Here is a 57,217-nt window from a genome sequence, read left to right on the forward strand (position 1 = left end):
GCGCCGATGGTACTGCAGGGGGGACCCTGTGGGAGAGTAGGACGCCGCCGAACAACCCGCCCTTTTAGCTCAGTCGGTAGAGCGTCTCCATGGTAAGGAGAAGGTCAACGGTTCGATTCCGTTAAAGGGCTCCACAAGAAGAAGGCCCCCGCCATTCGGCGGGGGCCTTCTTTGTTTTGCGCGCCGGTTCCTCACGGCGTGTCCGCACATGAAACGGCCCGGCTGCCCTACGAGGGCGGCCGGGCCGGGGTGTGTCGCCGTCAGCCCTGGGCGATCGGCTCGGGGATGCGCATCGCCAGGATGGCCATGTCGTCGGACGCCGGCTCCTGGGCGAAGCGCTCGACCGCGCGCAGGATGCGGGCCGCGACGGCGCCGGCCGTCAGGCCCGTACAGGACTTCAGGACCTCCGCCAGGCCGTCGTCGCCGAGCATGCGGGTGCCCTCACGGCGTTCCGTCACGCCGTCCGTCACGCACAGCAGGACATCGCCCGGATCGAGCGTGATCGTCTGCTCGTACAGCTCCAGGTCGTCGATGACGCCCAGGAGCGGCTGGGGTTCGGCGGCGGGCAGGACCGTGCCGTCCTGGCGTAGCCGCAGGGGGAGCGGATGACCGGCACAGACCACCTTCAGGAGAGCCGAGCCGTCCTCCTGAGGCCAGATCTCGCCGTAGAGAAGGGTCAGGAAGCGGCTGCGGGCGCCCTCGTCGAGAATCGCCGCGTTCAGGCGCTCCAGGACGGCGGGGCCGCCGAACCCCTCGCGGGCCAGCAGGCGCAGAGCGTGCCGGGCCAGGCCCGTCACCGCCGCGGCCTCCGGGCCCGTACCGCAGACGTCGCCGATGGCGAAGCCGTAGGCGTTGTCCCGGATCGGGAAGAGGTCGTAGAAGTCGCCGCCCACTTCGTTGCCCTCGCCGGCCGCGCGGTAGATCACGTCGACCTCGACACCCGGGATGTCCGGGAGGCCCGGGGGCAGCAGGCTGCGCTGGAGGGACTGGCTGATCGCCATGCGCTCGCTGTAGAGCCGGGCGTTGTCCAGGGCGAGGGCCGCCCGGCGCGAGAGGTCCTCGGCGAGCTCCAGGATCTCCTGACGGAAATGGTCGTCGGAGGGCTTGCCCAGCGTCAGCATGCCGATGACGCGGTTACGGGCCACCAGCGGCAGGACGACCGTCTCCCCGCCGACGACGGCGGCGGTGGCCAGGGTCGCGTCGATGCCCGAGGACAACGGGCCCGATACTCCGTCCAGTTCGCGCATGGAGGTGGACAGTGCCGCCCGGTGGGCGGCCGCCGCGGGCGCGGCCCAGACCCGTGCGCCGGGGGTGGGCACCGGGTCCGGCGGGGTGATGGAGGTGAGCAGGGCCTTCAAGCCGTCGATGCGGTCCTCGTCCTCATGGAGGACGTACGAGAGATAGGGGTCCGACGACTGGTCGGCGATCGTGTAGACGGCGCACCAGGTGGCGAGGGTGGGGACGGTCATCTGGGCCATGAGCGCCAGCGTCTGGTCCCGGTCCAGGGTGCCGGCCAGCAGGTCGGAAGCCTCGACGAGGAAGCTGAGCGAGCCACGGCGCAGGCGTTCCAGCTCGCCGAGGCGGGCCGACTCGACGGCCAGGGCGATGCGGTCGGCGGCGAACTGCAGGCGTAGTGCCTCTTCGTTGGAATAGCGGTTCGCGCTCTCCGCGGCCACACCGAGCGAGCCGGTGAGACGGCCCTCGACCTTGAGGGGGACCGTCACCACCGAGCGCATGCCGGTGCCCTCCAGCAGGGGCACCGCGCCGGGGACGGCGGCCAGGTCCTCGTGGACGGCCGGCATCCGGGCGGAGCCGTAACGGCTGGCGCCGGTCTCCACCGGGACGCGGGCGAAGCGCTGACGGGCGGAAGGGAGGCCGGTCGTGGCCCGCACCTCCAGCTCCGTCTCGTCGTCCGTGGCGAGCAGGAGGAACGCGGAGTCGCCGTCGAGCATGTCGCGGGCGCGTTCCACCGTGCGCTGGAGGAGCCCGTCGAGGTCGTCGGGGGCGGGGGAGCCGATGAACACCTCGAAGGGGTCGGCTGAGCGGCTCTCGGCGCCGGCGTCGGAGACGGCGGAACGCTGCGGGGTCTGGAGGACCGCGCGCTCGTACTCCCGCACCAGGAGGCAGACGGTCGACGGCTCGCCCTCGGCGTCGCGGACGCGGAGGTGGGAGGCGTACACGGGGACGACGCGGCCGTCGGCGCAGCGGATGCCGTAGCTGCCCTCCCAGCGGGAGAGCTGGAGCGCCTCGACCAGGCCGGTGCCGATGCCGGGGGTGTGGGGCCAGGCGGCGAGGTCGCCGAGCGGTTTGCCCAGGACCTTCTCGGCGGTGTACCCGAAGAGCTGCTCGGCGTCCTCGTTCCAGGCGGTGACGGCGCCGCCGCGGTCGATCTGGGCGACGGCCACGCGTACGCGGCTCTCGGCGACGGGCAGGAGGGCGTCGGGGAGCACCGGGCCCGCCGAGCGGGTCCCGATGGGGCGCTCGGGCAGATCCAGCTGGAACCAGACGTTCTTCCGGGTCGGCGTGTACTCGACGCCCCAGCGGGTGGCCAGGGCCGCGCACAGGAGCAGGCCCCGGCCGTTCTCCCGGTCGGGATGGGCGACGCTGCGGCCGCTCTGGACGGGGATCTCGCGCTCGGGGTAGCGGTCGGCGACCTCGACGCGGACGCCGTCCTCGCTGCGCAGGCACAGGACGTCGGCGGCGGTGCCGGCGTGGATGACGGCGTTGGTGACGAGCTCGCTGGTGAGGACGACGGCGTCGTCGACGACCTCGGCGTACCCCCAGCCCTGCAGGGTGTCCCGGACGAAGGCTCGGGCGGTCGCGACGGACCGTCCGACCGGGTCGAAGGTGGCAGCCGCCCGCGCGGTGATCACAGAACTCCTCGTACGCGTTTCGACGCCCGGCTCTGCCATGGTCGGTGTGCCCCTCCCGCTCCCCGGTGGTGTTCTTCCCGCCGCCCCGCCCCCGCCGGGCGGACCGGGGCGGTTGGACAGCCGGATGCCAGGTTACTTACCTTCACTGTCCGGGCGGATGCCGGTCACCGCTGTTTCCGTCCCCCGAGGACGGGGACGTTATGCGAAGCTGCCGAACTGTTATGGCCTTGTTCGGCTGCGGTGAAACACTGGGCAGGCTTGTGGTGACGGCCCGGGCAAGACGGCCAACCCCTTCGGGAGGGACACGGTGGACTCTGGCACGGCGGCGCGGCGCGGCAGCGGCAGCGGCACGCGGGCGAAGGGCGGACGGTCCCGGAGCGGTGGGACGGTGCAGGTGGACGCGGCGGCGATGGAGCGGCTGCTCCAGGCTCTGGTGTCGATGCGGGACGGGAACTTCCGCAAGCGGCTGACCGTGTCCGGCGACGGTGTCATGGCGGAGATCTCCGCCGTGTTCAACGAGGTCGCCGACCGCCAGATGCATCTGACCGGGGAGCTGTCCCGGGTGCGCCGGATGGTGGGGCGCGAGGGCAAGCTGTCCGAGCGGCTGGAGGCGGGGGCCAGCGAGGGGGCCTGGGCCGCGGCGATCGAGGCCGCGAACGCGCTGGTCGACGACATGACGCGGCCGGTGTCCGAGGTGGGGCGGGTGCTGTCGGCGGTGGCCGAGGGCGACCTCGACCAGCGGATGGACCTGCGGTCGGACGGGCCGGACGGGGCGGCGCGGCCGCTGCGCGGGGAGTTCCTGAAGGTCGCGCGGACCGTGAACAATCTGGTCGACCAGTTGTCGGCGTTCACCGACGAGGTGACGCGGGTCGCTCTGGAGGTCGGCACCGAGGGGAAGCTGGGCGGTCAGGCCCAGGTGCGAGGGATGTCCGGTTCGTGGAAGGACCTCACGGATTCGGTCAACACGATGGCGTACCGCCTGACGGCTCAGGTGCGCGACATCGCTCTCGTGACGACGGCGGTCGCCAAGGGTGATCTGTCGCGGAAGGTCACGGCGCACGTGGCCGGCGAGATGCTGGAGCTGAAGAACACCGTCAACACGATGGTGGACCAGCTGTCCTCCTTCTCCTCGGAGGTGACCCGCGTCGCGCGGGAGGTCGGCACCGAGGGCGAGCTGGGCGGTCAGGCCGAGGTGGCCGGGGTCGCCGGTGTGTGGAAGGACCTCACCGATTCCGTCAACACGATGGCGGGAAATCTCACCAATCAGGTGAGGGGTATCGCCGAGGTCACCACGGCGGTCGCCAACGGCGACCTCTCGCAGAAGGTCACCGTGAGCGCCCGCGGCGAGGTCGCCCAGCTCGCGGACACCATCAACCAGATGACGGAGACGCTGCGGACGTTCGCCGACGAGGTGACGCGTGTCTCCGGCGAGGTCGGTGCGCAGGGTCTGCTGGGCGGTCAGGCGCAGGTGCCGGGTGCGGCGGGCACGTGGAAGGACCTGACCGATTCGGTCAACACGGTCTTCCGGAACATCACGACGCAGGTGCGTGACATCGCGCAGGTGACGACGGCGGTCGCCAACGGTGATCTGTCGCAGAAGGTCACCGTGAACGTGGCCGGCGAGATGCTGGAGCTGAAGAACACCGTCAACACGATGGTCGACCAGCTGTCCGCGTTCGGTTCCGAGGTGACCCGGGTGGCGCGGGAGGTCGGTGTCGAGGGTCTGCTGGGCGGTCAGGCCGAGGTGCCGGGTGCGGCGGGTACGTGGAAGGACCTGACCGATTCGGTGAACACGGCGTTCCGCAACCTGACGGGTCAGGTGCGGGACATCGCGCAGGTGACGACGGCGGTCGCCAACGGTGATCTGTCGCAGAAGGTCACCGTCGACGTCGCGGGCGAGATGCTGGAGCTGAAGAACACCGTCAACACGATGGTGTCGCAGCTGTCGTCCTTCGCCGACCAGGTGACGCGGATGGCGAGGGACGTGGGCACGGAGGGCCGGCTGGGCGGTCAGGCCCGGGTGGACGGCGTCTCCGGTACGTGGAAGGAGCTCACCGACTCCGTCAACTTCATGGCAGGCAACCTGACGTCCCAGGTGCGGCAGATCGCGCAGGTCACGACGGCCGTGGCGCGGGGTGACCTGTCGCAGAAGATCGACGTGGACGCGCGCGGGGAGATCCTGGAGCTGAAGAACACCATCAACACGATGGTGGACCAGCTGTCCGCGTTCGCGGAGCAGGTGACGCGGGTGGCCCGCGAGGTGGGTACGGACGGCCGGCTCGGCGGTCAGGCGCAGGTGCCGGGCGTCGCCGGGGTGTGGCGTGATCTGACCGACTCGGTGAACGGCATGGCCGGGAACCTCACCGCTCAGGTGCGCAACATCGCGCAGGTCGCCACGGCCGTGGCGCGGGGTGACCTGTCGCAGAAGATCGACGTGGACGCGCGGGGCGAGATCCTGGAGCTGAAGAACACCCTCAACACGATGGTGGACCAGCTCTCGAGCTTCGCGGAGCAGGTGACGCGGGTGGCCCGCGAGGTGGGCACGGAGGGCATCCTGGGCGGTCAGGCCGAGGTGCAGGGGGTCTCCGGCACCTGGAAGGACCTCACCCAGTCGGTGAACTTCATGGCGAACAACCTGACCTCGCAGGTGCGCAACATCGCCGAGGTGACCACGGCGGTGGCCAAGGGCGATCTGTCGAAGAAGATCACCGTCGACGCCAAGGGCGAGATCCTGGAGCTGGTGACGACCGTCAACACCATGGTCGACCAGCTGTCGAACTTCGCGGACGAGGTGACGCGAGTCGCCCGTGAGGTGGGTACGGAGGGCATCCTCGGCGGTCAGGCCCGGGTGCGCGGGGTCACGGGCATCTGGAAGGACCTGAGCGACAACGTCAACCTGATGGCCAACAACCTGACGAGTCAGGTGCGGAACATCTCCCGGGTCTCCTCCGCGGTCGCCAACGGCGACCTGACGAAGAAGGTGACGGTCGAGGCGCGCGGCGAGGTGGCCGAGCTGGCCGACACCGTGAACACGATGGTGACGACGCTGTCCTCCTTCGCGGACGAGGTGACGCGAGTCGCCCGCGAGGTGGGCACGGAAGGCGAGCTGGGCGGCCAGGCGCGGGTGCCGGGCGTGTCGGGCACGTGGAAGGACCTCACCGAGTCGGTGAACTCGATGGCGTCGAATCTGACGGGCCAGGTGCGGCAGATCGCCGCCGTCACCACCGCCATCGCCAAGGGCGATCTCACCAAGAAGATCGACATCGACGCGCGCGGTGAGATCCAGGAGCTGAAGAACACCATCAACACGATGGTCGACCAGCTGTCCTCGTTCGCCGAGGAGGTCACCCGGGTGGCCCGTGAGGTGGGCACGGAGGGCATCCTGGGCGGTCAGGCGCGGGTCCGGGACGTCGACGGGACCTGGCGCGACCTGACGGAGTCGGTGAACGAGATGGCCGGGAACCTGACCCGCCAGGTGCGCGCGATCGCGGCCGTCGCCACCGCGGTGACCCGCGGCGACCTGAACCTCAAGATCGACGGTGTGGACGCGGCGGGCGAGATCCAGGCCCTTCAGGACAACATCAACACCATGATCGCCAATCTGCGCGACACCACCCTCGCCAACGAGGAGCAGGACTGGCTCAAGGGCAACCTCGCCCGGATCTCCGGTCTGATGCAGGGGCGCCGGGACCTGGACGACGTCGCCTCCCTCATCATGAGCGAGCTGACCCCCGTCGTCTCGGCCCAGCACGGGGCGTTCTTCGTGGCGATGCCGACCGGCTCCGCGACGGCCAGCGCCGAACTCGGCGGGGAGGGCGAGGGCTCGTACGAGCTGCGCATGCGCGGCAGTTACGGATACTCCGCCGGCTCCATGCCGACCTCCTTCCGGCCGGGGGAGACCCTGATCGGGACGGCGGCCGAGGAGAAGCGGACGATCCAGGTCAATGTGCCGCCGGGCTATCTGAAGATCTCCTCCGGGCTCGGGGAGGCCGCCCCGGCGCATGTGATCGTGCTGCCGGTCCTCTTCGAGGGAAAGGTCCTCGGGGTGATCGAACTGGCCTCCTTCCAGCCGTTCACGCAGATCCAGCGGGACTTCCTCAACCAGCTCGCCGAGCTGATCGCGACGACCGTGAACACCATCAGCGTGAACACCAAGACCGAGGTGCTGCTCCAGCAGTCGCAGGAGCTGACCGAGCAGCTGAGGGAGCGCTCGGCGGAGCTGGAGCACCGGCAGAAGGAGCTCCAGGGCTCCAACGCGGAGCTGGAGGAGAAGGCGGAGCTGCTCGCCCGGCAGAACCGGGACATCGAGGTGAAGAACACCGAGATCGAGGAGGCGCGGCAGGTCCTGGAGGAGCGGGCCGAGCAGCTCGCCGTCTCGATGCGCTACAAGTCGGAGTTCCTCGCGAACATGTCGCACGAGCTGCGAACGCCGCTCAACTCCCTGCTGATCCTGGCCAAGCTCCTCGCCGACAACGCCGACGCCAACCTCTCGCCGAAGCAGGTGGAGTTCGCCGAGACGATCCACGGGGCCGGTTCCGACCTGCTCCAGCTGATCAACGACATCCTCGACCTGTCCAAGGTCGAGGCGGGCAAGATGGACGTCTCCCCGACCCGTATCGCGCTGGTGCAGCTCGTCGACTACGTGGAGGCGACGTTCCGGCCGCTGACCGCGGAGAAGGGGCTCGACTTCTCGGTGCGGGTCTCGCCCGAGCTCCCCGCGACGCTCCACACCGACGAGCAGCGCCTGCTCCAGGTGCTGCGCAACCTGCTGTCCAACGCGGTGAAGTTCACCGACACGGGCGCGGTGGAGCTGGTCATCAGGCCGGCCGGGACGGATGTGCCGCAGTCGATCCGCGAGCAGCTCCTGGAGGCGGGGTCGCTGCGCGACCCGGAGGCCGAGCTGATCGCGTTCTCGGTGACCGACACGGGCATCGGCATCGCGGCCGGAAAGATGCGCGTCATCTTCGAGGCGTTCAAGCAGGCGGACGGGACGACCAGCCGCAAGTACGGCGGTACGGGTCTCGGGCTCTCCATCAGCCGGGAGATCGCTCGGCTGCTCGGCGGTGAGATCTACGCGGCGAGCGAGCCGGGCCGCGGCTCGACGTTCACGCTGTACCTGCCGCTGAACCCCATGGAGCTGGCCGCGAACGGCTACGGGCAGGGCGAGGAGGACGAGCCGTCGGAGCAGCGCACGGGGTACGAGGACGGCGCCGACGGGCACGACGGGCGCTTCGAGTCGGCGCCGTCGCCCATGGCGGCCGACCTGCGCTCCGGGGCAGGGGCGCTGTTCCGGCACCGGCGCAAGGCGGTCCCGGCGGGGGCGGAGCGCCCGGCCCTGCCGGGCCGGGCCGGCAGGACCCAGGGCGACCAGCAGGCGGCGGACGAGCGCGCCGAGGCGGCGCCGCGCCGCACCTTCGCCTTCGGCGGCGAGAAGGTCCTGATCGTGGACGACGACATCCGCAACGTCTTCGCGCTGACCAGCGTCCTGGAGCAGCACGGCCTGGCGGTGCTGTACGCGGAGAACGGCCGCGAGGGCATCGAGGTCCTGGAACAGCACGACGACGTGACGGTCGTCCTGATGGACATCATGATGCCGGAGATGGACGGGTACGCGACCACGACCGCGATCCGGCGGATGCCGCAGTTCGCCGGGCTTCCGATCATCGCGCTCACGGCGAAGGCGATGAAGGGCGACCGGGAGAAGGCGATCGAGTGCGGCGCCTCCGACTACGTCACCAAGCCGGTCGACCCGGACCACCTGCTGTCGGTGATGGAGCAGTGGATGCGAGGGGAGTGACAGGGGTCTCCTCGCGGGGTCGCGAGGAGGTCCCGTCGTGCCGGCCGGCTGTCGCCACAGGCGTGTGAGGGGCCCGTATCCGGGGAACCTTCTGGTCTCCCACCACGTTTCTGCTACGTGCACAGTGACATCGTGGTGACAGGGTGTGGCGACAGGCGGGGTGCGGCTACCATGACCGGCACAAGGACGGACGGCGCAAGGGAGTCGTCTTCTGGGGCGGCGCCCGGTGCTTCCCCCGACTCGGCGAGTCGGGGAGAGCCCATGCCGGGGCGAGGAGGACGGGGCATGGTGCAGAAGGCCAAGATCCTCCTGGTCGATGACCGGCCGGAGAATCTGCTGGCGCTGGAGGCCATTCTCTCCGCGCTCGATCAGACGCTGGTGCGGGCATCGTCCGGGGAGGAAGCGCTCAAGGCGCTGTTGACCGACGACTTCGCGGTCATCCTGCTGGACGTCCAGATGCCCGGGATGGACGGCTTCGAGACGGCGGCGCACATCAAGCGGCGGGAGCGGACGCGGGACATCCCGATCATCTTCCTCACCGCCATCAACCACGGTCCCCACCACACCTTCCGGGGCTATGCGGCGGGCGCGGTCGACTACATCTCCAAGCCTTTCGACCCCTGGGTGCTGCGCGCCAAGGTCTCCGTCTTCGTCGAGCTGTACATGAAGAACTGCCAGCTGCGGGAGCAGGCCGCGCTCCTGCGTCTCCAGCTGGAGGGCGGCGGCCACGGAGGCCACGCGAAGGAGTCCGCGGGGCTGCTGGCCGAGCTGTCGGCCCGTCTCGCCGCGGTCGAGGAGCAGGCGGAGGCGCTGTCCAAGCAGCTCGACGACGACTCCGCCGACGCCGCGGCCGTGGCCACCGCCGCCCATCTGGAGCGCAAGCTCACGGGGTTGAGGCGCGCGCTCGACGCGCTGGAGCCGGGCACGGGCGGCGCGCCCACTCTCCCCGCCCAGAGCTGACGTACCGTCACCGCGGGGCTGCCGACCGTGAGCGGCCGTCAGTTTCATGCCACGGCAAGGGCGACACGAACGGGTGAGGCCGGACGCGCACGTGTCGCGAGCGGCTCACACCGGTAACCTCGGCATCATGGCCTCACGTACGTCCGGCAAGGGTTCCCAGGGCACGGCGGGCACCGCGAAGCCGCGCGCCGGCCGTACGCCTGGTGTCGCGAAGAAAGCGGTGCCCGCGAAGAGGGCCGCCGGTGCGGCGGCCAGGCCCCCCGCGAAGAAGACGGCGGCCAGGAAGGCCGCACCCGCCAAGCGCGCACCCGCGAAGAAGGCCGCGCCCAGGCCCGCTCCGTCGCCGACCGGGGGCGTGTACCGGCTCGTCCGCGGACTGTGGCTCGGCCTGGCGCACGGGGTCGGCGCGATGTTCCGGGGGATAGGGCGCGGTGCCAAGGGGCTCGACCCGGCCCATCGCAAGGACGGTCTGGCGCTGCTGCTCCTCGGACTCGCGCTGATCGTCGCGGCCGGGACCTGGTCCCGCCTGCGCGGCCCGGTCGGGGACCTGGTCGAGATGCTGGTCACCGGCGCGTTCGGACGGCTCGACCTGCTCGTCCCGCTGCTGGTCGGCGCCATCGGCATCCGGCTCATCCTCTATCCGGAGAAGCCGGAGGCCAACGGCCGTATCGTCATCGGCCTCTCCGCCCTCGTCATCGGCGTGCTCGGTCAGGTCCACATCGCCTGCGGCTCGCCGGGCAGGGGCGACGGGACCGAGGCCATGCAGGACGCCGGCGGTCTGATCGGCTGGGCCGCTTCCAAGCCGCTCGTCTTCATGATGGGCGAGGTCCTCGCCGTACCGATGCTCGTCCTGCTCACCGTCTTCGGGCTGCTCGTCGTCACCGCGACCCCCGTCAACGCCATCCCGCAGCGGCTGCGCGCCCTCGGCGCCCGGCTCGGGATCGTCGAGCCGGCCTACGACCCCGCGATCGTGGAGGAGGACGAGGCGTACGACGGGACCTGGGGCGAGCCGGTGCCGGCGCGGGCGCGGCGCAGGGCTTCCGGACCCGCGGAGGTGTACGACGCCGACCGTGCCGAGGAGGAGGCGCTCACCCGGCGCCGGAGCCCCCGCCGCTCCTCCGCGCGGCCCGCCCTCGACCGGCCCCTGGACGCCGTGGACGTCGCGGCGGCCGCCGCCGCCGCACTCGACGGGGCCGTGCTCAACGGCATGCCGCCCTCCCCGCTGGTCGCTGATCTGACCCGGGACGTCACCGCCGAGCGGGCCGCCGCGGTGGCGGACTCCGCCGCACAGGCGCCCGCCGCCCCCGCCGAGCCGCCGGCCGTTCCGGCCCGTCCCGCGGTGCCGCCGGCCGCCCCGGTGCCCACCGCACGCGGCGCGAAGCCTGAGGCCGGGCGCCGGACCGGGGCCGTACCGGACCTCACCAAGCCCGCGCCCGAGCACACCGAGCTGCCGGCCCGTGCCGAGCAGCTGCAGCTCGCCGGGGACATCACCTACGCGCTGCCGTCGATGGACCTCCTGACGCGCGGCGGCCCCGGCAAGACGCGCAGCGCGGCCAACGACGCCGTGGTGGAGTCGCTCTCCACCGTCTTCAGCGAGTTCAAGGTCGACGCGGCCGTCACCGGGTTCACCCGCGGTCCGACGGTCACGCGCTACGAGGTCGAGCTCGGCCCCGCCGTGAAGGTCGAGAAGATCACGGCGCTCACCAAGAACATCGCGTACGCCGTGGCCAGCCCGGACGTCCGGATCATCTCGCCGATCCCGGGCAAGTCGGCCGTCGGCATCGAGATCCCCAACAGCGACCGCGAGATGGTCAACCTCGGCGACGTCCTGCGCCTCGCGGACGCGGCGGGCGACGACCATCCGATGCTGGTGGCGCTCGGCAAGGACGTCGAGGGCGGCTACGTGATGGCCAACCTGGCGAAGATGCCGCACATCCTGGTCGCCGGAGCCACCGGCTCCGGCAAGTCCTCGTGCATCAACTGCCTCATCACCTCGGTGATGATAAGAGCGACCCCCGAGGACGTGCGGATGGTCCTGGTCGACCCCAAGCGGGTCGAACTCACCGCGTACGAGGGCATCCCGCACCTGATCACGCCGATCATCACCAACCCCAAGCGGGCCGCCGAGGCGCTCCAGTGGGTGGTGCGCGAGATGGACCTGCGCTACGACGACCTGGCCGCGTTCGGCTTCCGGCACATCGACGACTTCAACGAGGCCATCCGCAACGGCAAGGTCAAGCTGCCCGAGGGCAGCGAGCGGGAGCTGAGCCCCTACCCGTACCTGCTGGTGATCGTGGACGAGCTGGCCGACCTGATGATGGTCGCGCCCCGGGACGTCGAGGACGCCATCGTCCGCATCACCCAGTTGGCCCGGGCCGCCGGCATCCATCTGGTCCTGGCCACCCAGCGTCCGTCCGTGGACGTCGTCACCGGTCTGATCAAGGCGAACGTGCCCTCGCGGCTCGCCTTCGCCACCTCGTCCCTCGCCGACAGCCGGGTCATCCTCGACCAGCCGGGCGCGGAGAAACTCATCGGCAAGGGTGACGGCCTCTTCCTGCCGATGGGCGCGAACAAGCCCGTCCGCATGCAGGGCGCCTTCGTCACCGAGGACGAGGTCGCGGTCGTCGTCCAGCACTGCAAGGACCAGATGGCGCCGGTCTTCCGGGACGACGTCACCGTCGGCACCAAGCAGAAGAAGGAGATCGACGAGGACATCGGCGACGACCTCGACCTGCTGTGCCAGGCGGCCGAGCTGGTGGTCTCCACCCAGTTCGGCTCGACGTCGATGCTCCAGCGCAAGCTCCGCGTCGGGTTCGCGAAGGCCGGGCGGCTGATGGATCTGATGGAGTCGCGGAACATCGTCGGGCCGAGCGAGGGCTCCAAGGCGCGGGACGTGCTCGTCAAGCCGGACGAGCTGGACGGAGTACTCGCCGTCATCCGCGGGGAGTCGGCGGAGTGACCGCGCGGGAGCGGCGCGCTGACGGTGCGGTGACGCTGGGGGAGGCTCTCGGGCGCAGCGCCCGGGAGCCGTGGAGCGCGCCGCGCGGGAGCACCGAGCGGGCCGTGCGGAGGCTGCGGTACGCCGTGCGGGGCACCGCCGGTTCACCCGTGCGGCCGGAACGAGACCTGGCCGAGACTCACTCGTAAGGGAAGGGCGGGCAACCGTTTCCCTTGGTCGTACGTCAAGTTGGAGACAAGGACAGAACGATGTCCCAGCCTCATGGCGTACAAACCGAGTCCGCCCGGTTGCCCCACCCTTTCGTACCACCCATAGACTGAACATCCAGCAGGTGGCTACACGCTCGAAAGGCGCTCTCGTGTCCATCGGCAACTCCCCCGAAGACGACCGGAACGTCCCGGCAGACGACCGGGATTCGATCGGTCGCGTTCTCCAGCAGGGCCGCGTCGCCGCCGGCCTCACCGTCGAAGACGTCAGTGCCTCCACCCGTGTCCGGATTCCGATCGTGCACGCGATCGAGGAGGACGACTTCTCGCGCTGTGGCGGCGACGTCTACGCCCGCGGGCACATCCGCACGCTCGCGCGCGCCGTCGGGCTCGATCCGGCGCCGCTCGTCGACCAGTACGACGCCGAGCACGGCGGCCGTCCCGCGCCGACCCCCGCCGCACCGCTCTTCGAGGCGGAACGCATCCGCCCCGAGCCGCGCCGTCCCAACTGGACCGCCGCCATGGTCGCGGCGATCGTGGCCGTCGTCGGCTTCGCCGGCTTCACCATGTTCAGCGGGAACGACGCTTCCAGCGGCTCCGGCACGGTGGCGGAAGGCCCCGCCCCCGTGAAGAACCCCGTCAAGCCCAAGCCGACCAAGCCCGCCGACCCCAAGCCCGTGCCCTCCGAGAGCGCCATCGCGGCGGTCCCGAAGGACAAGGTCACGGTCAAGCTGACCGCGACCGACGACAAGAGCTGGATCTCCGCCAAGGCCCACGACGGCAAGCTGCTCTTCGACGGGCTGCTGCTCAAGGGCGACTCCAAGACCTTCCAGGACGACGAGCGCATCGACCTGATCCTCGGCAACGCCGGACCCATCGAGCTCTACGTGAACGGCAAGAAGGTCGCGCAGAAGTTCGAATCCGGGCAGGTCGAGCGGCTCTCGTACACCAAGGGCGACCCCGAGGCCGGCTGATCGCGCCGGCCGCCAGGCCCCGTCTCCTCCCGTACCCCCGTCGCGCGGCAACCCTGCGCGGCGGGGGTACGGTCAGGACGAAGTAGTCTTGAGCCCATGCCCGAACGCCGTACCGTCGCCCTTGTCACTCTTGGCTGCGCCCGTAACGAGGTGGACTCGGAGGAGCTCGCAGGCCGCTTGGCAGCGGACGGCTGGGAGCTCGTCGAGGACGCATCGGACGCGGACGTCGCCGTCGTCAACACCTGCGGATTCGTCGAAGCCGCCAAGAAGGACTCCGTCGACGCCCTCCTCGAAGCCAACGATCTGAAGGATCACGGCAAGACCCAGGCCGTCGTCGCGGTCGGCTGCATGGCCGAGCGGTACGGCAAGGAGCTGGCCGAGGCCCTGCCCGAAGCCGACGGTGTGCTCGGCTTCGACGACTACGCCGACATCTCCGACCGCCTCCAGACGATCCTCAGCGGCGGGAACGTCGAGGCGCACACGCCGCGTGACCGGCGCGCCCTGCTTCCGCTCTCCCCGGTGGAGCGGCAGGAGGCGGCCGCCGCCGTGGCGCTGCCCGGCCACGGCGCCGTAGAGGCGCCGGAGAACGTCCCGAGCGACCTCCCCGAGGGCCTGGCCCCGGCCTCAGGGCCGCGCGCGCCGCTGCGCCGCCGACTGGACACCAGCCCCGTCGCCTCGGTCAAGCTCGCCTCCGGCTGCGACCGCCGCTGCTCGTTCTGCGCCATCCCGTCCTTCCGCGGCTCCTTCGTGTCGCGCCGCCCCTCCGACGTCCTCGGCGAGACGCGCTGGCTCGCCGCGCAGGGGGTGAAGGAGATCATGCTGGTCTCCGAGAACAACACCTCCTACGGCAAGGACCTCGGTGACATCCGCCTCCTGGAGACGCTGCTGCCCGAGCTGGCCGCCGTCGACGGGATCGAGCGGGTCCGGGTCAGCTACCTCCAGCCCGCCGAGATGCGTCCCGGGCTGATCGACGTGCTGACGTCGACCGAGAAGGTCGCTCCCTACTTCGACCTGTCCTTCCAGCACAGCGCCCCGGACGTGCTGCGGGCGATGCGGCGCTTCGGCGACACCGACCGCTTCCTGGAGCTTCTGGAGACGATCCGCTCCAAGGCCCCCACCGCCGGCGCCCGCTCCAACTTCATCGTCGGCTTCCCCGGCGAGACCGAGGCGGACTTCGCCGAGCTGGAACGCTTCATCACCCACGCCCGGCTGGACGCCATCGGTGTCTTCGGCTACTCCGACGAGGACGGCACCGAGGCCGCCACGTACGAGCACAAGCTCGACCAGGAGGTCGTGGACGAGCGGCTCGCCCACCTGTCGCGGCTCGCCGAGGAGCTCACCGCCCAGCGTGCGGAGGAGCGGATCGGAGAGACCCTGGAAGTACTCGTCGAAACGGTGGACGCCGTCGACGAGGACGGCGTGATCGGCCGCGCGGCCCACCAGGCGCCCGAGACGGACGGCCAGGTGGTCCTCACCCCCGAGTCCGCCGCACGCCACGATCTGGCCCCCGGCCGTATGGTCAGGGCCAAGGTCGTGGGAACGGAAGGCGTCGACCTGGTGGCCGAGTGTCTTGACGAGGAGGCGGGCAGATGACCGGAGTCCCGGCGTCCGCGACGGGCGGGCCCGGTAGGCCCGCGCCCGGCGGCAAGCTGGGCGCTGCGGCCGTCAACCAGGCCAGCCTGTGGAACATCGCCAACATCCTGACCATGGTCCGGCTGGTGCTGGTCCCCGCCTTCGTGGTGCTGCTGTTCCAGGACGGCGGCCACGATCCCGCGTGGCGCGCCTGGGCCTGGGCCGCGTTCGCCGTCGCCATGATCACGGACATCTTCGACGGGCATCTGGCGCGGACGTACAACCTGGTCACGGACTTCGGGAAGATCGCCGACCCGATCGCCGACAAGGCGATCATGGCCGCCGGACTGATCTCCCTGTCCTGGCTGGGGGACCTGCCGTGGTGGGTGACGGGCGTGATCCTCGCCCGGGAGCTCGGCGTCACCCTGATGCGGTTCTGGGTGATCCGCCACGGGGTGATCCCGGCCAGCCGCGGCGGCAAGATGAAGACGCTGGCGCAGGGCACGGCGGTCGGCATGTACGTGCTCGTGATGACCGGTCCGCTCGCCACCCTGCGCTTCTGGGTGATGGCGGTCGCCATCGTGCTGACGGTCGTCACCGGCCTGGACTATGTGCGACAGGCGGTCGTCCTGAGGCGCCAGGGACTGGCCGCCGAGCGTGCCGAACGGTCCGGCGGGCCGGCGGTGCCGGGGCCCACGGCGGGGTCCGCGCGATGAAAGAGGCCGCCCTGGTGCTGGATCTGCTCGCGGAGCGTGGTCACACCGTGGCCGTCGCGGAGTCCCTCACGGGCGGTCTGGTGGCCGCGGAGCTGACGTACGCGCCTGGGGCGTCGGCCGGCTTCCGCGGGTCCGTCACGGCGTACGCCACGCCGCTCAAGGCGGAACTCCTGGGCGTCGACCAAGCCCTCCTGGCGGACCGCGGGGCGGTCGATCCGGAGGTCGCGCTGCAGATGGCGGCCGGTGTGCGCGATCGGCTCGGATCGGACTGGGGCATCTCCACGACCGGTGTCGCCGGACCCGAGCCGCAGGACGGGCAGCCCGTCGGGACGGTGTACGTCGCCGTCGCCGGACCGGCCGGATCGGGCGCCGCGGCCGGGAAAGTGGCCTCATTGCGGTTGAACGGCGACCGCGCGGACATCCGTAGAGAGAGCGTACGCAGCGTGCTGGAACTGCTCGGCGACGAACTGTCGGGAAATGCGCGGGCACAGGATACGGAACAGAACGGGGGGAATTGATGTTTGCAGCCCTGAGTGAACACGACATCGCTCCCCGCACGGCCGCAGCGCGAGGCGGTACGGTGGGGCGTGAAGGATGCGGCTACGCGGTCCGAGGAGGGAGCCACCGATGATTCTGCTCCGTCGCCTGTTGGGTGACGTGCTGCGTCGGCAGCGCCAGCGCCAGGGCCGTACTCTGCGCGAAGTCTCCTCGTCCGCCCGAGTTTCGCTCGGCTATCTCTCCGAGGTGGAGCGGGGGCAGAAGGAGGCTTCCTCCGAGCTGCTCTCCGCGATCTGCGACGCGCTTGACGTACGGATGTCCGAGCTCATGCGTGAAGTGAGCGACGAGCTGTCGCTGGCCGAACTGGCCCAATCGGCAGCGGCGAGCGAACCGGTGCCGGCGCCGGTACGCCCGATGCTCAATTCGGTGTCGGTGACGTCGGTGGCAGGTGTGCCCACCGAGCGGGTGACCATCAAGGCGCCCGCGGAAGCGGTGGACGTCGTCGCTGCCTGAACCGGCCTGAACCGAATGGGCGAGAGCCCCGGAAGGTGTCCCAGAGCGGACACCAGCCGGGGTTTTTGTCTTTTTCCGGGCCGGTCGTCAGGGTTCGCGCGCTTGGTTTGAGATGCCCGATGCGGGTCATGCGTGCCATGGTGAGGAAACGTACGACTGGTTGGAGAACAGGCATGTCCGTCGTGAAGAGCTCGTTGTCCGAGGCCGACCTCAAGACGGTCGGCGATGCCCTGCAGGGTGCCCTGGTCGACCTCGTCGACCTCGGCCTGGTCGCCAAGCAGGTTCACTGGAACGTGGTCGGGCCCCGGTTCCGCTCCGTCCACCTCCAGCTCGACGAAGTCGTGGTGAGCGCCCGCCAGCACTCGGACGTGGTCGCCGAACGCGCGTCGGCGGTCGGTGTCAACCCCGACGGCCGGGCGGCGTCCGTGGCCTCCGGGAGCGCCATCGGCGAGGTTCCCACGGGCTGGATCAAGGACACGGACGCGGTGAAGATCCTGGTCGACGCGCTGGGCGCGGTGATCACGCGGATGCGGGAGCGGATCGAGGTCACGGACGAGCCCGACCCGGTCACCCAGGACATTCTGATCGGCCTCACGGCCGACCTCGAGAAGCACGCGTGGATGTTCCAGGCGGAGAGCGCCTAACCGTGACGGGCGGCGTGCGTGAGGGAGGCGGGGCGGGCTCGACGGGCCCGTCGAGCCTCCCGCGCGCCCGTGCGGCCTTCGATGCGCCCTCCCGCCGCGCGATACGCCCGGTCTAGCGTCGACCGGAGGAGGCGGCCATGGTACGGCGACGGTTTCCGCTGGTCGCGCTCGCGCTGGTGGCGAGCGGACTGGCGGTCGGCGGGCTGTGGTGGTGGGCCGTCCTGCGCCTCGTCCTGGTGCCGGACCGGTCCGGGCTGGTCGAGGGCGTCGTGGCAGCCGGCGGCTGGGGACTGAGCCTGCTGCCGGTGCATGTGGCGGCGTCCACCTCGCGTCGGCCCGGGGGCCGAATACGGCCGGGGAGCGCCGGGCCCACGGCCTGGCGCGGATGGTTCACGGCCTGGCAGGAGCGGTTCACCACGGCATCGCGACCCCGCCGTTCGGGCGGAGGATCTGACCCGTCGTGAACGACGAGGCGTCCGAGGCGAGGTGGAGCACCGCGTGGGCGATGTCCTCGGGCTCGCCGACCCGGCGCAGGGGTGAGTGCCGGACCATCGCCGCCTCCGCCTCTTCCTGCGCGGCCGGTTCGTCGCGGTCGGTCATAGGCGTGCGAATCCATCCGGGGGCGACCGCGTTGACGCGTATGCCGTGCCCGCCGACCTCGGTGGCCAGGGTCTTGGTCAGTTGCACCACGGCGGCCTTGGCGACGCTGTAGCAGAGCAGGCCCGCACGCGCCGAGTCCACCGCTCCCGAAGCCATGGTGACGACCGAACCGCGGGTGCCCGAGGCGATCATCGACCGGGCGCCCTCCTGGCATGCGTACAACACTCCTTTGAAGTCGACCGCGAACACGCGGTCGAACTCCTCGTCGCACGTCTCCAGGACCGTGCTCGTGTGCATGATCCCGGCGATCGCGGCCATGACGTGGAGCGGCCCCGGGACGCTGCCGACTGCCGCCGCCAGAGCGGCGCGGTCGGTGACGCCGAGGAGGTGGAGGCGGGCTGCCGGGCCCCCGCCGTCGGCGACGCGGACCGCGGTCTCCCGAAGTCCCCGTTCGTCCCGGTCCGCGCAGTGGACCGTCGCGCCCGCCTGCGCGAGGAGGACGGCCGTCGCGCGGCCGATCCCGCCCGCGGCGCCGGTCACGAAGGCGGTGCGGCCGCTGAGGTCGTACGCCGTGAGAGGCATGAGGGGACCGTACGGGCGAATCTGACGGCCCGTCAATCAGTCGGTGGGGCCCTTCTGGCAGCCCGGACACCAGTAGGTGACGCGGTCGCCGAGTTCGGCCTTGCGGATGGCGGTCCCGCAGCGCAGGCAGGGGCGGCCGCGTCGCCCGTAGACGTAGAGGTCCTGGGAGGACCTCCGGGCGGACGTCGTCTTGCGGGAGGTCCGGTCCTTGTTCTCCTCCAGGAGGCGGCGGGCCGTGGCGACGAGCCGTTCGGGCACCTCCGACGGCAGCTCGCCCACCGGCAGCCAGGGCGTGACCGCGGCCAGGAAGGCCAGCTCCGACTTGTAGACGTTGCCGATGCCCGCCAGATTGCGCTGGTCCAGAAGGGCCTCGCCGAGTGACCGCGCGGGGTCGGCGGTGAGCCGGCGGACCGCTTCGGCCGGGTCCCAGTCCGGGCCGAGCAGGTCCGGACCGAGGTGACCCACGACGTCCGGTTCCTCGGAGGTGCGGATCAGTTCGAGGACGGGCAGGCGGTAGCCCACCGCCGTGCGCTCGTCGTTGCCGAGGATCGCCCGGACCTGGTGGAGGGGGCCGCCGCGCCACCGCTCATCGTTGGCGTACACCTGCCAGGAGCCGTCCATCCGCAGATGGGAATGGAGGGTCAGACCGCCCTCGATCCGGGTGAGCAGGTGCTTCCCGCGCGGGGTGACGTCGAGGACCGCACGGCCGGTGAGGTCGGCCGTCGCGAACCGGGGCACGCGCAGATCGGACCGGGTCAGCACCCGCCCCGCCAGTGCCGCGTGCAGCCGATGGGCGGCCAGCCAGATGGTGTCTCCTTCGGGCATGGCTCCATCATGCGGGATCGCCGGGCGGGGGCGGGCGCCCTCGGGGCGGAGCCGGAGGCCGGGGGTACGGGTTGCTGTCGTCGAGTGCCCCGGCCGGGCCGGCTCGCGGACTCAGGGGCGGAGGCGGAGGCCGCGGGGGGTGGCGTGGAAGCCGGCGGTCTCCAGGGCTCGGGCGAGGGGGGAGGTGAGCGCGGCGGCTCCGTTGACCCGCTCCACCGTGACCGTGCCGAGCGAGCCCGCGAGGGCGGACGTGGCCAGCGCCTCGGCGGCGGCTCTCAGCGCCGGGTCGTCCGGATCCTCGGGCCAGCACAGCAGCGTCTTTCCGCCGCGCTCCATGTAGAGCGTCAGCTCGCCGTCGACCACCACGACCATCGCACCTGCCTTGCGGCCGGCTTTGTGGCCCGCGCCCGTCGGAGGCTCGGGCCACGGCAGCGCGGCGCCGTACGCGTTGGCCGGGTCGGCGGCGGCCAGCACCACCGCGCGCGGTCCCGCCCCTGCCTCGGCGCCACGGTCGCGGGCGGTCGCCGCGGCCCGGAGCCGGTCCACCGCGCCGTCCATCGCGAACTGGGCCGCGCCGAGCCCCTCCACCACATAACCGCGCCGGGCCTGTCCGCTGTCCTCGAAGGCCGACAGGATGCGGTACGTCGCCGAGAAGCCGCCCTCGACGCCCTCGGCGGCCACGGCGCCCCGGGTGACGACCCCGTGCCGGTCCAGGAGGGTGCGGGCGAGCGCGTGGGCGCGATGGGTCGGTTCCGGCTCGGCCGGAGGGAGCAGCGACCAGCGGCCGCTGACCGTCGGCGGACCGGTCCGGGAGGCCGTCCGGGCGGCCGCGGTAAGCGTGCCGTAGCGCCCGCGGGGGACCGTCCGCTTGGCGCGGTGCGCGGTGGAGCCCGCCGTGCGGCCGGAACCGAGCAGCGAACGCAGCGGTGCGAGGGTGTCGTTGGTGAGCCGCCCCGACCAGGCCAGGTCCCATACCGCGTCGGCCAGTTGCGGATCGGTCGCGTCCGGGTGGGTGGTGGCCCTGACCTGGTCGGCGATCTGACGGAAGAACAGGCCGTAGCCCCCGGTCAGGGCGGTGAGCACGGACTCGTGCAGGGCGGTGGTCTCGAGCGGGTGCGGCGGCGGGAGGAGCAGGGGCGCCGCGTCCGCGAGGTAGAGGGAGACCCAGCCGTCCTTGCCGGGCAGGGCGCCCGCGCCGGCCCAGACGACCTCGCCGGTCGTGGTCAGCTCGTCGAGGAGTGCGGGGGAGTAGTCCCGGACCCGGGACGGCAGGATCAGTTTCTCCAGGGCCGAGGCGGGCACGGGCGCGCCCTGCAGCTGCTCGACGGCCCGCGCGAGGCCGTCGATCCCGCGCAGGCTGCTGCCGCCCAGGTGCTGCCACTGGGGAAGGAAGGTGGCGAGCGCGGCCGGGGGCACCGGCTCCAGCTCGTGCCGGAGGGCCGCGAGCGAGCGGCGGCGCAGACGGCGCAGCACCGCCGCGTCGCACCACTCCTGCCCGATCCCCGAGGGGTGGAACTCGCCCTGGACGACCCGGCCGGCCGCGGACATCCGCTGGAGGGCGCCGTCGGTGACGGCGGCGCCCAGACCGAAGCGCGCGGCGGCCGCGGACGACGTGAACGGCCCGTGCGTGCGCGCGTACCGGGCGAGGAGGTCGCCCAGCGGGTCCTTGACCGGCTCCGTGAACGCCTCGGGCACTCCGACCGGCAGGGCCGTGCCCAGCGCGTCCCTGAGCCGGCCGGCGTCCTCGATCGCCGCCCAGTGGTCCGTGCCGGAGATCCGGACGCGCAGGGCCCGGCGGGCCGTGGAGAGCTGGGGAGCCCAGTCCGGGTCGGCGCCCCGCTCCGCCAGCTCGGCGTCGGTGAGCGGACCGAGGACGCGCAGCAGGTCGGCGACGCCCTCCACGTCCTTGATCCTGCGGTCCTCGGTGAGCCACTGGAGCTCCCGCTCCAGCTCGCTCAGCACGTCGGCGTCGAGCAGCTCGCGCAGCTCCGCCTGGCCGAGGAGCTCGGCGAGGAGCCGTGAGTCCAGGGAGAGGGCGGCCGCCCGCCGTTCGGCGAGGGGCGAGTCGCCCTCGTACAGGAACTGGGCGACGTAGCCGAAGAGGAGGGAGCGGGCGAACGGGGACGGCTCCGGGGTGGTGACCTCGACCAGCCGGACCCGGCGGGACTCGATGTCGCCCATCAGCTCGGTGAGCCCGGGGACGTCGAAGACGTCCTGGAGGCACTCGCGGACGGCCTCCAGGACGATCGGGAAGGAGCCGAACTCGCTGGCGACCTGGAGCAGCTGCGCGGCGCGCTGGCGCTGCTGCCAGAGGGGCGTGCGCTTGCCCGGGTTGCGCTTGGGCAGCAGCAGGGCCCGGGCGGCGCATTCGCGGAACCGGGAGGCGAACAGGGCCGAGCCGCCGACCTGGTCGGTGACGATCTGGCTGATCTCGCCCTTGTCGAAGAGCGCGTCGGCCGCCCCGATCGGGGCCTGGTCGGCGTCGTACGTCGTGTCGAGGTGCCGGTCGGTGCCCGCCGGGTCGTGGTCGAGGAGGTCCAGGCCCATCAGGTCGGCGTCCGGGAGCCGCAGCACGATCCCGTCGTCGGCGTGCATGACCTGGGCGTCCATGCCGTACCGCTCGGCGAGCCGGGCACCGAGGGCCAGCGCCCAGGGAGCGTGCACCTGGGCCCCGAAGGGGGAGTGGATGACGACCCGCCAGTCGCCCAGCTCGTCGCGGAAGCGCTCCACGAGGATCGTGCGGTCGTCCGGCACATGACCGCAGGCCTTGCGCTGCTCGTCCAGATAGGCGAGGACGTTGTCGGCGGCCCAGCCGTCCAGGCCGGCGGTGAGCAGTCGCAGCCGGGCGTCCTCGGGCTCGAGCGAACCGACCTCGCGCAGGAACGCCCCCACCGCGCGGCCCAGCTCGAGCGGACGGCCCAGCTGGTCGCCCTTCCAGAAGGGCAGCCGGCCCGGCACGCCCGGCGCGGGGGAGACCAGGACCCGGTCGCGGGTGATGTCCTCGATCCGCCACGACGTGGTGCCCAGGGTGAAGACGTCCCCGACCCGGGACTCGTACACCATCTCCTCGTCGAGCTCCCCGACTCGCCCGCCGCCCTTCTTCGGGTCGGCGCCCGCCAGGAAGACTCCGAACAGGCCGCGGTCGGGGATCGTGCCGCCGGAGGTGACGGCCAGCCGCTGCGCGCCGGGGCGGCCCGTGACCGTGCCGGCGACGCGGTCCCAGACCACGCGCGGGCGCAGCTCGGCGAAGGCGTCCGAGGGATAGCGGCCGGCCAGCATGTCCAGGACGGCCGTGAAGGCCGACTCGGGCAGGGAGGCGAAGGGGGCGGCCCGGCGGACCACGGTCAGCAGGTCGTCCATCTGCCAGGTGTCCAGGGAGACCATCGCGACCAGCTGCTGTGCCAGCACGTCCAGGGGGTTCGCAGGGATCCGCAGCGACTCGATGGACCCGCTGCGCATCCGCTCGGTGACCACGGCCGCCTGGACGAGGTCGCCGCGGTACTTCGGGAAGACCACGCCCGTGGAGACGGCGCCGACCTGGTGTCCCGCGCGGCCCACCCGCTGCAGGCCGGAGGCGACCGAGGGAGGCGACTCGACCTGGACGACGAGGTCGACCGCGCCCATGTCGATGCCCAGCTCCAGGCTGGAGGTCGCCACCACGGCGGGCAGCCGGCCCGCCTTCAGGTCCTCCTCGACCTGGGCGCGCTGCTCCTTGGAGACCGAGCCGTGGTGCGCCCGGGCGAGCAGTGCCGGAGCGCCCTGCGCCGCCCCCGACTGGGCCATGATCTCGGCCGGCGGGGAGCCCTCGGGGAGCGCCTCGCCGGTGGCGCGCTCGTACGCGATCTCGTTGAGCCGGTTGCAGAGCCGCTCGGCGAGCCGGCGCGAATTGGCGAAGACGATCGTGGAGCGGTGGGACTGGACGAGGTCGGCGATGCGCTCCTCCACGTGCGGCCAGATCGACGGCTTGTCGCCGCCCTCCTTGCCGTCGGGGGCGGGGGAACCGACCAGCTCGCCCATGTCCTCCACCGGGACGACGACGGAGAGATCGAACTCCTTGCCCGAGGGCGGCTGCACGATCTCCACCCTGCGCCGCGGGGAGAGATAGCGGGCCACCTCGTCCACCGGGCGGACGGTCGCCGAGAGACCGATCCGGCGCGCCGGGCGCGGCAGCAGCTCGTCGAGCCGCTCCAGGGACAGCGCGAGATGGGCACCGCGCTTGGTCGCCGCGACCGCGTGCACCTCGTCGAGGATCACCGTCTCGATGCCGGACAGGGCATCGCGCGCGGCGGAGGTCAGCATGAGGAACAGGGACTCGGGGGTGGTGATCAGGATGTCCGGCGGCTTGGTCGCGAGCGCCCGGCGCTCGGCGGCCGGGGTGTCGCCGGAGCGGATGCCCACCCGCACCTCCGGCTCCGGCAGCCCCAGCCGCACCGACTCCTGGCGGATCCCGGTCAGGGGAGAACGGAGATTGCGCTCCACGTCGACCGCGAGGGCCTTCAGCGGCGAGACGTAGAGCACCCGGCAGCGCTTCTTGGGGTCCGCGGGCGGGGGGGCCGAGGCGAGCTGGTCGAGGGAGGCGAGGAAGGCGGCCAGGGTCTTGCCGGATCCGGTGGGCGCCACGACGAGCACGTCGGAGCCCGCGCCGATGGCCTGCCAGGCGCCTTCCTGCGCCGCCGTGGGCGCGCTGAAGGCCTGGGTGAACCAGCCGCGGGTCGCGGGGGAGAACGAGTCGAGCGCAGACCTGACCATGCCCCCCATCGTGCACCCGGCCACTGACAACGGGTGGTGGTGACGGGTCCGGCGGGGTGGCGTGGGCGTGCCGGGCGGGTGGCGGTGCGGTGGGCGGCCGGGTGGAGGAGGCCTGTCCATGACATGGACGCGCAGGTCGGAGGCGGTGCGGGCGGCGCAGAATGGAACCCATGGCGATCCAGCCGAGCGGCGGTCACAAGGACGAATGGGCCAGGCACTGGCAGTACCCGGGCGTGCCCGGCCTCGATCTGCTGCGCGCCCGCTATGTGAGCCACTCCTTCACCCGTCACAGCCACGAGGGGTTCGTCCTCGGCGCCGTGCGCCGGGGGATCGAGGACGTGGTGATGCCGGAGGGCACGATCCGGGCCCGGCCCGGCACCGTGGTCCTCATCAACCCCGAGGTCCCGCACGCGGCGCACGCCGGCGTGCCCGAGGGCTGGTCGTACGCCACTCTCTACCCGTCCTCCCAGCTGATCGCCGGGATCGCGGACGAGGAGACCACCCTTCGCGGGACGGTCGGGTTCGCCGAGACGATCGTGGAGGACGAGGAGACCGCCCGGCTCATCCAGGCCGTGCACCGGGCCGCCGAGGAGGGCAACGCCCTCGCCGCCGACAGTTTGCTGCGGATCGGCGTGGCCCGGTTGCTGCGCCGGCACGGCCAGACCCTGCCGGCCCGCACCCCGCAGGCGGCCGGAAGCCGCGCGGCGGTCAGGGCCCGGGAGGTCCTGGAGGGGCGGATGTCCGAGCCGCCCTCCCTGGAACAGCTGGCCCGGCAGCTCGGTGTCAGCCCGTTCGCGCTGCTGAGGGCGTTCAAGAGCGAGTACGGCATGCCCCCGCACACCTGGCTCACCAACGCGCGCGTACGCCGTGCCCGTAGCCTGCTGGAGAACGGTGTCGCGCCGAGCGAGGCGGCCGTGACCGTCGGGTTCACCGACCAGCCCCACCTGAACCGGCATTTCACCCGGATCGTCGGGGTTCCTCCCGGTGCCTACCAACGCGAGCGCGCAAGAACGTACAAGACCGGGTGACGAGGCGGCTCGTAACGTCCCTGGCGTGGCAGAACAGACAGCACCCCCGGTCATCCGGGACGCACCAGAGAAAACGGACTCCGCGGTCGTACGGGACGCACTCGGCGTCGGCATCGCCGTCGGGCTCTCCGGCTTCGCCTTCGGCGTGACGTCGGCGGGGGCCGGGCTCACCCTGCTCCAGACCTGCGCGCTCAGCCTGCTCGTCTTCACCGGGGCCTCGCAGTTCGCGCTCGTGGGCGCGCTCGCCGCGGGCGGCAACCCGTTCACGGCCGCCGCCGGAGCCTTCTTCCTCGGCACCCGGAACGCCTTCTACGGCCTGCGGCTCTCCCAGCTGCTCGCCCTGCCGCGGGCGGTCAGGCCGTTCGCCGCCCAGTGGGTGATCGACGAGACGACGGCGGTGGCGCTCGCGCAGCCCACGCGGCGGGCCGCGCGGATCGGGTTCACCGTCACCGGCATCACGCTCTACGTGCTGTGGAACCTGACGACGCTGCTCGGAGTGCTCGGCGCCGAAGCCCTCGGCGACACCGAGGCCTGGGGCCTCGACGCCGCCGGTCCGGCCGTCTTCCTGGCGCTGCTCGCCCCGATGCTGCGCACCGCCACCGAGCGGGCCACGGCGGGAATCGCGGTCCTGCTCGGCCTCGGACTGCTGCCCGTCCTGCCTGCCGGTGTCCCCGTCCTCGCGGCGGCGCTCGCCGCGCCCCTCGTGCTGTGGGTCCAGGGCCGGCGCGACGCCGCGAAGGCGGGGAGCGGCGGCGAGAGCGCACGCGGCGGGGACGCCGGGAAGAGCGCCGAGGCCGGGGAGTTCTCAGCGCAGGGGGAGAACGGGAGGGCACCAGCGCACGGGGAGAGAGGGAAGTCCCCAGCGAACGGCCAGGGCAGGCGGGCCCCGGTGAGCGGGCGCGGCGGGAGGACCGAGGCCGCCGGGGAGAGCGGAACGGCCCGGGCGACCGGGGACAGCGGAACGGAGGGCGGCCGGTGAACGTCTGGATCGCCATCGGCCTCACCACGGCCGGGTGCTACCTCGTCAAGCTCCTCGGGCTCCTGGTGCCCGCGGGCACCCTGGAACGACCTCTCGTCCAGCGTCTCGCCGCCCTGCTGCCGGTGGCCCTGCTCGCGGCCCTCACCGCTCAGCAGACCTTCGCGGCCGGCGGGGCCCTCGTCCTGGACGCCCGCGCCGCGGGCATCGCGGCCGCCGCCGTGGCCCTGATCGTTCGGGCCCCCTTCCTGGTGGTGGTGGGGGCGGCGGTCGTCGTGACCGCGGGCGTCAGGGCCATCGGCGGCTGAAAAGGGCAGGGCGGCCCCGCCCGGCGCTTCGCCGTCAGTCGATCGGGCGGCCGTGGGCGCGCAGCGTCCGCAGGGCCTCGATCGTGACGACGGGGCGCGCCTCGAGCGCCGTGCCGGGGGCCCACTGCCGCCAGGTCACCGGCCAGCCGCCGTCCTCGCCCTGAGCAGCGGCGAGGTGATCGAGGGAGCGTGCCATCTCCTCCTCCGTGAACCAGCGGCGGGCCAGCGAGTCCGGCACGCGCGCGTAGTCGTACGGAAAGTGGTGCTCGCCCGGGGCGTATCCGGGCGCCACCGGGAACTCGTCGAGCCGGTCGGGGTCGAGGACCGCCAGCCGCTGCTCCCGGACGAGGCGTCCCAGCCGGTCGCCCGCCGCCTGCGCCCGCGACCGGTCGGGGGCCCCGTCGAGGAAGGCCACGGCGGCCTGGATCTCGTACGGATGGGACTTCTCCAGCGACTCCACCGCCGCCCAGCAGAACTCGGTGGCACGGAACAGCCAGGCGTGCCAGACCTGGTTGCGGTGGAGCAGTCCGACCACCGGACCGGTGGAGAGCAGGTCGCTGGGCGGGGCGTCGACGACCGGTACGAAGGGCGCGTGGGGGTAGGCGCGCTGGGAGGGCAGGACCGCGGGCAGCGCGCCGTCGTGGGTGGACACCTCCGTGAGATAGCGGCAGATCCGCTCGATCCGCAGGCCGCCGCAGCGTCCGATGGAGTCCAGGACCCGCAGCGCGTGCCCGGTGTGCAGCGGCTGGCTGACCGGGCCGCGCAGATCGGGCTCGAGGGCGTGGCCGTACCCGCCGTCCTCGTTGAGGTAGGCCGACAGCGCGGCCTCGACGGGCTCCGCGCCCGCGCGCAGGAAGTGGTAGGCGAAGCGCCGTTGTTCGAGGACGCGGGCCGTGAGCCAGATGAAGTGCTCGGCACGCGCGAGGGGGGACGGCGCGTGCGGAGCCGCGGACGGATCCGCGAGAGGAGTTCCAGCCATGGTCCGACCGTAGGGCGGAAACGGCCGCTGACAAGGGGGATGGACCGGGCTGCACTCTTGGGAGCGGGATACTGGGGTCATGCGGTTGACGATTTTCTGGGAGCGGATGGCCGACCACTTCGGCGCGGCCTACGCCGAGTCCTTCGCGCGGGACCACGTGATGTCCGAACTCGGCGGGCGTACGGTCCACGAGGCCCTGGACGCGGGCTGGGAGGCCAAGGACGTGTGGCGCGCGGTCTGCTCGGCCGTCGGCGTGCCCGACGACAAGCGCTGACGAGCGCTGACGGGCGGGGCCGGGGCGCGATGTCCGTCCGGTGCGCGAGACTGGCGGGGTGGCTCCGACTGACGACTCCGACGAACCCGACCGGACAGAACCGACCGAACCGACAGCACCGGTGGGCGGCACCGGCGGCACCGGCGTGTCCGGCCCGGGCCGCGACACCGATGACACCGGCCGTACGCACGACACCGGCCGTACGCACGACACCGGCCGTACGCACGACACCGGCCTGGGCGCGACCGGGGACGAGCGGGGGCCCGGGCGGCCGGCGAGGCCCGGCGGCCCGGTGACCGCCGCGATGCCCGCGTCCGCCCCCGGCGGTGAAACGGCCGTCCCGCCCGCCGCGCGCATGCCCCGCTGGCTGCCGCGGGCCCTCGTGCTCGCCCTCGCGCTCTACGCCTGCTTCCAGCTCGGCAGCTGGGCCTTCCATCAGCTCATCGGGCTCCTGGTCAACATCCTCGTCGCCTTCTTCCTCGCCCTCGCCATCGAGCCGGCCGTCGGACGCATGGCGGCCCGGGGCATGCGCCGGGGGCTCGCCACCTTCCTGGTCTTCTTCGCCGTCATGGTCGTCGGCGTCGGCTTCGTCGTCCTGCTGGGTTCGATGCTCGCGGGCCAGATCGTCGACATGGTCGAGAACTTCCCCAAGTACCTCGACTCGTTGATCAACTGGATGAACCAGACGTTCCACACGGAGCTGTCCCGGGTCGAGGTCCAGGACAGCGTGCTGCGCTCCGACTGGCTGCGGAAGTACGTGCAGAACAGTGCCAGCGGTGTCCTGGACATCTCGGCCACGGTCCTCGGCGGCCTGTTCAAGCTGCTGACGATCTTCCTGTTCTCGTTCTACTTCGCCGCCGACGGCCCCCGGCTGCGTCGCGCCCTGTGCTCCGTCCTGCCGCCGACCCGCCAGACCGAGGTGCTGCGGGCCTGGGAGATCGCCGTCGACAAGACCGGCGGCTACCTCTACTCCCGCGGGCTGATGGCGCTGATCTCTGGTGTCGCCCACTTCGTCCTGCTGGAGGTCCTGGGCGTGCCCTACGCGCCCGCGCTCGCGGTGTGGGTCGGCCTGGTCTCGCAGTTCATCCCGACCATCGGCACGTATCTGGCGGGCGCGCTGCCGATGCTGATCGCGTTCACCGTGAACCCCTGGTACGCCTTGTGGGTGCTGGTGTTCGTCCTCATCTACCAGCAGTTCGAGAACTACGTCCTGCAGCCCAAGCTGACCTCCAAGACCGTGGACATCCACCCCGCGGTGGCGTTCGGTTCCGTGATCGCCGGGACGGCGCTGCTCGGCGCGGTCGGCGCGCTGATCGCGATCCCGGCCGTCGCCACGCTCCAGGCGTTCCTCGGCGCCTATGTGAAGCGGTACGACGTGACGGACGACCCCCGCGTGCACGGCCACCGGCGCTACGGCGAAGCCGTGGTCGCCCGGCTGCAGAAGGCGCTGCACCACAAGAAGGAGCAGGGCCGGGGCGCGTCCCGGGAGGAGGACGGCACCTGATCTTGTGGGATGCCGGACGGATCAGAGGTAGGAGGGGCGGGTCACCCGGTGCCGGAAGGTGCGCCAGGTCCACACCTGGGCGGCGACCAGGAGCGGTGTGACGACCAGCAGCGCCGGGACGAGCAGGGTGAGCGTGGCGGTGTCCGCCGCGTGCTCGGTCAGCGGGAGACCCGCTCCGGCCGGCAGCGCGAGTGCCCCCAGCAGCCCGCCGGTGAGGGCGAAGGACTGCCAGGAACCGGTCCGTCCGACCGGCCGGCGGGCGCGTTCGTAGGGGAGGCCCGTCAGCCGGAGCGTGGCGAAGCCGAGCCCGTGCGCGGCGAACAGGGCCGCCACGGCGAGGGCCGTGACGACGGCGACGGACCCGGTGGCGGCCTCGTACGGCTTCCCGGTCAGCAGCGCCGCCAGCAGCAGGCCCCAGGACAGCGCGACCGCCCAGCTGCCGCACACCACCGCCCCGTCGCACACCGCCCGCCAGGCGCGGCCCCCGCCGCGGCCGCGCGACCACAGGCCGGCGTCCCGGACCACCCAGCCCGTGAGCAGTGGCACGAGCACCGTGAACTGTCCGGTCAGCAACTCCCCTTCCAGGTCGGGGAAGCAGCCGATCAGCACGCCTGCGGTGGCGACGAGCCATACCTCGTTGCCCAAGAAGAAGGGCGCGAAGGAGGCGATGACCAGGCGCCGTTCGTGATCGGTGCGCCCGAGGTAGGGCATGAGCATTCCGGTGCCGATGTCCGCGCCGCCGAGGACGAGGTAGCCGGTGGCGAAGAAGGCGAGCAGGGCGATCGCGAGGATGTCGAGGGTGTGCACGGTCCGCTCCTCAGAAGCGCGCGGGGGGAAGGGCTGCTGCGTGTTCCTCGGGGGAGGCCGTGCGGTCGTCGTGACCGAGGCCGGAGTCGACGGGGCCCCGGCGGGCGCAGCGGGCCAGCAGCCATGCGTTGAGGACGGCGAGCAGAGCGAAGAGGGTGGTGAAGACGGCCAGTGAGACGCGCATCGACGTGGGGGACAGGTCGGAGACCGCGTCCTCGGTCCTCAGCAGCCCGTGGACGACCCAGGGCTGGCGGCCCGCCTCCCGGAAGACCCAGCCGCTGATCATCGCGACGTACGGCAGCGGCACGGCGGCCATCAGGGCGAGGTGCCAGAGCCGGAAGCGGAAGACGACCTTCTTGAAGCAGGCGAGGATCGCCCCGGCGAAGGTGAAGTACATCATCAGGCCGAAGCAGACGAGCATGACCAGGGCGCCGCCGCGGGTCCAGGCTTCGGAGGGGACGTAGTCGCCCGGGCCGTAACGCGCCGCCATGTCCGCCTGGATCCGCGCGATCTCGGCCGTCTCCTGGCTGAACACGGCCGACTTCATGGGCTGGAGGGTGCTCAGCGCACCGAGCTGGACGCCGCCGAAGGCGGCCGTCACCATCAGCGCCGGCAGGGAGAGGAACACCCCGATCCGCAGGCTCCGGCCGAAGAAGTCCCACTCGAGCGTGCGCCGGAAGAGGTGGTACGCGCTGACCCCGGCGACGAAGAAGCCGGCCGTGAGCAGGGACCCCGCGAGGACGTGGCCGAAGGCGAGCAGGGCGGACGGATTCGTCAGCACGGCGACGGGATCGTCCAGGACCAGCTTGTCGCCCTCGACGCGGTGCCCGACCGGGTTGTTGAGGAAGCCGTTGGTGACCAGGATCCAGTACGCGGAGAGGTACGCGGTCAGCGTGACGATCCAGATCGCCGCCAGATGGGCCCATCGGTTCAGGCGGTTCCAGCCGAAGATCCACAGGCCGAGGAAGGTCGACTCGACGAAGAACGCCACGATCGTCTCGACCGCGAGCGAGGCCCCGAAGACATTGCCCGCGTAGTGCGTGAGACCGCTCCAGCTCATCCCGAACTGGAACTCCATCACGATGCCGGTGACGATCCCGACCGCGTAGTTGATCACGTACAGCTGGCCCCAGAAGCGGACCATGCGCGCGTGCGCCGGCTTCCGGCCCACCGTCGCCACCGTCTGGAGCACGGCGACGACGGTCGCGAGCCCCAGCGTGAGGGCGACGAAGAGGAAGTGGCCGCCGGCCGTGAGCGCGAACTGCAGTCTGGCGAGATCGAGGACGTCTGGATTCACGTCGCCAGCGTCGGTGTACGGGTCGGGTCGCCGCGTCGGCCGGCGGGGGACACCGGCCCTACCCCACGGGTCGTGCCTCCCCCCGCGCGCGTACCCCGGGAGTTGCGTCCACGGCGGCGCGACCCCTAAGGGGTGGATGCGGGGGCGGGTGACCCCTGAGGAGTGGATCCGCGGGTGCGGGCCTCGCACGGTGCTCGTCGCACCGGCGTCGGTTCCGCTATCCCAGCCAGCCGGGCGTGATCATCCCCGACTCGTACGCCAGGATCACCAGCTGGGCCCGGTCCCGGACGCCGAGCTTGGTCATGATCCGGCTGACGTGCGTCTTCGCGGTCGCCGGGGAGAGGACGAGCCGCCCGGCGATCTCGTCGTTGGAGAGCCCGGCGCCCACCAGTCCCATCACCTCGCGCTCCCGCTCCGTCAGGGCGTTCAGGCGAGGGCCGGGGTCCGGCTGCCGGCCGCGGTTCGCGAACTCCCCGATCAGCCGGCGGGTGACGGCCGGGGCGATCAGCGCGTCGCCGCGCGCCACCACGCGTACCCCGTGCAGCAGCTCCATCGGCTCGGTGTCCTTCACGAGGAAGCCGCTGGCGCCGGCGCGCAGGGCGCCGTAGACGTGGTCGTCGACGTCGAAGGTGGTCAGGATGACCACCCGGACCCCTTCGAGCCGCGCGTCCGAGGTGATGCGGCGGGTGGCCTCCAGCCCGTCGAGGACCGGCATCCGGATGTCCATGAGCACCACGTCGGGGCGCAGCTCGCGGGCGAGCGCGATCGCCCGCTCCCCGTCCCCGGCCTCGCCGACGACCTCGATGTCGTCCTCGCCGGCCAGGATCGAGCGGAAGCCCGCTCGGACCAGGGTCTGGTCGTCGGCGAGTACGACACGGATCATCGGGGGTCCCCCTTGGAGGCGGTCTGCGGTGCGGTGCGTGCGGCGAACGGCAGCCGGGCGTCGACCCGGAAGCCCTCCGCGGTGCCGCGTGCGGTGAGTTCGCCGCCGAAGGCCAGGGCGCGCTCGGTCATCCCCCGGATGCCGCTGCCCAGCGGCGACTCCTCCGGGCAGCCCTCACCGTCGTCCTCGACGCGCAGCCGCAGCTCGTCCGCGCGCCAGTCGAGCGTGACCGTGGCGACGTGGGCCCGTGCGTGCCGGGTGACGTTGGTCAGCGACTCCTGCACGATCCGGTACGCGGCGAGGTCGACGGGCGGCGGCAGGTGTACGGGGGTGCCGACGACACTCGTACGGACGTCGAGCCCCGCACTCCTGGCGCGTTCCACCAGCTCGCCGAGGAGGGCGAGGCCGGAGGGCGGCGAGGTCGGCGCGGCCTCGTCGGCCTGGCGCAGGACCCCGAGCGTCGCCCGGAGCTCGCGCAGCGCGTCCTTGCTCGTGGCCTTCACCGCCTCCAGTGCCTCGGTGGCGGCGGCCAGGGCGATCTCCGGTTCGGGCTTCTTGCCCAGCCGGTGCAGCGCGGCCCCGGACTGGACGTTGATCAGCGAGATCGTGTGGCCCAGGACGTCGTGCAGTTCCCTGGCGATCCTCAGCCGCTCCTCGGTGGCGCTCTGCCGGGCCCGGGCCTCCTGCTCGCGTTCGGCGGCGAGCGCGCGCTGCTCGACCTCGTGGAGGTAGGCGAGCCGGGTCCGCTGGGCGCGCCCCACGGCGACCAGGCTGATGAGCCAGCCGGCGAGCATCACCAGCGAGGTGTCGTCCATCTGCCGGTGGCCGGGCTGCTGGCGGATCTCGCCGAGGCCGACGGCGAGCAGCGTCGCGGCGGCGAGCGCGACGGACGCGGCGAAGCGCCCTTCCGCCGCGGTGGTGTAGAGCGCGAGGGCGAAGGCGATCATCAGCGGTCCGTCCTGCGCGGACAGGGGGTAGTAGGCCACACAGGCGAGCAGCGTGACGACGGCGACCGTGACGGGCAGCCGACGGCGGAAGTAGAGCGCTCCGCAGCCGACCGCCAGCAAGGCCCACCCGAGGGCGGTGCGGGACGCCGGCTCGGTCGCGTAGCGCGCCGAGACCAGGGTCCAGACGGCCACGACGAGGGTGACGGCGAGCGTCACGACGGCGTCGGCGGCCCGGGGCGGCAGGCGGCCGCCACGGACGCGGGAGGGGAGGGCCATGTCAGGAAGGATAGGTGGCGGGGCAGCCTCCCCGACGCGTCCCGCCGGGGCCGGACCGAGGCGGCTCGGCCCCTTCGGCCCCTTCGCGCGGGGGGCGCGCCGGCAGGGGTCGGTGGCCCTCGGCCCGGCCCTCCGCCGTCGGCGTGGTGCGCTTGACACCAAAATCGAACATCCATTCTGATGGAGGTCCGGCCCCTGGAAACACGGGCTTCTCGGCGGGGGCGCCGCCGAGTTTTCCACAGGTCGGAAGGACGCCGGGGCCCATTGTCAGTGGCAGGGGTTAGCGTCTTTCACATGAAGCGATCGACTCAAGCAAACCGGGTGGAACCCATGGCAGGAACCGACCGCGAGAAGGCGCTCGACGCCGCGCTCGCACAGATTGAACGCCAATTCGGCAAGGGCGCCGTGATGCGCATGGGTGACCGCGTCCAGGAGCCGATCGAGGTGATCTCCACCGGATCGACCGCCCTCGACATCGCGCTCGGCGTCGGCGGTCTGCCCCGCGGCCGTGTCGTGGAGGTCTACGGCCCGGAGTCCTCCGGTAAGACGACCCTGACCCTGCACGCCGTCGCCAACGCCCAGAAGGCCGGCGGTCAGGTCGCCTTCGTGGACGCCGAGCACGCCCTCGACCCCGAGTACGCCAAGAAGCTCGGCGTCGACATCGACAACCTCATCCTGTCCCAGCCGGACAACGGCGAGCAGGCCCTCGAGATCGTCGACATGCTGGTCCGCTCCGGCGCCCTCGACCTCATCGTCATCGACTCCGTCGCCGCGCTCGTCCCGCGTGCGGAGATCGAGGGCGAGATGGGCGACTCGCACGTGGGTCTGCAGGCCCGACTGATGAGCCAGGCCCTCCGGAAGATCACCAGCGCCCTCAACCAGTCCAAGACCACGGCGATCTTCATCAACCAGCTCCGCGAGAAGATCGGCGTGATGTTCGGCTCGCCGGAGACCACGACCGGTGGCCGCGCCCTGAAGTTCTACGCATCGGTGCGCCTCGACATCCGCCGCATCGAGACCCTCAAGGACGGCACGGACGCGGTCGGCAACCGCACCCGGGTCAAGGTCGTCAAGAACAAGGTCGCGCCGCCCTTCAAGCAGGCCGAGTTCGACATCCTCTACGGCCAGGGCATCAGCCGCGAGGGCGGTCTGATCGACATGGGCGTGGAGCACGGCTTCGTCCGCAAGGCCGGCGCCTGGTACACGTACGAGGGCGACCAGCTCGGCCAGGGCAAGGAGAACGCCCGCAACTTCCTGAAGGACAATCCCGACCTCGCCGACGAGATCGAGAAGAAGATCAAGGAGAAGCTGGGCGTCGGAGTCCGGCCGAAGGACCCGACGGCCGAGCCGGCCGCGGAGGCCGCGGGCGTCGCAGAGACGGCCGCCGACGACGCCGCCAAGTCCCCCGCGACCCCGGCGGTCAAGGCGACCAAGGCGACCAAGGCCCCGGCGGCCAAGAGCTGACGCGGTGACCGGGCGTACCGAATGGCCGGGCGACAGCCCCGACTCGTCGAGGGCCGAGAAGGAGCTGTCGCCCCAGGATCCGGCTGAGCGGGCGCGGGCGATCTGCCTGCGCCTGCTCACCGGGACCCCCCGCACCCGCAAGCAGCTCGCCGACGCCCTGCGCAAGCGGGAGATTCCCGACGAGGTGGCGGAGGAGGTCCTCTCACGCTTCGAGGACGTCGGGCTGATCGACGACGCCGCCTTCGCGGACGCCTGGGTGGAGTCCCGGCACCACGGGAGAGGGCTCGCCCGCCGGGCTCTCGCCCGCGAGCTGCGCACCAAGGGCGTCGACCCCTCCCTGATCCAGGAGGCGGTGGGTCAGCTCGACTCCGAGCAGGAGGAGATCACGGCGCGCGAACTCGTCGACCGCAAGCTCCGCGCCACCCGTGGCCTGGAGCGTGACCGGCGACTGCGCAGGCTGGCGGGGATGCTCGCCCGCAAGGGGTACGCGGAGGGCATGGCCCTGCGGGTGGTCAGACAGGCACTGGAGGAAGAGGGCGAGGACACCGAGGGGCTGGACGAGCCCTTCTAGGGCTTGCGGGGATGCGCGTACCCGGGGGAGCGCTGTGGTGTCCCGGTGGACGCCCGGCTACGCTCGCGCGTCCCTCACCGAGCAACACCGAGCCGGCTGTCCACCATCGAGCCCGCGCGCGCCGCAGGGCCCGCGCCGGCCGTCGAGTCCGCCCCGGTTGCGGGGCCCGCACGCCGCGCCGCCCGAGGCCGCGTCCGCAGCCGCGCCGCCCGTACGCGCGGCCTCGCGGACTCCCGCTGCCGAACCGGCTCCACTGCCGGGCCCGTGCCCGTTGCCGAGTCGGCCTCCGCCGTGCCGTGCCCGTTGCCGAGTCGGCCTCCGCCGTGCCGCGCCCGTTGCCGAGTCGGAGTCGGCCATCCATGCTCGCGGCCTCGCCGACTCCCGCTGCCGAGTCGACCTCCACGGCGCGGCCCGGGCCGCGCACGCTCCCGAGCCGGAGTCGGCCGCCCGCGCTCGCCGCCCCGCCCGCTCAGGGAAGGAGGACCGGGAGGCCCGCCGCCTTCCATGCCTGGAAGCCGCCGATCACGTCGGTCGCGCGGTGGAGGCCCAGTTGGCGGAGTGAGGCGGCCGCCAGCGAGGACGCGTAGCCCTCGTTGCACAGCACGACCACCCGCAGATCGTGGCTGACCGCTTCGGGCGCGCGGTGGCTTCCCAGCGGGTCGAGCCGCCACTCCAGCTCGTTGCGTTCCACGACCAGGGCCCCCGGGATCAGCCCGTCCCGCTCGCGCAGCGCCGCGTACCGGGTGTCGACGAGCAGCGCGTCACCCGCCTCGTAGGCGTCGTAGGCCGCGCGGGCCTCGATCCGGTCCAGGCCGGACCGCACCCGCTCCAGGTGCTCGTCGATGCCGATCCGTTCGCCGCTCACTGCCAGTCCTCCGGACGCTCGACCTGCTCAAGGCGGAGCACCGCGCCCGACCGGCTGAAGCGCCGGAGCAGCGGGAGCGGCGGATAGTACGCGTGCACCGAAACGGCGTGGGCGACCCGGGACTCGTTGAGCACCTCGTGCACATGGTGCTGCCCGAACGCCCTGCCCCTGCCCGTCGGCAGCTCCCTGGACCGGTCGACCCCCTCTGCGAGCTCCAGGGTCTTCCAGCCGCTCGCCGGAAGCCGGACAGCCAGGGAGTGCTCCTTCAGCGTGCCGCGCGCGGTGGTGAAGGCGCCGTGCGACTCGGCGTGGTCGTGCCAGCCGGTGCCGGTGCCGGGAGGCCAGCCGATGAGCCAGGCCTCGCTGCCGCCGGGGCCGTCGAGCCGCACCCAGGTACGGCCCTCCGGGTCGAGGGGCAGCGAGTCGATCAGCGCGGTGTCCGCGGCCGTGCGGCGGACGAAGTCGAGGAGTTCGGCCGCGGTGGGAGCGGAGGAGCCCACGGCCGGTGCTCCCGCCGGGGACACCGTGACCGAGGGGGACGAGGCGGCGGACGTCGACGGCGCCACGGAGGCAGCCGGCGCGGCGGGCGCGGGCGCGGCGGGGACCGCGGGAGGGGCGGAGGCATGCTGCTGGGACACGGGGGACCGTCCTGGAGTTCGCGGGGAGACGCGCGGGACCACGCCGACGTCAGCGGCGGTTGCGCGCGGGGAAGGGCGAATTCAGCAGGAGGGGCGACACACGCAGCCCGCGTAGCGGACGAGGTCCATATGGACCCTCCGCCACAGGCGCACATCGGTGTCGGTCATGATCCGGAGTACACCATGTGCGCCCGCGACGGTCAATCGACGTCCGCGGTGCGGTCGCTCACTTCGACACGGACGCGGACGCGGCACCGGACGCGGCCGCACCGGAGGCGGATCCGCCGGACGCCGGCCTCGGCAGCTCCCGGGACGCCGTCACCGCGCCGCCCCGTGCGGCGTCCGCCGACTCGAACAGCTCGCCCGGCCGCACGCCGGAGAACGACGCCACCAGATGCCCGTCCGGCCGCACCAGGAGGACGGTGTGGGCCGCCGCGCCCGGGTAGGCCTCGGTCACGAGCAGCTCCGCCCGCGTCGGCAGGCCGCGCACCGCCTCCGCCAGCTGGGGCATCACACCGGCGCTCTTCCAGTGCCGCCGGTCCCACACCCCCGTCCCCGGCGCGACCAGGACGACCAGGAGCCGCCCGCGGCCGAGACGGTCACGGAGCCGCACGGTCGTGCCGTCCGGGGCCGTCACCCGGACGTCCTCGACCGGCGCCCCGGCCTCCGTGGCCACCGACGCCCGGACGTTCCCGGCGTCGGGAGGCGCGAGGGGGGAGTGCGGGTAGGAGGGCGGCGCGCCGAGCGGGCCGCGCCCCAGGTGCCCGTCGGTCAGCAGGGCGTCGTGGCCGCGCGTGCCGCCCGGGATGTAGGTCCGCAGGCCGCCGCCGCCCCGCAGCACCGGCAGCGACTGGTCGGCGGCCCGGAGCCGGGAGGCGACGGCCGCCCGCCGCTCGCTCTGGTAGCTGTCGAGCAGCGTCTCCGAGGCGCCGTGGTGCCAGGCGTGCGCGAGCTTCCAGGCCAGGTTGTCGGCGTCCCGCAGCCCTTCGTCGACCCCCTGGGTGCCGACCGCGCCGAGCAGATGGGCCGCGTCGCCCGCGAGGAAGACCCGGTCCACCCGCCAGCGCCGGGCCAGCCGGTGGTGCAGGGTGTGGACGCCGGTGTCGATCAGCTCGTACGGAGGGGTCTCACCGCCGCACCACCCGGCGAGCGTGTCGCGGATCCGGGCGACGAGCGCGTCCGGGGTGACGAGATCGCCGCGCGGCGGCAGCAGCCAGTCGATGCGCCAGACCCCGTCCGGCAGCGGGCGCGCCGTGACCTCGTCGCCGCCGCCCCGCCACGGCGGCTGACGGTGCAGCACGGCCTCGCCGGGCCAGGGGAGTTCGGTGCGCAGCGCGGCGACCGCGTGCCGTTCCACGGCCGTGCGCCCGGGGAAACGGACACCCAGCAGCTTGCGCACGGTGGAGCGGGCCCCGTCGCAGCCGACCAGATGGCTGCCGCGCCACCAGGTCGCCCCCGGGCCCCGGGTGTGCGCCGTGATGCCGCCGCCGTCCTGCTCGATCGCGTCGAGCCGGGCCCCGGGGACCAGCTGGACGAGTTCCCGGCCGGCGATCGCGTCGCGCAGACCGCGCGCGAGGGCGTGCTGGGGGATGTGCAGGGGAGCAGGGAGGCCCCCGACGTCACTCTCCGTGTCCGCGAGGCCCGGATGAAGTTCGACGTGCCTCATCAGTTGCTTCCGGCGCAGGGAGCGCCAGCCGACCCATCGGACTCCCTCGTCACGCAGGGTGGTGCAGCCGAGCCGTTCCGCCATCGCCGCCATGTCGGCGCGGAGCACGACCGTGCGGGCGGGGCGCGACTCCTCCTTGCCGGGGCCCTCGTCGAGGACCACGCTGGGCACGCCCTGGGAGGCCAGGGCAAGGGAGAGCGCGAGGCCCACGGGCCCCGCGCCGACGATGATCACCGGGTCCACGGCGCGGCTCCTGAAGGCCGTTCGGTCATGCGGGAAGCACTGCGAAGAGTGGCGCGAGCCCGGTGCGTGATCACAGAACGTATGCAACCGATTGCGGGTGCCCCCGTCAAGCGACGGGGGCAGCGGCGCGACCGCCACTGCCCCCGGATGATGTCACATACTGTCAGTTCTTCGTGTTACCGGGCCCGTCGGCGCCGCCGGCCGTGTTCCCGAGGCCCCCGCCGGCGTCGGCGGTGAGCACGACCTCCTGCGCGGCGGCGTCCGGTACGGCGATGCCCGTCTTCGCCCGGCGGCCGCGCTTCTCGATCCAGGTCGCGAGCGCGGAGAGCGCCAGACACATCGCGATGTAGATGGTGCCGATGACGACGATGGTCGAGACGTACGGGTACTGGCCGTTGACCTGCGTGTTGGAGGCGATCAGCCGGGCCGTCTGGAGCAGCTCGGGGTAGAGGATCACGAAGCCGAGCGAGGTGTCCTTCAGGGTGACCACGAGCTGGCTGATGATCGTCGGCAGCATCGAGCGGACGGCCTGCGGCAGCAGGACGGTCGTCATGACCTGGGTCTTGGTCATGCCCAGGGCGTACGCCGCCTCGCGCTGCCCCCTGGGTACCGCGTTGACGCCGGCGCGCAGCACCTCGGCCTGCACGCAGCCGTTGTAGATCGACAGGCCGAGCGCCAGCGCCCACATCGAGTACTCGGTGAGGAAGCCGACCCACACGGCGTAGATCGTGATCAGCAGCGGGATGGAGCGGAAGATCTCGATGAAGCCGGTGGCCAGCCAGCGGACCGGCTTGTGGTCGGAGAGCCGGGCGACGGCCAGCAGCACACCGAGGACGAGCGAGCCGACCGCCGCGAGACCGAAGGCCTTCAGCGTGGCGAGGACGGCGTCGGCGATGTTCTGCCGGATGCCCGCGTAGTTGAAGATGTCCCACATCGCGGGGTCGAGATGACCCTTTTCGCTCAGGCGGAGGATGCTCACCGCGATCAGCGCGACGATGGCGACGGTGCCGAGGACGGCGTAGATCCGGTTGCGGACGCGCGCCTTGGGGCCGGGGCTGTCGTAGAGAACGCTGGCACTCATCGGGCGACCTCCATGCGGCGCTCAAGGAGACGGAAGATCCCGCTGATGGTGAAGGTGACGACCAGGTACGCGGCGGCCACCCAGACGAAGATCGGGCCGATCGCGTAGCCGTCCTCGCTCATCAGCGTCTGCCAGCCGAAGAGTTCGGTGACGCTGAAGGCGCCGGCGATGGCCGAGTTCTTGGTGAGCGCGATGAAGATCGAGCTCAGCGGCGGCAGGACCGTGCGGGTCGCCTGCGGCAGCACGATCATCCGCAGGGTCTGCGCGAAGGTCATGCCGAGCGAACGGGCGGCTTCCGCCTGACCGATCGGCACCGTGCCGATGCCGGAGCGGACGGCTTCGCAGACGAAGGCGGAGGTGTAGAAGCCGAGCGCGAGCGAACCCAGCAGGAAGGGGCTCATGCCCGGGAAGAAGATCTCCGGGACCACGAAGAACGAGACGAGGAAGAGCAGCGTCAGCGGGGTGTTGCGCAGCAGGGTGACCCAGAGGGTGCCGAAGAAGCGCAGCGGCGGGACGGGGGACACCCGGAAGCCGGCGACGACGACGCCGAGGACCAGCGCGATGACCGAGCTGACGGCGGTGATCGACACGGTTCCTATGAAGCCGTCGCGGAACTCCGGGAAATGGTCGAGCAGTACGTTCATGAGGTCTCCGCGTCGGCGGTCGGCGGCCTACGGTCGAGGCGTGCCAAGGCTTACGGACAAGGTGTGCGGGCAGGGGGAGCGGCGCCCCGTACGTCCGTACGGGGCGCCCGTGGTGACGCGAACGATCAGTAGCGGTTGATCGCCGGCGGCTCGACGTAGGAAGAGCCGGAGAGACCCAGCGTGGCCTCGTAGATCTTCTTGTACGTGCCGTCCTTGATGTACTTCTCCAGCGTGTCGTTGATCTTGGCACGCAGGGCCTTGTCGTCCTTGTTCATGCCGACGCCGTAGGGCTCCTTGGTGAACGGCTTGCCGACGACCTTGAGCTTGCCGGCGTTGGCGGCGGCGTAGCCCTTCAGGATCGAGTCGTCGGTGGTGACGGCGTCGACCTGCTTGGTGATCAGCTGCTGCACGCAGTCCGAGTACTTCGCGAGCTCGGTGGTCTCGGCGCCGTACTGCGGCTTCTTGATCTCCTGCAGCGGGGTGGAGCCCGTGATCGAGCAGACCTTCTTGCCCTTGAGGGTCTCGGGACCGGTGATCGCGGTCTCGTCCTTGCGGACCAGGAGGTCGGCGCCGGCCTGGTAGTACGGACCCGCGAAGCCGACCTGCGCCTTGCGCTTGTCGTTGATCGTGTAGGTGCCGACGTAGTAGTCGACCTGGCCCGTGGAGATCGCCGTCTCACGGAGCTTGGAGTCGACCGTCTTCCACTCGATCTTGTCCTCGCTGAAGCCCAGCTCCGCCGCGATCATCTTGGCGATCTCGATGTCGAAGCCGGACCGCTCCTTGGTGGCCTGGTCCTCGAAGCCGAGGAACGGCTGGTCGGCCTTGGAGCCGATGATCAGCTTGCCGCGCTTCTGCGCCTCCTTGAGGACCGCGGAGTCGACCTTCACGTCGGTGGCGACGGCGTACTCGGGCAGCTTCGGAGCGCTCTTGTCGCCGGGCTTCACGGCGGGCTTGTCGCCGGCCGAGCCCTCCTTGCCACCACAGGCGGTGGCGGTCAGCGCGAGGACGGCGACGGCCACGGCCGCGCTCTTGCGGAGCTTCATGGTGAACATCCCTTTGTTCGTGGATCGTTGATCGGCAAGTCAAGCAGGGGGGAGGCTCCCTGACGAGACGGTCAGGGGAAAGCCCGCCGACGCGAAGGTCAGTGGTGCAGGATCTTCGACAGGAAGTCCTTCGCCCGGTCGCTGCGCGGGTTGCTGAAGAACTGGTCGGGCGTGGCCTCCTCGACGATCCTGCCGTCGGCCATGAAGACGACCCGGTTGGCGGCCGAGCGCGCGAAGCCCATCTCGTGGGTGACGACGACCATGGTCATGCCGTCACGCGCCAGCTGCTGCATGACCTCCAGGACCTCGTTGATCATCTCGGGGTCGAGGGCCGAGGTCGGCTCGTCGAACAGCATGACCTTGGGGTCCATCGCCAGGGCGCGCGCGATGGCCACACGCTGCTGCTGGCCGCCGGAGAGCTGCGCCGGGTACTTGTCGGCCTGCGTGCCGACACCGACCCGGTCGAGCAGCGCGCGGGCCTTCTTCTCGGCCGCCGCCTTCTCCGTCTTGCGGACCTTGACCTGCCCCAGCATCACGTTCTCGAGCACGGTCTTGTGCGCGAAGAGGTTGAAGGACTGGAAGACCATGCCCACGTCGGCGCGCAGTCGGGCCAGCTCCTTGCCCTCCTGGGGCAGCGGCCGGTCGTCGATGGTGATGGTGCCGGAGTCGATCGTCTCCAGGCGGTTGATGGTGCGGCACAGCGTGGACTTACCGGACCCTGAGGGCCCGATGACGACCACGACTTCGCCCCGGGCGATCGTCAGGTCGATGTCCTGGAGCACATGCAGCGCGCCGAAGTGCTTGTTCACGTTGGACAGCACGACCAGGTCGCCCGCCGCCGGTACGGCGTCCTTCGAGCCCTTGGTCACTGACACTCCGCTCATCGGCTTCTTGCTCCGTCCTCCTCGGTTGGGGAGGACACTAGGCACGCGGTGCGACCAGCGTCATTACATCTGAGCGGAAATTGAGGATAACGATCCGGCCGCAACCGGACACACTGCGTGAAGGGGACGCCCGCGGCGTACCGGGTCCATAACAGAAACCCCGGTGTCACGGGGGGAGACTTGACTGTGGCACCGGCCATCGGCGTTCATGCCCAGGTAACCCTGGTACAACCCTGGTACACGGAAGTCCATCGTTCGAACGTCGAGGTAACGGAGGAGGGTCATGAGACTGCTGCTCGTCGAGGACGACGATCATGTCGCCGCGGCCCTGTCCGCCGTCCTGGCGAAGCACGGGTTCTCGGTCACGCACGCCCGCAACGGCGAGGAGGCGCTCCAGGCGGTGCTGCCCGCCGCACACGGTGAGCGCCCTTCGTACGGGGTGATCCTGCTCGACCTCGGCCTGCCCGACCAGGACGGCTACCAGGTCTGCGGCCGCATCCGAAAGCTCACCACCACCCCCGTGATCATGGTGACCGCGCGGGCCGACGTCCGCTCCCGCATACACGGCCTCAACCTCGGGGCCGACGACTACGTGGTCAAGCCGTACGACACCGGGGAGCTGCTCGCCCGGATCCATGCCGTCAGCCGGCGCACCGCCGCCGGTGACGAGGCCGCCGGAGCGGGCGAGGAGAGCGCGCTGCGGCTCGGCTCCGTCACCATCGAGCTCCCCACCCGACGGGTCAGCGTCGAGGGCGCCCCGGTGCAGCTCACCCGCAAGGAGTTCGACCTCCTCGCGCTGCTGGCCCAGCGGCCCGGAGTGGTCTTCCGCCGCGAGCAGATCATCAGCGAGGTCTGGCGCACCAGTTGGGAGGGCACCGGCCGCACGCTCGAGGTCCACGTCGCCTCGCTGCGCTCCAAGCTGAGGATGCCCGCCCTGATCGAGACCGTGCGCGGCGTCGGCTACCGCCTGGTCGTGCCGGCCGCGTAGCCGCCGGAACCCCCACTCGTGCGCACCCGCCTCCTCCCGCTCCTCATCGTCCTCATGGCCGGGGTCCTGCTCGCCCTGGGCTTCCCGCTCGCCGCCAGCCTCGCCGCCTCCGAACAGCAGCGGGTGGTGGTCGACCGGCTCGACGACGCGGCCCGCTTCGCCGCGCTCGCCCAGTTCGTCAGCGAGACCGACATCGGCACCAACGAGCGCCGGGCCACCCTCGAAGGGGAGCTCACCAGCTACCACGACGTCTACGGCATTCGCACGGGCATCTTCTACCGCGACAACCGTGCCATGGCCGCCGCACCGGAGGACTGGGTCGTCCCCTACGAAGGGGAGGGGCGCCGCGCGTTCAACGAGGCGCTGCTCGGCCGCCGGAGCCACGACCCGCCGCAGGTCTGGCCGTGGCAGGACCACGCCCGGCTCGCCATCGCCTCCCCCGTCGTACGGGACGGGGACGTCGTCGCCGTTGTCGTCACCGACTCGCCCACCGGCCGGCTGCGCTCGGCGATCCTGCGCGGCTGGCTCGTGATCGCCGCAGGCGAGTTCGCCGCGATGCTGCTCGCCGTGGGGGCCGCGTTCCGGCTCACCGGCTGGGTGCTGCGTCCGGTCCGGGTCCTCGACGCGGTCACCCACGACATCGCCACCGGCCGGATGAAGTCCCGGGTCGCCGCCGCGGGCGGGCCGCCCGAACTGCGCCGGCTCGCCCGCTCGTTCAACGAGATGGCCGACAACGTCGAGGACGTCCTGGAGCAGCAGCGCGCCTTCGTCGCCGACGCCTCCCACCAACTGCGCAATCCGCTCGCGGCGCTGCTGCTGCGCATCGAACTCCTGGCCCTCGAACTCCCGGAGGGCAACGAGGAGATCGCCTCCGTCCGGACCGAGGGGAAGCGGCTCGCCCAGGTCCTCGACGACCTGCTCGGCCTCGCGCTCGCCGAGCACGCGGCGGCCGATCTGCGGCTCACCGACATCGGCGCGCTGGTCGCCGAGCGGATCGCCTCCTGGCGGCCGCTCGCCGAGGACAAGGGCGTCCGGCTGCGTGGGGAGCCCCGGGCCGTGACGGGGTGGGCGGATCCGGTGGCGCTCTCCAGCGCCCTCGACGCGATCGTCGACAACGCCCTGAAGTTCACGCCCTCCGGTGAGGAGGTCGTCGTGACCGTGGTGCCCGAGGGCGACACCTGCGCGATCGCGGTCGCGGACCGCGGCCCCGGGCTCACGCCGGAGGAGCTGGAGCGCGTCGGCGACCGCTTCTGGCGCAGCAACCGCCACCAGAACGTCAAGGGCTCCGGCCTGGGCCTGTCGATCTCCCGGGTACTGCTCGCGGCGGGGGGCGGTGCGATCGACTTCGCGCCGAACGAGCCGCACGGGCTGCGTGTGACGGTCACGGTCCCGCGCTCGGCGCCGCGGGCGCGGGGGGAATGAGCGGCGAGTCGGCCGGTGGCCGTGGAGGCCGGAACGGGGAGCCCTTCAGGGCACCCCTCCGGGCACTCCTCAGGGCTTCACGGAGCGGTAGTAGCGCTGGGCGCCCTCGTGCAGCTCCAGCGGCTCGGTGTAGATCGCGGTGCGCAGGTCGACCAGCTGGGCCGGGTGGACCTGGCCGCCGATCCGGTCCCGGCTTCTGATGACCGTGCGGGTGAATCCCTCCACCAGGCCCGGCTCGGTCTCCGCCGTGGTGACGAGCAGGTTCGCCACGGCCAGCGTCTCGACCGGCTGCCCGTCCTGGGCCAGGGTGTAGGCGTCCGCCGGGATGACGGCGGAGCGGTAGTGGCGGGTCGACCCCCCGACGTCGTGGAGGTTGTCCACCAGCGAGGCGTCCAACGGCACGAGCCGTACCGGGAGGCGCTCGGAGAGGGTCTGCACCGCGTGGGTGGGCAGTCCGCCCGACCAGAAGAAGGCGTCGAGCTTCCCGCGCTCCAGCAGGGACGGCATCGTGTCGATGCCGGCGGAGACCGGCCTGATGTCGACGTCCGGGGTGAGCCCGCCGGCCGCGAGGACCCGGTCCGCGATCAGCCGAACCCCGGAGCCCTCCTGGCCGACGCCCACCCGCAGCCCCCGCAGGTCGGTCACGGAACGGACGTCGGAGCCCTTGCGGACCACCAGCTGGACGTAGTCGTCATACAGGCGGGCGGAGCCCCGCAGCCGGTCGAAGCCCGGTTTGCGGTCCCGCTTGTACTGGGCCACGGCGTCGGCGGTCGCGATGGTGAAGTCGGCCTCGCCGGAGGCGAGCCGGGCGAGGTTCTGCTGAGAGCCCTCACTGTTCCGGAGCGTTATCGAGACATCGGGCAGATCACGGGCCAGCGCCTGCTTCAGCAGCTCGCCGTACCGCTGGTAGACACCGGTGGGCACGCCCGTACTGAAGGTCACCGTGCCGCTCGGCGCGGACGGACCGAAAGGAACCAGCCACCAGACGAGCAGCCCGCACACCACCAGGAGCGCCGCCGCGAGCTGGACGGCACGGCGGCGGGCGGCACGGAAGAGGGTGGCGGGCATGGCGCGATCCTGCCAGCTCCCTGCCCGCCCTGGCCAGGCCGGACGGCTCACACCTCCCGTGGCCCGGGTCGGCTCGCGGTCGGGAGGGCGGCCCGGCCGGTGAGGTCCTGGGCCGGCCGGAGCCGGGCCGCCTGACCGCGGAGCCAGTCGAGGAGCGCCGAGACCCGGGCGTCCTCCTGAGGCGGCCGGGGACCGAGCAGCTGATAGCCGGTGCCGTCGGGGACCAGACCGAACGGAGCCACCAGCTGTCCGCGTACGAGATCGTCGTGCACGAGGGCGTACGGGCCGATGGCGACACCGAGGCCGGCGACGGCCGCCTGCAACGCGAGATAGAAGTGCTCGAACGTCTGCTCCCGCTGTGGGCCGCCCTCGGAGCGGGTGCCCGTGAGCCGCCGCCAGTCGTCCCACGCGTGCGGCCGGGTGCTGGTGTGCAGCAGCGTCACGTCGGAGAGACCGTCCGCGCCGCCGAGGCGCCGTGCCAGGTCGGGGCTGCACACCGGGCCGATCCACTCGTCGAAGAGCGGCGTGCGGCTGACCCGCGCCGGTACGGGGAAGTCGTCCCGGCGCAGGGCGAGGTCGAAGGCCTCCCGCTCGAAGGAGACCGGGCCGCCGCCCGCCGACAGGTGCACGGTGAGCCCGGGCACCTGAGCGGCGAGGTCGGGCAGGCGCGGGATGAGCCAGCGCATCAGCAGCGTGGGCTCGCAGGACAGGGCGAGCGGGCCGCTCTCCTCGCGACGGGAGACCTGACGGGCGGCCGAGTCGATCCGGTCCAGCCCGTCCCGGACGGCGGCCGCCAGCAGGCGCGCCTGCGCGGTGGGTTCCAGCGACCGCGTCCCACGCTCGAAGAGCGTGACGCCGAGGGCCCTCTCCAGGTTGCGGATCTGGCGGCTGACGGCGCCGTGGGTGACGTGGAGCTCCTGGGCCGCCCGGGTCATGCTCGCGTGCCGCACGGTCGCCTCGAAGGGCAGAAGGGTGTGGGGCGGCGGGAGATCGGGCCAGGGCATGTGTGAAATCTACTCACAGGTGGGGTGAGAAGGAATCGCTTGTCGCAGGGCCGTTCCGGGCCTCACTGTGGATGGCGTCACAGGCCACGACCGGTCACAGGTCGCGAGACGACGCCAGGACGGACGACGGGCGGCCGTGGCGACGACCGCCGCCGGCGGTGATCGACCGGCGAGGCGTCCGGGGACATGCGGGCGAGGCGACCGGCGGCCGGCCGGCGAGGCGAGGAGACACAGCGGGATGGCATCTCGGACACCCCGAACACCCGAGGCACCCCAGGGGCGCCAAGCGCACCAGGCGCCTCGGGCACCCCAAGGAACGGACGCGGCCCCAGGCCCTCCGTTCCCCGGGACACCCGGCGCCGGACCGCGCGCATGGAGCGTCGCCGTCCTCGCGGACGACCTGACCAGCGCCGGAGACGGAGCCGCTCCCTTCCGCGAGGCGGGACACCCGGCTCAGGTGCGGATCGGCGTGCCGGAGGGCGCCCCCGCGACCACCCCCGCCGGAGTCGTCGCCGTCGACCTCGGCAGCCGGCTGCTCGACGAGGACACCGCGGCGGTCCGCACGCGAACCGCGGCGCGGGCCCAGGCCAGGGCCGACCTCCTGATCAAGACCGTCGACTCCACCCTCAGGGGTCATGTCGCCGCCGAGATCCGCGCCGCGCACGCCGGCTCGCGCCGCCGCGCCGTGCTGATCGCCCCCGCCTTCCCGGCCGAGGGGCGCACCACGGTCGACGGCGTCCAGCACGTGCACGGCGTTCCCGTGCACGAGACCGCGTTCGGACGCGACCCGGCGCATCCGGTCACCGTCTCGGACCTCGGGCGCCTCCTGCCGGAGGCGGCGGTCGTCGGTCCCGACCGGCTCGCCCGGCTGGCGGGGCTCGTGGCCGAGGGCGGCCTGGTCGTCTGCTCCGCCACGACGGACGACGACCTGGACCGCATCGTGGCCGCCGTCCCCGAGCCCGGGGAGGTGCTGTGGGTCGGCTCCCCGGGCCTCGCCGCCGCTCTCGCCCGGCACCACGCCCGTACGCCCCCGGCTCCGGCCGGGGCGACTCCCGCGGCCCTGCCGGCGGTCCGCAGGCCCCTGGTGGTCGTCGGCAGTGCGAATCCGGCGAGCCGGCGTCAGCTGGACCTGTTGCGCGGCCGGCCGGACGTGACGGCCGCGTCGGCCGGCGATCCCGTCGCCGCCGTCGAGTCGCTGCGGCGGACGACGAGGGCGGTACGGGTCGTCCACACCCCCGACGAGCACCGCCGGGCCGCCGCCCCACGCTCGCTCACCGTCGACCTGGCGCTCGTGGCGGGACGCCTGATCGCGGACGGGTCCGTCGACGGACTCGTGCTGACCGGGGGAGAGACGGCGGTGTCGGTGCTCGCATCGCTCGGCGCCGCGGGGATCGACCTGTACGACGAGCCCGAGCCGGGGATCGCCCGCGGCACCCTGATCGGCCCCCGGCCGCTCCCCGTCCTGATCAAGGCGGGCGGCTTCGGCGACGAGGAGACCCTCGACCGGCTCTGCCGGCTGCTCGCCGCCCCGGGCACGGCTCCCGGCGACGCACCGGGGAACGGCCCTGGCGACGTAGCCGGCAGCGGCACCGGCCCCGGTGACGAAGCCGGAAACGGCCCCGGCCCCGGCCCCGGCCCCGAGACCGAGACCGAGACCGGGAACGGCACCGGCGACGAAGACGGCAGCGCCCCCGGCCAGGAGGCCGGCAGCGGCCCCGGCGACGTGGCCGGCAGCGCCCCCGGCCACGGGCCCGAGACCATTCCCGGCCACGAGCCCGCGCGCGGACCCGCCGCGCGGACCCGAGTCGGCCTCCCCGGCCACGGCCCCCGCCGCGGACCCGAGAGGGGGGCGGAGGCGTGAAGCCCCTGGCCCTCACCATGGGCGATCCGAACGGCATCGGACCGGAGATCACCGTCAAGGCCTGTGCCGACCCCACCCGCCGGCCGCCCGTCGTGGTCATCGGCGACCCCGAAGCCCTCGACCGCGCCTGCCGCACCACGGACACCGCCCTGACCGTGCGCCCCATCGACACCGTGGCCGAGGCCGCCCTCACCCCGGGAGTCCTCGACGTGCTCACCGTGGGCACCCTCCCCTCCGATCTGGCCCCGGGCACCGTCGACGCCCGCGCGGGGGCGGCTTCCTACCGGTACGTACGCCGGGGCATCGCCCTCGCCCTCAGCGGCGAGGTCAGGGCCCTGACCACCGCGCCGATCAACAAGGAGGCGCTCCGGCTCGCCGGACTGCCCTACCCCGGCCACACGGAGATCCTCGCCGACCTGTCCGGGACGAGCCACTACGCGATGATGATGGCCAACGACGAGCTGCGGGTCGTCCTGGTCACGGTCCATCAGTCGCTGCGTACGGCCCTCGACGCCCTGACCACCGCCCGAGAGCTGGAGATCATCCGGCTGACCGACCGCACGCTGCGGGCGGGCGGACGCGACCGCCCCCGTATCGCCGTGGCCGCGCTCAACCCGCACGCCGGCGAGAACGGGCTCTTCGGACGCGAGGACCTCGACGTCATCCAGCCGGCCGTCCGGGCCGCGCGGGAGGAGGGCATCGACGCGAGCGGGCCCTGGCCGGCCGACACCGTGTTCATGCGCGCCCGGGCGGGGGAGTTCGACGTGGTCGTCGCCCAGTACCACGACCAGGGGCTCATCCCGGTGAAGTACCTGGGCCTGGAACACGGCGTCAACATCACCATCGGCCTGCCGTTCGTGCGCACGAGCGTCGATCACGGCACGGCCTTCGACCTCGCGGGTCGCGGTACCGCCGACCACACGAGCCTGCTCACCGCCCTGCACCAGGCCGACGACCTCACAGCCGACCCGGAGGACCGCCGTGGACTTCGTCTTCATGCTCACCCGTGACGACAGGACCGTCACCGACTGCCTGGACGTCCTCGACCAGCTCGACGCCCTCGACCGGCATGACGGGCCGGAGGGGCCGGAGGGGCGTGACGGGTCGCACGAGCCGGACGGGCCGGGGGATCTCGACCGGCGTGACCTCCTCGGGCTCGGCCGACGTGACACAGTTGACGTCCTCGGCGGCGCGGAGGCCCCGCACACCGGCCGCACGGCCGGTATCGCCCGGGCCGGCCACGAGGCCCGCGTCGACCACATCGGTTTCAAGGACGTCGGCGTCGACACCCCGACCCTCGCCCGGCTCCACCGGAGGATCAAGGACAGGGGCGCCACCAGCTACCTCGAAGTGGTCAGCACCACCCGTGAGGAGGCGCTCGCCTCCGCGCGCACCGCGGTCGACCTGGGCGTCGACTGGCTCATGGGCGGCACCTGGGTCGAGGAGACCCTGACCCTCCTCGACGGCACCGGCACGCGTTACCTCCCCTTCGCCGGCGAGCCCCTCGGACACCCCACCCGCCTGGCGGGCGGCCCGTCCCGCATCGCCGACGACTGCCGGAGGGCCGAAGCGGCCGGCTGCGCGGGCGTGGACCTGCTGGCCTACCGCGCCGTGGACGCCGACCCGCTCGACCTCGTCCGGGCGGCTCGCGCCGCGACCACAGGACGGCTCGTCGTGGCCGGAAGCATCACGACCCCGGCCCGCATCCGCGCCCTGGCCGAGGCGGGCGCCGACGCCTTCACGATCGGCTCCGCGGCCTTCAGCGGCTCCCTGCGCCCGGACGCCGGCACCCTCGGGGCGCAGCTCACCACCATCCTCGAGGCCACGGCGGCCGCCGTCGCCGCGGGCCCGCCCCGGCGCGCGCCGGAGCACCGGCCGGGCCCCGCGCCCTCCCCGGGCGGGCCGGAGGGACGGCCGGTCACTCCTCCGGAGGCCCTTACCCTAGAGAAGTGACCAACATCGACCGGAGCCGCGACGTGGGCGAAGCCAAGACTTATGAGATCCGCACCTACGGGTGCCAGATGAACGTCCACGATTCCGAGCGGCTCTCCGGTCTGATGGAGGACGCCGGCTACGTCCGCGCCCCCAAGGGCGCGGACGGAGACGCCGACGTCGTCGTCTTCAACACCTGCGCCGTCCGCGAGAACGCCGACAACAAGCTGTACGGCAACCTCGGCCGGCTCGCCCCGATGAAGACCACGCGTCCCGGCATGCAGATCGCCGTCGGTGGCTGCCTCGCCCAGAAGGACCGGGACACCATCGTCAAGAAGGCGCCCTGGGTCGACGTCGTCTTCGGCACGCACAACATCGGCAAGCTGCCCGTCCTCCTGGAGCGCGCCCGCGTCCAGGAGGAGGCGCAGATCGAGATCGCCGAGTCGCTGGAGGCGTTCCCGTCCACCCTGCCGACCCGGCGCGAGTCCGCGTACGCCGCCTGGGTCTCGATCTCCGTCGGCTGCAACAACACCTGCACCTTCTGCATCGTCCCGGCGCTGCGCGGCAAGGAGAAGGACCGCCGTCCCGGCGACATCCTCGCCGAGATCGAGGCGCTGGTCGGCGAGGGCGTCTCCGAGATCACCCTGCTCGGCCAGAACGTCAACGCGTACGGATCCGACATCGGCGACCGCGAGGCGTTCTCCAAGCTGCTGCGTGCCTGCGGGACGATCGAGGGCCTGGAGCGGGTCCGCTTCACCTCGCCGCATCCCCGCGACTTCACGGACGACGTCATCGCGGCGATGGCCGAGACCCCGAACGTCATGCCGCAGCTGCACATGCCGCTGCAGTCCGGTTCGGACACCATCCTGAAGGCGATGCGCCGCTCGTACCGGCAGGAGCGTTTCCTCGGCATCATCGAGAAGGTGCGTGCCGCGATCCCGCACGCCGCCATCTCCACCGACATCATCGTGGGCTTCCCGGGCGAGACCGAGGAGGACTTCGAGCAGACGATGCACACGGTCCGCGAGGCGCGCTTCGCCAACGCCTTCACCTTCCAGTACTCCAAGCGTCCCGGCACCCCCGCGGCCGACATGGAGGGGCAGATCCCCAAGGAGGTCGTGCAGGCGCGCTACGAACGCCTCGTCGCGCTTCAGGAGGAGATCTCCTGGGAGGAGAACAAGAAGCAGGTCGGCCGGACCCTGGAGGTCATGGTCGCCGAGGGCGAGGGCCGCAAGGACGGCTCCACCCATCGCCTCTCCGGCCGTGCCCCCGACAACCGGCTGGTGCACTTCACCAAGCCGGAGCAGGAGGTCCGCCCGGGCGACGTGGTGACGGTCGAGATCACCTACGCCGCGCCGCACCACCTGCTCGCCGAGGGTGCGACGACGTCGGTACGCCGCACCCGCTCCGGTGACGCCTGGGAGAAGCGCACCGGCGCCGCCGCCAAGCCGGCGGGCGTGCTGCTCGGCCTGCCGAGGATCGGCGTGCCGGAGCCCCTGCCCGCCGCCTCCGCACCGGCCTGCGGCAGCCACTGACCCGAGCGGTCCGCGGGGCACCCGCACCTCGGCAGTAGGCTGCGGATCATGCTTGTCGCCGCAGCCGTCTGCCCCTCCCCGCCCCTGCTCGTGCCCGAGGTCGCGGCCGGGGCCGCGCACGAAATGGACGCCGCCCGTGCGGCGTGTGCCGACGCCGTGGGGGTGTTGGCGGCGTCCCGGCCCGACCGGCTGTACGTCGTCGGCCCGGCGGGCGAGGAGGGGCAGGGAACGTACCCGGCCGGCTCGGTGGGGTCCTTCGCCGGCTTCGGTGTCGATCTCTCCGTACGGCTGGGCGCAGGCCCCGGGGCCGGAGTGGACCGGCCGCCGCTGCCCGTCTCGCTCGCCGTGGCCGCCTGGCTCCTGGAGCGCACGGGCTGGGGCGGGGCACCGGTGGAGGGTCTGGGGGTCGATGAACGACTGGAGGCCGCGCGGTGCGCGGCCACCGGACGCGAGCTGGCCGCGACCGCCGACCGTGTCGCGCTCCTGGTGATGGGCGACGGCAGCGCCTGCCGGTCCGTCAAGGCCCCCGGCTATCTGGACGAGCGCGCCGCCGGTTTCGACGCGGAGGCCGCCAGGGCGCTGGGCTCGGCCGACCGGGACGCCCTGCTCGCTCTGGACGAGGGCCTGGCGTTCGAGCTGAAGGCGGCGGGCCGGGCTTCGTGGCAGGTGCTGGCGGGCGCAGCGGAGGGCGCGAGTCCGGCAGGCCGCCTGCTCTTCGAGGACGCCCCCTACGGCGTCGGCTACATCGCCGCCGTCTGGTCGTAGCGGTCGTAGCGGAGCGGTCGTAGCCGTCGGCGCGCGGCGCACCGGCCACGAGACCACGGACCGGTGCGCTTCACGGCCCCTCGCGGGACGGAGCACGGGACGGAGCGGGACGCGGACGGGCGACGAACGGACGGCGGACGGCCGCGGAGCGATGTGCTCCGCGGCCGTCCGCCGTCCGGAGGGACGGTCAGCCGACGCCGTGCGTCAGACGTTCGGCGGCGGTGTCGGACCCGGACCCGTACCCGTTCCCGCCGGGCCCGGGGTGCCGTCGTCCCTGTGGGAGATCCGGTCCAGGGCGTGCTTGGCCTTGCCGGTGCCCGATTCGATCTTGGCGCTGTACTTGCCCTTGGTCTTCTCGTCGACCAGCCGCGCGGCCTTGTCCAGACCGTGATCGATCTTGCCCCCGTGCTGATGCGCGAGGTCGGAGACCTTGTCCTTGGCCGGGGCGAGCTTGGCCTTCAGCGAATGCAGGAGACCCATGGGTCACCATCCCTCCGGTACCGTCTGCCGTGCCCTGCTTCCAGGGGCTACTTACGGGCGCTCTCACCGGCCTCGTTGTCCGCTGCCTCCTCGGCCGACTGCTGCTTCGGGATCTCCACGGCCTCGACCGCCTCCGCGGCCGGTGCCTCGTCGGCGGTCCCCGCGGCCTCGGTGTCCGCCGTCGTCTCCGCCTCGGCGTCGGTGTCGGCGACGTTCTCCGCAGGCTCCGCGTCGTCCGTCACGTCGACGGCCTCGGTCTCCTGCGTTGACGCCTCGGCAGCTTCCTTGCCCTTACGGCGAAACATTGCAAAAACGCCCATTTCCACTCCATAGCGTACTCGTGTGGGAGAAGCCCCGCGGCGCCCGGGGCGCCCCATTGCGCCACCCGGTGCAGCCGGCACGGAAACCGGCGGTCGGAACCTCGCAACAGGCAACGAAGCCGGATGCGGGTCGTCACGTCGCTCGTTCGGGGACCCGGCGGGAGGTTTGCGAGACTGGGGCGGTGAGAAATGCAGCTCCCGCCCCGCGGGTCATCGCCGTCGTCGGTCCCACAGCGGCCGGAAAGTCCGATCTGGGTGTTTTCCTCGCCCAGCAGCTCGGCGGCGAGGTCGTCAACGCCGACTCGATGCAGCTCTACCGAGGGATGGACATCGGCACCGCCAAGCTGACGATCGAGGAGCGCGGCGGAGTCCCGCACCACCTCCTCGACATCTGGGACGTGACCGAGGCGGCCAGCGTCGCCGAGTACCAGCGCCTGGCCCGCGCCGAGATCGACCGGCTGCTCGCCGCCGGCCGCACCCCCGTCCTGGTCGGCGGCTCCGGCCTCTACGTCAGGGGTGCCATCGACGCCCTGGAGTTCCCCGGTACGGATCCGGCCGTACGCGCCCGCCTGGAGGCCGAACTGGAGGAGCGGGGCTCCGGGGTCCTGCACGGCCGGCTGGCGGCCGCCGACCCCGAGGCCGCCCGCGCGATCCTGCCGAGCAACGGCCGCCGCATCGTCCGGGCGCTCGAAGTCATCGAGATCACAGGAAAGCCCTTCACCGCCAACCTGCCGGGCCCCGACCCGGTCTACGACACCGTCCAGATCGGCGTGGACGTCGAGCGGCCCGAACTCGACGAGCGGATCACCACGCGCGTGGACCGGATGTGGGAAGCGGGCCTCGTGGCCGAGGTCCGGGCGCTGGAGGGGCAGGGGCTGCGCGAGGGCCGTACGGCCGCCCGCGCCCTGGGCTACCAGCAGGTCCTGACGGCGCTCGCGGGGGAGTGCACCGACGACGAGGCGCGCGCCGAGACCGTGCGCGCCACCAAGCGCTTCGCGCGCCGTCAGGACTCGTGGTTCCGGCGGGACCCGCGGGTCCACTGGCTCAGCGGCGCCGCGGAACACCGCGGGGAACTCCCGCGAGAGGCGCTGAGGTTGGTCGAACGAGCGGTTACAGCCTGATCACGTGATGGCATCGGGACGCCATGCCCGTCATTCCAGCGCCCGGGAGCGTGCCATCATCGAGCATCGATCGACCAAGTGGAGTCCGAGTGGGGAGGGCGCGTGGCGATGGAGGCCGGCCCTCGCGACACAGAGCAGCACGGCGCGGTCCGGGGCGAAGCCCCGGGTGACGCGCCCGGTTTGACCCCGGACGGTCCCGACGACGCCCAGGGCACCTCCGTGGAGGTGGACGCCGACGAGGTCGAGGTCGAGCTGCGACCGCAGCGACGCCTGCGGATCTGGCAGCTCGCCCCCATCGTGGGCCTCGCGGCCCTCGGCTCCCTGATGTTCGCCTTCCCGCTCGCCTTCGGTTCCGGCGACGGCGGCGCGGTCGTCGCCATGCTCGGGCTGCTCATCAGCTGCTGCGCCGCCGGCTGGGGCATGATGGCCGCCCGCAAGGTCGGCCACACCTGGCCCGGCCTGCCGTCCCGGGGCTCCGGCGAGCGCCCGGACTGGCGCGTGATGGCGCTGTACGTGTGCGTCAGCGCCCTCCTCGTCGCCCTGGCGGTCTGGCGCGTCGCCCGCCTGCGCTGACCCGGCCCCGCGGTCCGCCGCGTCGCGACGGCCCGCGCTGACGCGGCCCCGCGGTCCGGTCCGGTCGGCTGACGCGGCCCCCCGGGCCCCGTCCGTCGCCCGCCCGTTCCCGCTGACCCGGCCCCCGCGGTCCGGTCCGTCGCCGGCCCCTCCCTCGCCGCTCCACGACCTCGCCCCGCCCCTGGCGTGAGCCGCCGGCGGCCCGCGCGCGCTGTCCCCACCCGGACGGCCCCCGCCGGACCCGACCCGTACAGTTGATCCCGTGACCAGCACGCAGACCTCGCCGCTCTCCTTCCTCAAGGGCCACGGGACCGAGAACGACTTCGTGATCGTCCCCGACGCCGACAACGCCGTCGACCTGCCCGCCGACGTCGTCGCCCGGCTGTGCGACCGGCGGGCCGGGATCGGCGGGGACGGGCTGCTGCACGTCGTCCGCAGCGCCGCCCACCCCGAGGCCAGGCCGATGGCCGACGAGGCCGAGTGGTTCATGGACTACCGCAACGCCGACGGCTCCGTCGCCGAGATGTGCGGCAACGGCGTGCGCGTCTTCGCCCGCTATCTGGAGCACGCCGGGCACGTCACCGCAGGTGAGGTGGCCGTCGCCACCCGGGGCGGGGTCAAGAGGGTCCACCTGGACAAGGACGGCTCCGTCACCGTCTCCATGGGCCGCGCCCTGCTCCCCGAGGACGGCGTCACCGTCACGGTCGAGGGGCGCAGCTGGCCCGCCCGGAACGTGAACATGGGCAATCCGCACGCCGTCGCCTTCGTGGAGAGCCTCGACCACGCCGGCAACCTCCTCACCGAGCCGCCCTACGCCCCGGCCGGGGTCTACCCGGAGGGCGTGAACATCGAGTTCGTCGCCGACCGCGGACCTCGCCACGTCGCCATGCGGGTCCACGAGCGCGGCGCCGCCGAGACCCGCTCCTGCGGCACGGGGGCGTGCGCCGTCGCCGTGGCCGCCGCCCGCCGGGACGGCGTCGACCCGGCCGAGAGCGGCACGCCCGTCACGTACACCGTCGACGTCCTCGGCGGCACCCTGATCATCACCGAGCACCCCGACGGCGAGATCGAGATGACCGGCCCGGCCGTCATCGTCGCCGAGGGCGTCATCGACCCCGCCTGGCTCACCCCGGCCCGGTCGGCCTGACACCCGACGGCCCCGCCGAAACCCCGGAGCGGTACCCCGAAGCGACGCCCCGACCCCTGCCCCCGACCTCTGCGCTCCCGGCCGAGCGGTGCACCCGCGGGCCGGTGGAGAGACGAGCGGCCCCGAAAAGGGCCGGAATCGAAACAGTCAACGAC

The 57,217-nt window shown here is 72.4% G+C and carries 46 protein-coding genes, 1 tRNA gene and 2 pseudogenes; 28 read left to right on the forward strand and 21 right to left on the reverse strand.

Going from position 1 to position 57,217, the window contains the following annotated elements; genetic code table 11:
* The first annotated feature begins 58 nt into the window (after positions 1-58).
* A tRNA-Thr gene (locus AB0K65_RS02895) sits at positions 59-134 on the forward strand.
* Between the two features lie 126 nt (positions 135-260).
* Here the strand turns inward: AB0K65_RS02895 and AB0K65_RS02900 are convergent.
* Positions 261-2,912, reverse strand: a complete 2,652-nt coding sequence (locus AB0K65_RS02900) for a SpoIIE family protein phosphatase (RefSeq protein ID WP_365713676.1) — start codon at positions 2,910-2,912, stop codon at positions 261-263.
* Positions 2,913-3,180: 268 nt separating this feature from the next.
* On the opposite strand from AB0K65_RS02900, the gene AB0K65_RS02905 reads away from it, so the two are divergent.
* The 10 genes from AB0K65_RS02905 to AB0K65_RS02950 all read left to right on the forward strand — a co-directional run bounded on the left by AB0K65_RS02905 (position 3,181) and on the right by AB0K65_RS02950 (position 18,176).
* Positions 3,181-8,670 (forward strand): HAMP domain-containing protein, encoded by a 5,490-nt coding sequence (locus AB0K65_RS02905; protein WP_365713678.1) that lies wholly within the window; start codon positions 3,181-3,183, stop codon positions 8,668-8,670.
* Between the two features lie 285 nt (positions 8,671-8,955).
* A complete protein-coding gene (locus AB0K65_RS02910; protein WP_046911767.1) occupies positions 8,956-9,630 on the forward strand; it encodes a response regulator in 675 nt (224 codons plus the stop codon).
* Positions 9,631-9,757: 127 nt separating this feature from the next.
* Positions 9,758-12,589: a DNA translocase FtsK gene (locus AB0K65_RS02915; protein ID WP_365713680.1), complete on the forward strand. Its 2,832-nt coding sequence runs from the start codon at positions 9,758-9,760 to the stop codon at positions 12,587-12,589.
* Positions 12,590-12,947: 358 nt separating this feature from the next.
* On the forward strand, positions 12,948-13,769 hold the full coding sequence (locus tag AB0K65_RS02920) for a RodZ domain-containing protein (protein ID WP_365713682.1): 822 nt from the start codon (positions 12,948-12,950) through the stop codon (positions 13,767-13,769).
* A 96-nt stretch (positions 13,770-13,865) separates the two neighbouring features.
* Complete coding sequence (gene rimO, locus AB0K65_RS02925) at positions 13,866-15,362, forward strand: 30S ribosomal protein S12 methylthiotransferase RimO (RefSeq protein WP_365713684.1); 1,497 nt, start codon at positions 13,866-13,868, stop codon at positions 15,360-15,362.
* Positions 15,359-16,057 carry a CDP-diacylglycerol--glycerol-3-phosphate 3-phosphatidyltransferase gene (gene pgsA, locus AB0K65_RS02930; protein ID WP_365713686.1) on the forward strand — a complete coding sequence of 233 codons (699 nt, stop codon included), beginning with the start codon at positions 15,359-15,361 and terminating at the stop codon, positions 16,055-16,057. The genes rimO and pgsA overlap by 4 nt, the downstream gene beginning before the upstream one ends.
* The gene (locus tag AB0K65_RS02935) at positions 16,054-16,575 is read left to right on the forward strand and encodes a CinA family protein (RefSeq protein ID WP_365713688.1); all 522 of its coding nucleotides are present in this window, start codon (positions 16,054-16,056) and stop codon (positions 16,573-16,575) included. Before pgsA ends, AB0K65_RS02935 begins: the two co-directional genes overlap by 4 nt.
* Before the next feature lie 109 nt (positions 16,576-16,684).
* Positions 16,685-17,068: a helix-turn-helix transcriptional regulator gene (locus AB0K65_RS02940; protein ID WP_361915527.1), complete on the forward strand. Its 384-nt coding sequence runs from the start codon at positions 16,685-16,687 to the stop codon at positions 17,066-17,068.
* Positions 17,069-17,241: 173 nt separating this feature from the next.
* Positions 17,242-17,712 carry a DNA starvation/stationary phase protection protein gene (locus AB0K65_RS02945; RefSeq protein WP_365713690.1) on the forward strand — a complete coding sequence of 157 codons (471 nt, stop codon included), beginning with the start codon at positions 17,242-17,244 and terminating at the stop codon, positions 17,710-17,712.
* Between the two features lie 137 nt (positions 17,713-17,849).
* A complete protein-coding gene (locus AB0K65_RS02950; protein ID WP_365713692.1) occupies positions 17,850-18,176 on the forward strand; it encodes a hypothetical protein in 327 nt (108 codons plus the stop codon).
* On the opposite strand, the gene AB0K65_RS02955 is transcribed toward AB0K65_RS02950, so the two are convergent.
* The 3 genes from AB0K65_RS02955 to AB0K65_RS02965 all read right to left on the reverse strand — a co-directional run bounded on the left by AB0K65_RS02955 (position 18,124) and on the right by AB0K65_RS02965 (position 24,468).
* Positions 18,124-18,894, reverse strand: a complete 771-nt coding sequence (locus AB0K65_RS02955; RefSeq protein WP_365713694.1) for an SDR family NAD(P)-dependent oxidoreductase — start codon at positions 18,892-18,894, stop codon at positions 18,124-18,126. The genes AB0K65_RS02950 and AB0K65_RS02955 overlap by 53 nt on opposite strands.
* A gap of 36 nt (positions 18,895-18,930) precedes the next feature.
* Complete coding sequence (locus tag AB0K65_RS02960) at positions 18,931-19,719, reverse strand: DNA-formamidopyrimidine glycosylase family protein (RefSeq protein WP_365713696.1); 789 nt, start codon at positions 19,717-19,719, stop codon at positions 18,931-18,933.
* 111 nt (positions 19,720-19,830) lie between these two features.
* Complete coding sequence (locus AB0K65_RS02965) at positions 19,831-24,468, reverse strand: ATP-dependent helicase (RefSeq protein WP_365713698.1); 4,638 nt, start codon at positions 24,466-24,468, stop codon at positions 19,831-19,833.
* Positions 24,469-24,638: 170 nt separating this feature from the next.
* Here AB0K65_RS02965 and AB0K65_RS02970 point away from each other — a divergent pair, with 170 nt between their 5' ends.
* From AB0K65_RS02970 to AB0K65_RS02980, 3 genes and pseudogenes are all read left to right on the forward strand, one after another.
* Positions 24,639-25,496, forward strand: coding sequence for an AraC family transcriptional regulator (locus AB0K65_RS02970; RefSeq protein WP_365713700.1), 858 nt, complete (start codon positions 24,639-24,641; stop codon positions 25,494-25,496).
* A 25-nt stretch (positions 25,497-25,521) separates the two neighbouring features.
* Positions 25,522-26,223: pseudogene (locus AB0K65_RS02975) on the forward strand (AzlC family ABC transporter permease); the annotation flags it as partial.
* A gap of 248 nt (positions 26,224-26,471) precedes the next feature.
* Positions 26,472-26,780, forward strand: coding sequence for an AzlD domain-containing protein (locus tag AB0K65_RS02980; protein ID WP_365713702.1), 309 nt, complete (start codon positions 26,472-26,474; stop codon positions 26,778-26,780).
* A gap of 34 nt (positions 26,781-26,814) precedes the next feature.
* Here the strand turns inward: AB0K65_RS02980 and AB0K65_RS02985 are convergent, their stop codons facing one another.
* A complete protein-coding gene (locus AB0K65_RS02985) occupies positions 26,815-27,759 on the reverse strand; it encodes a hypothetical protein (protein ID WP_365713704.1) in 945 nt (314 codons plus the stop codon).
* Between the two features lie 79 nt (positions 27,760-27,838).
* Here AB0K65_RS02985 and AB0K65_RS02990 point away from each other — a divergent pair, with 79 nt between their 5' ends.
* Positions 27,839-28,033 carry a DUF3046 domain-containing protein gene (locus AB0K65_RS02990; RefSeq protein WP_365713706.1) on the forward strand — a complete coding sequence of 65 codons (195 nt, stop codon included), beginning with the start codon at positions 27,839-27,841 and terminating at the stop codon, positions 28,031-28,033.
* 304 nt (positions 28,034-28,337) lie between these two features.
* Entirely contained in the window at positions 28,338-29,537 is a 1,200-nt protein-coding gene (locus tag AB0K65_RS02995) for an AI-2E family transporter (protein WP_365714225.1), read from the forward strand.
* A 21-nt stretch (positions 29,538-29,558) separates the two neighbouring features.
* Here the strand turns inward: AB0K65_RS02995 and AB0K65_RS03000 are convergent, their stop codons facing one another.
* The 4 genes from AB0K65_RS03000 to AB0K65_RS03015 form a co-directional block, all read right to left on the reverse strand.
* The gene (locus tag AB0K65_RS03000) at positions 29,559-30,344 is read right to left on the reverse strand and encodes a cytochrome d ubiquinol oxidase subunit II (protein WP_365713708.1); all 786 of its coding nucleotides are present in this window, start codon (positions 30,342-30,344) and stop codon (positions 29,559-29,561) included.
* 10 nt (positions 30,345-30,354) lie between these two features.
* Positions 30,355-31,641 carry a cytochrome ubiquinol oxidase subunit I gene (locus AB0K65_RS03005; protein WP_365713710.1) on the reverse strand — a complete coding sequence of 429 codons (1,287 nt, stop codon included), beginning with the start codon at positions 31,639-31,641 and terminating at the stop codon, positions 30,355-30,357.
* Positions 31,642-31,858: 217 nt separating this feature from the next.
* Positions 31,859-32,524 (reverse strand): response regulator transcription factor, encoded by a 666-nt coding sequence (locus AB0K65_RS03010; protein ID WP_365713711.1) that lies wholly within the window; start codon positions 32,522-32,524, stop codon positions 31,859-31,861.
* A complete protein-coding gene (locus AB0K65_RS03015) occupies positions 32,521-33,747 on the reverse strand; it encodes a sensor histidine kinase (protein WP_365713713.1) in 1,227 nt (408 codons plus the stop codon). The genes AB0K65_RS03010 and AB0K65_RS03015 overlap by 4 nt, the downstream gene beginning before the upstream one ends.
* Before the next feature lie 330 nt (positions 33,748-34,077).
* On the opposite strand from AB0K65_RS03015, the pseudogene recA reads away from it, so the two are divergent.
* Positions 34,078-35,049: pseudogene (gene recA, locus AB0K65_RS03020) on the forward strand (recombinase RecA); the annotation flags it as partial.
* Positions 35,012-35,782: a recombination regulator RecX gene (gene recX / locus AB0K65_RS03025; protein WP_365714226.1), complete on the forward strand. Its 771-nt coding sequence runs from the start codon at positions 35,012-35,014 to the stop codon at positions 35,780-35,782. The pseudogene recA and the gene recX, both read left to right, overlap by 38 nt.
* A gap of 469 nt (positions 35,783-36,251) precedes the next feature.
* Here the strand turns inward: recX and AB0K65_RS03030 are convergent, their stop codons facing one another.
* The 8 genes from AB0K65_RS03030 to AB0K65_RS03065 form a co-directional block, all read right to left on the reverse strand.
* Positions 36,252-36,647 (reverse strand): rhodanese-like domain-containing protein, encoded by a 396-nt coding sequence (locus AB0K65_RS03030; RefSeq protein WP_365713715.1) that lies wholly within the window; start codon positions 36,645-36,647, stop codon positions 36,252-36,254.
* On the reverse strand, positions 36,644-37,285 hold the full coding sequence (locus tag AB0K65_RS03035) for a cysteine dioxygenase (protein ID WP_365713717.1): 642 nt from the start codon (positions 37,283-37,285) through the stop codon (positions 36,644-36,646). The genes AB0K65_RS03030 and AB0K65_RS03035 overlap by 4 nt, the downstream gene beginning before the upstream one ends.
* An 81-nt stretch (positions 37,286-37,366) precedes the next feature.
* Positions 37,367-37,453, reverse strand: a complete 87-nt coding sequence (locus tag AB0K65_RS03040; protein WP_311605579.1) for a putative leader peptide — start codon at positions 37,451-37,453, stop codon at positions 37,367-37,369.
* A gap of 58 nt (positions 37,454-37,511) precedes the next feature.
* Positions 37,512-39,194, reverse strand: a complete 1,683-nt coding sequence (locus AB0K65_RS03045; protein ID WP_365713719.1) for an FAD-dependent monooxygenase — start codon at positions 39,192-39,194, stop codon at positions 37,512-37,514.
* A gap of 163 nt (positions 39,195-39,357) precedes the next feature.
* A complete protein-coding gene (locus AB0K65_RS03050) occupies positions 39,358-40,275 on the reverse strand; it encodes an amino acid ABC transporter permease (protein ID WP_365713721.1) in 918 nt (305 codons plus the stop codon).
* On the reverse strand, positions 40,272-40,919 hold the full coding sequence (locus tag AB0K65_RS03055) for an amino acid ABC transporter permease (RefSeq protein ID WP_365713723.1): 648 nt from the start codon (positions 40,917-40,919) through the stop codon (positions 40,272-40,274). The genes AB0K65_RS03050 and AB0K65_RS03055 overlap by 4 nt, the downstream gene beginning before the upstream one ends.
* A gap of 125 nt (positions 40,920-41,044) precedes the next feature.
* Positions 41,045-41,962, reverse strand: coding sequence for a glutamate ABC transporter substrate-binding protein (locus tag AB0K65_RS03060; RefSeq protein WP_365713725.1), 918 nt, complete (start codon positions 41,960-41,962; stop codon positions 41,045-41,047).
* A gap of 98 nt (positions 41,963-42,060) precedes the next feature.
* Positions 42,061-42,846, reverse strand: coding sequence for an amino acid ABC transporter ATP-binding protein (locus AB0K65_RS03065; protein ID WP_365713727.1), 786 nt, complete (start codon positions 42,844-42,846; stop codon positions 42,061-42,063).
* 283 nt (positions 42,847-43,129) lie between these two features.
* Here AB0K65_RS03065 and AB0K65_RS03070 point away from each other — a divergent pair, with 283 nt between their 5' ends.
* Both AB0K65_RS03070 and AB0K65_RS03075 read left to right on the forward strand, forming a co-directional pair.
* Complete coding sequence (locus AB0K65_RS03070) at positions 43,130-43,834, forward strand: response regulator transcription factor (protein WP_365713729.1); 705 nt, start codon at positions 43,130-43,132, stop codon at positions 43,832-43,834.
* An 18-nt stretch (positions 43,835-43,852) separates the two neighbouring features.
* The gene (locus tag AB0K65_RS03075; protein ID WP_365713731.1) at positions 43,853-45,256 is read left to right on the forward strand and encodes a HAMP domain-containing sensor histidine kinase; all 1,404 of its coding nucleotides are present in this window, start codon (positions 43,853-43,855) and stop codon (positions 45,254-45,256) included.
* A 69-nt stretch (positions 45,257-45,325) separates the two neighbouring features.
* Here the strand turns inward: AB0K65_RS03075 and AB0K65_RS03080 are convergent, their stop codons facing one another.
* Positions 45,326-46,324: a TAXI family TRAP transporter solute-binding subunit gene (locus AB0K65_RS03080; RefSeq protein ID WP_365713733.1), complete on the reverse strand. Its 999-nt coding sequence runs from the start codon at positions 46,322-46,324 to the stop codon at positions 45,326-45,328.
* 47 nt (positions 46,325-46,371) lie between these two features.
* Positions 46,372-47,328, reverse strand: coding sequence for a LysR substrate-binding domain-containing protein (locus AB0K65_RS03085; RefSeq protein WP_365713735.1), 957 nt, complete (start codon positions 47,326-47,328; stop codon positions 46,372-46,374).
* Between the two features lie 238 nt (positions 47,329-47,566).
* Here AB0K65_RS03085 and AB0K65_RS03090 point away from each other — a divergent pair, with 238 nt between their 5' ends.
* From AB0K65_RS03090 to AB0K65_RS03110, 5 genes are read left to right on the forward strand one after another with little or no spacing between them, the layout of a single operon-like run.
* Entirely contained in the window at positions 47,567-49,189 is a 1,623-nt protein-coding gene (locus AB0K65_RS03090; protein WP_365713737.1) for a four-carbon acid sugar kinase family protein, read from the forward strand.
* On the forward strand, positions 49,186-50,199 hold the full coding sequence (pdxA, locus tag AB0K65_RS03095) for a 4-hydroxythreonine-4-phosphate dehydrogenase PdxA (RefSeq protein ID WP_365713739.1): 1,014 nt from the start codon (positions 49,186-49,188) through the stop codon (positions 50,197-50,199). The genes AB0K65_RS03090 and pdxA overlap by 4 nt, the downstream gene beginning before the upstream one ends.
* A complete protein-coding gene (locus tag AB0K65_RS03100) occupies positions 50,171-51,142 on the forward strand; it encodes a hypothetical protein (RefSeq protein WP_365713741.1) in 972 nt (323 codons plus the stop codon). The genes pdxA and AB0K65_RS03100 overlap by 29 nt, the downstream gene beginning before the upstream one ends.
* Positions 51,139-52,656 carry a tRNA (N6-isopentenyl adenosine(37)-C2)-methylthiotransferase MiaB gene (gene miaB, locus AB0K65_RS03105; RefSeq protein WP_365713743.1) on the forward strand — a complete coding sequence of 506 codons (1,518 nt, stop codon included), beginning with the start codon at positions 51,139-51,141 and terminating at the stop codon, positions 52,654-52,656. The genes AB0K65_RS03100 and miaB overlap by 4 nt, the downstream gene beginning before the upstream one ends.
* Positions 52,657-52,704: 48 nt before the next feature.
* Entirely contained in the window at positions 52,705-53,421 is a 717-nt protein-coding gene (locus AB0K65_RS03110; protein WP_365713745.1) for a class III extradiol dioxygenase subunit B-like domain-containing protein, read from the forward strand.
* Positions 53,422-53,625: 204 nt separating this feature from the next.
* Here AB0K65_RS03110 and AB0K65_RS03115 read toward each other — a convergent pair whose 3' ends face one another.
* Positions 53,626-53,901 carry an antitoxin gene (locus AB0K65_RS03115; RefSeq protein WP_365713746.1) on the reverse strand — a complete coding sequence of 92 codons (276 nt, stop codon included), beginning with the start codon at positions 53,899-53,901 and terminating at the stop codon, positions 53,626-53,628.
* A 47-nt stretch (positions 53,902-53,948) separates the two neighbouring features.
* Positions 53,949-54,221 carry a hypothetical protein gene (locus AB0K65_RS03120; RefSeq protein ID WP_365713748.1) on the reverse strand — a complete coding sequence of 91 codons (273 nt, stop codon included), beginning with the start codon at positions 54,219-54,221 and terminating at the stop codon, positions 53,949-53,951.
* A gap of 182 nt (positions 54,222-54,403) precedes the next feature.
* Here AB0K65_RS03120 and miaA point away from each other — a divergent pair, with 182 nt between their 5' ends.
* The 3 genes from miaA (at position 54,404) to dapF (ending at position 57,062) form a co-directional block, all read left to right on the forward strand.
* Positions 54,404-55,342, forward strand: a complete 939-nt coding sequence (gene miaA / locus AB0K65_RS03125) for a tRNA (adenosine(37)-N6)-dimethylallyltransferase MiaA (RefSeq protein ID WP_365713750.1) — start codon at positions 54,404-54,406, stop codon at positions 55,340-55,342.
* 108 nt (positions 55,343-55,450) lie between these two features.
* Positions 55,451-55,915 carry a hypothetical protein gene (locus AB0K65_RS03130; protein ID WP_365714227.1) on the forward strand — a complete coding sequence of 155 codons (465 nt, stop codon included), beginning with the start codon at positions 55,451-55,453 and terminating at the stop codon, positions 55,913-55,915.
* A 262-nt stretch (positions 55,916-56,177) separates the two neighbouring features.
* Positions 56,178-57,062, forward strand: a complete 885-nt coding sequence (dapF, locus tag AB0K65_RS03135; RefSeq protein ID WP_365713752.1) for a diaminopimelate epimerase — start codon at positions 56,178-56,180, stop codon at positions 57,060-57,062.
* Positions 57,063-57,217: the final 155 nt, after the last annotated feature.

Source organism: Streptomyces sp. NPDC053755 (assembly GCF_040677675.1).
Classification (GTDB): domain Bacteria; phylum Actinomycetota; class Actinomycetes; order Streptomycetales; family Streptomycetaceae; genus Streptomyces.

What these genes read in the sequence shown, in the direction of transcription:
- pgsA (WP_365713686.1), top strand. Translation starts at nt 15,359, where the DNA reads ATGACCGGAGTCCCGGCGTCCGCGACGGGCGGGCCCGGTAGGCCCGCG.
- AB0K65_RS02965 (WP_365713698.1), bottom strand. Translation starts at nt 24,468, where the DNA reads ATGGTCAGGTCTGCGCTCGACTCGTTCTCCCCCGCGACCCGCGGCTGG.
- AB0K65_RS02910 (WP_046911767.1), top strand. Translation starts at nt 8,956, where the DNA reads ATGGTGCAGAAGGCCAAGATCCTCCTGGTCGATGACCGGCCGGAGAAT.
- AB0K65_RS03055 (WP_365713723.1), bottom strand. Translation starts at nt 40,919, where the DNA reads ATGAACGTACTGCTCGACCATTTCCCGGAGTTCCGCGACGGCTTCATA.
- AB0K65_RS02900 (WP_365713676.1), bottom strand. Translation starts at nt 2,912, where the DNA reads ATGGCAGAGCCGGGCGTCGAAACGCGTACGAGGAGTTCTGTGATCACC.
- AB0K65_RS03080 (WP_365713733.1), bottom strand. Translation starts at nt 46,324, where the DNA reads ATGCCCGCCACCCTCTTCCGTGCCGCCCGCCGCCGTGCCGTCCAGCTC.
- AB0K65_RS02945 (WP_365713690.1), top strand. Translation starts at nt 17,242, where the DNA reads ATGTCCGTCGTGAAGAGCTCGTTGTCCGAGGCCGACCTCAAGACGGTC.
- AB0K65_RS02940 (WP_361915527.1), top strand. Translation starts at nt 16,685, where the DNA reads ATGATTCTGCTCCGTCGCCTGTTGGGTGACGTGCTGCGTCGGCAGCGC.
- AB0K65_RS02970 (WP_365713700.1), top strand. Translation starts at nt 24,639, where the DNA reads ATGGCGATCCAGCCGAGCGGCGGTCACAAGGACGAATGGGCCAGGCAC.
- AB0K65_RS02985 (WP_365713704.1), bottom strand. Translation starts at nt 27,759, where the DNA reads ATGGCTGGAACTCCTCTCGCGGATCCGTCCGCGGCTCCGCACGCGCCG.
- AB0K65_RS03085 (WP_365713735.1), bottom strand. Translation starts at nt 47,328, where the DNA reads ATGCCCTGGCCCGATCTCCCGCCGCCCCACACCCTTCTGCCCTTCGAG.
- rimO (WP_365713684.1), top strand. Translation starts at nt 13,866, where the DNA reads ATGCCCGAACGCCGTACCGTCGCCCTTGTCACTCTTGGCTGCGCCCGT.
- AB0K65_RS02990 (WP_365713706.1), top strand. Translation starts at nt 27,839, where the DNA reads ATGCGGTTGACGATTTTCTGGGAGCGGATGGCCGACCACTTCGGCGCG.
- AB0K65_RS02935 (WP_365713688.1), top strand. Translation starts at nt 16,054, where the DNA reads ATGAAAGAGGCCGCCCTGGTGCTGGATCTGCTCGCGGAGCGTGGTCAC.
- AB0K65_RS02955 (WP_365713694.1), bottom strand. Translation starts at nt 18,894, where the DNA reads ATGCCTCTCACGGCGTACGACCTCAGCGGCCGCACCGCCTTCGTGACC.
- AB0K65_RS03060 (WP_365713725.1), bottom strand. Translation starts at nt 41,962, where the DNA reads ATGAAGCTCCGCAAGAGCGCGGCCGTGGCCGTCGCCGTCCTCGCGCTG.
- AB0K65_RS02915 (WP_365713680.1), top strand. Translation starts at nt 9,758, where the DNA reads ATGGCCTCACGTACGTCCGGCAAGGGTTCCCAGGGCACGGCGGGCACC.
- AB0K65_RS03130 (WP_365714227.1), top strand. Translation starts at nt 55,451, where the DNA reads ATGGAGGCCGGCCCTCGCGACACAGAGCAGCACGGCGCGGTCCGGGGC.
- AB0K65_RS03070 (WP_365713729.1), top strand. Translation starts at nt 43,130, where the DNA reads ATGAGACTGCTGCTCGTCGAGGACGACGATCATGTCGCCGCGGCCCTG.
- AB0K65_RS03090 (WP_365713737.1), top strand. Translation starts at nt 47,567, where the DNA reads ATGGCATCTCGGACACCCCGAACACCCGAGGCACCCCAGGGGCGCCAA.
- AB0K65_RS03010 (WP_365713711.1), bottom strand. Translation starts at nt 32,524, where the DNA reads ATGATCCGTGTCGTACTCGCCGACGACCAGACCCTGGTCCGAGCGGGC.
- AB0K65_RS02995 (WP_365714225.1), top strand. Translation starts at nt 28,338, where the DNA reads ATGCCCGCGTCCGCCCCCGGCGGTGAAACGGCCGTCCCGCCCGCCGCG.
- AB0K65_RS03050 (WP_365713721.1), bottom strand. Translation starts at nt 40,275, where the DNA reads ATGAGTGCCAGCGTTCTCTACGACAGCCCCGGCCCCAAGGCGCGCGTC.
- AB0K65_RS02960 (WP_365713696.1), bottom strand. Translation starts at nt 19,719, where the DNA reads ATGCCCGAAGGAGACACCATCTGGCTGGCCGCCCATCGGCTGCACGCG.
- AB0K65_RS03115 (WP_365713746.1), bottom strand. Translation starts at nt 53,901, where the DNA reads ATGGGTCTCCTGCATTCGCTGAAGGCCAAGCTCGCCCCGGCCAAGGAC.
- AB0K65_RS03110 (WP_365713745.1), top strand. Translation starts at nt 52,705, where the DNA reads ATGCTTGTCGCCGCAGCCGTCTGCCCCTCCCCGCCCCTGCTCGTGCCC.
- AB0K65_RS03040 (WP_311605579.1), bottom strand. Translation starts at nt 37,453, where the DNA reads ATGACCGACACCGATGTGCGCCTGTGGCGGAGGGTCCATATGGACCTC.
- AB0K65_RS03065 (WP_365713727.1), bottom strand. Translation starts at nt 42,846, where the DNA reads ATGAGCGGAGTGTCAGTGACCAAGGGCTCGAAGGACGCCGTACCGGCG.
- AB0K65_RS03120 (WP_365713748.1), bottom strand. Translation starts at nt 54,221, where the DNA reads ATGGGCGTTTTTGCAATGTTTCGCCGTAAGGGCAAGGAAGCTGCCGAG.
- AB0K65_RS02950 (WP_365713692.1), top strand. Translation starts at nt 17,850, where the DNA reads ATGGTACGGCGACGGTTTCCGCTGGTCGCGCTCGCGCTGGTGGCGAGC.
- AB0K65_RS03015 (WP_365713713.1), bottom strand. Translation starts at nt 33,747, where the DNA reads ATGGCCCTCCCCTCCCGCGTCCGTGGCGGCCGCCTGCCGCCCCGGGCC.